This window comes from Pseudarthrobacter sp. CC12, from assembly GCF_039907755.1.
Classification (GTDB): Bacteria; Actinomycetota; Actinomycetes; order Actinomycetales; family Micrococcaceae; genus Arthrobacter; species Arthrobacter niigatensis.
The window spans coordinates 1-57,197 of the sequence record NZ_JARDJH010000015.1; the positions used below are offsets into that span (position 1 = coordinate 1).

Sequence of the window (57,197 nt, forward strand, 5' to 3'; positions counted from 1 at the left end):
CCGAACCCGGAAGCTAAGACCCACAGCGCCGATGGTACTGCACCCGGGAGGGTGTGGGAGAGTAGGTCACCGCCGGAACAACTATTAATGGTCGAGGCCCCAACCACACGGTTGGGGCCTCCCACATTTAAACACCAAACACCACCAGGAGACACCAACGACGTCCGGCGGGCGGAGCCCATGGCCGGCGGCTCGGTTGCAGCGGGCAGCGGCTACCGCAGGCTGTCGCCGTTGTGAAGATGGCCACGATACCGCTCCCAGGGCCCGCTCTGTCCGGGGGGATTTGGTGGCTCCACTAGAATTGATGAAGATGTACGGACTTCGAAGCGCTTGATATCGGGTTGCGTAGGAAACGAAAAGAGCGGCTGCAGTTGCGCCAGTGGTCGGCTCACAACAGGAGGAATCCAAATGGCCGAGCATAACGGTGGCAACCGAGGCAACGACCGGGGCGCGTTCCGCGGCAACAACAACTCCGGCGGCGACCCGCGTGGATTCCGGTCCCGCTCCGACCGCGATGGCAACAATTTCTCGCGCGGCGGCTCTTCCGGTGGTGGCGAGCGTAAGCCGTTCGGTGATCGTGATCGTAAGCCGTTTGGTGATCGTCCGCGCCGTGATGGTGAGGGTGACCGCCGTGGTTTTGGTGGCGGTGCCGGTGGTGGCGAGCGTAAGCCGTTCGGTGATCGTGATCGTAAGCCGTTTGGTGATCGTCCGCGCCGTGATGGTGAGGGTGACCGTCGCGGTTTTGGTGGCGGTGCCGGTGGTGGCGAGCGTAAGCCGTTCGGTGATCGTGATCGTAAGCCGTTTGGTGATCGTCCGCGTCGCGAGGGTGAGGGTGACCGTCGCGGTTTTGGTGGCGGTGCCGGTGGTGGCGAGCGTAAGCCGTTCGGTGATCGTGATCGGAAGCCGTTTGGTGACCGTCCGCGCCGCGATGGTGAGGGTGACCGTCGCGGTTTTGGTGGCGGTGATCGTGACCGTAAGCCGTTCGGTGACCGTCCGCGCCGTGACGGTGAGGGTGACCGCCGTGGTTTTGGTGGCGGTGAAAACCGCAAGCCGTTCGGGGACCGGCAGGATCGCGCACCCCGCAGCTTCGACCGTGGTGATTCCCGCGCCGAGTCAGGCCGTGGCTCCGGACCCCACAGCTTTGGCCGCGACCGGCAGGAAGACCGTCCTGTCCGCGTGCCCAACGCTGCCGACCTCCGCAGCGCCAACCGTCCGGACCGGGAACGTTCCCCCGAAATTGATGAAGACGTCACGGGCAAGGAACTGGACCGCGCCACGCAGCACCAGATCAAGACACTTGAAGCCAAAAGCTCAGAGTGGGTGGCACGCCACCTGGTGATGGCCGGCCGCCTCATTGACGACGAGCCGGAGCTGGCATTCCAGCACGCACTCGCCGCCAGCCGTCGTGGGGGCAGGCTCGCCGCTGTCCGCGAAGCCGTGGGCCTCACGGCCTACGCAGCCGGCCACTATGGTGAGGCGCTGCGCGAGTTCCGCACCTTCCGCCGTATCAGCGGCTCCAACGTTCACCTGCCCGTCATGGCCGACTGCGAACGTGGCCTGGGCCGCCCGGACCGCGCCCTCGACGTAGCCCGCTCGGAGGAAGCCCAGGACCTGGATGCTCCCGGCAAGGTAGAGCTGGCAATTGTCGCTGCCGGGGCACGCACCGACCTGGGCCAGCTTGACGCGGCAGTAGCCGAACTTGAAATCCCGCAGCTGGACATGAACCGCGCGTTCTCCTACAGCCCGCGCCTCTTCCGCGCCTATGCCGATGCGCTGGCTGCGGTGGGACGCGAAGACGAGTCGCAGAAGTGGAGCCGGCAGGCCGTCGTGGCAGAAAATGCCCTGGGCCTGGGCGCTGACGAAGAACCCGAAATCATCGACCTCGGCTGGGACGAGGAAGAGGAAGCCCGGGAAGAGGCAGAACGCCGGCGGTTGCTGGACCGGGCCTCCAAGGGCGCTGGGGCCGAAACGCCCGCAGCAGGTTCCACGGAAGCAGCTGCCAGGAGCGCCCGCGCAGCCGAGGCGAAGTCCTCGCAAGACAGCAGCATCGACGACCAGGATGCCGACTACTTCGTTTCCGACGACGCAGAATCGGACCAGGACTCGGTAGAACACGACGAGTTCCACTCCGTGCCCGCCGGCGGCGACGACGCTGACGACTCCAACGATGACGATGCCCATGCGGAGGACAACGCAGGCGTAGGACATGACGAAGAGCGCCGGGAAGACTGAACACAGATGAGCGATGTTTCCCTGGTTTCCCGCTTCGATGCACTCCTTGCCGACCTGGACGGCGTGGTTTACGCCGGTCCCCACGCCATTCCCGGAGCTGTTGAGTCGCTGAAGCAGCTTTCGGGGCTGGGCATCGGACTGGGCTATGTCACCAACAACGCATCCCGGTCACCTGCGGACGTGGCAGCGCATCTCCGTGAGCTTGGTGCACCCGCAGAGGACAACCAGGTGGTGAGTTCGTCCCAGGCGGCGGCCGAGCTGCTTGCCTCGATGCTCGCGCCCGGGTCCAGGATCCTTATCACTGGCAGCCCGGCCCTGGCCCGGGAAATTGAGCTGGTGGGCCTGGTACCGGTAGCCGGGCAGGATGAGGACCCGGTCGCCGTGGTCCAGGGGTTCAGCCCCGCCATCGGATGGAAGGACCTGGCCGAAGCCACCTATGTGGTCAATGCCGGTGCCCTCTGGGTGGCAACCAACACGGACATGTCCATCCCGCAGGCGCGCGGCATAGCGCCGGGAAACGGCACCCTGGTCGCCGCAGTCGCCGCAGCCACCGGCCAGCAGCCCCGGGTTGCGGGCAAGCCGGAGGCGCCGCTGTTCCATTCGGCAGCCAAGCGCCTCGGGGCCGAGCGTCCCCTGGTGGTTGGCGACCGGCTGGACACGGACATCCTGGGCGGCAATAACGCCGGTTTCGCCACGGTAGCGGTCCTGACCGGGGTCGACACGCGCGAAACCATCCTGGCGGCCAGGGCGGCGGAACGCCCCGAATACATCATTGCGAACCTTGCCGACCTTCACCGTCCATATCCGGACGTGACGCACGACGACGGCACCTACACCTGCGGGCAGTCAACGGCGCGCGTGGCCAACGGAGCCGTGGGCATCATTGGCGGCCAGGACAACCTGGACTCGTGGCGGGCGGCGTGTGCCGCCTGGTGGGCCGCGACGCCTGACGCCGCAGCCCCGCAGGCGCCCAAGCTGGTGTGGCTGGATCACTAGACTGGTTCCATGACCGAGCTGACTGAACCGGAAGACCCGACAATCCAGCCGGCACCGGAATGGCCGCAGGCCGACCGGCAGGACCTAACGGATCCGCAGGTGGCGCAGTCCGTCGCCCGGCTCCTGGACCTGCCCGGGCTTCCCGCAGCGGACCACGAGTCCGTCTACAACCTGCTTCACGATGACCTGCTCGCCGCGCTCAACAGCGATCCCGCAGACGTTGCTTTCCCAGGCACTGGGCCGGATGGCGGGGCCGCCTGATGCCGGTACGCCTCGACCAGGCCCTGGTGGCCCGCGGGCTGGCCAGGTCGCGAACGCATGCAGCCTCGCTGATCGCCGAAGGCAAAGTGAGTTCCGGTGGCCAGGTCCTTGGCAAGGCATCCCTGCAGGTTGACGAGAGCAGGGACCTGGCCGTCGAGCACGATGAGCAGGACGCCTACGCCAGCCGTGCCGGGCACAAGCTGGCCGGCGCCCTGGACGCGTTCCCCGGCGTTTCGGCCCAAGGCAAACGGTGCCTTGACGCCGGTGCCTCCACCGGTGGCTTCACGGACGTCCTGCTGAGGCGGGGGGCCGCGCACGTGGTGGCGGTCGACGTCGGGCACGGCCAGCTGGTGCCGCACCTCCGGGACGACCCGCGCGTGGAAGTCCGCGAGGGCATGAACGTCCGGTACATGGCGCCCGCCGATATCGGCGGCCCCGCGGCCCTGACCGTCGCCGACCTTTCCTTCATCTCCCTCACCCTCGTGGTTCAGCCCCTGGCTGACTGCACCGGGCCCGGGGGCGACCTGGTGCTGATGGTCAAGCCGCAATTCGAGATCGGCAAGGACCGCCTGGGCCGCACCGGCGTGGTCACCTCGGAGCGTGAGCGGCGGATGGCCGTGGAGAAGGTGGCCAGGGCAGCGCTCGACGCCGGCCTGGACCTGTGCGGCCTGGCGGCCAGTCCGCTGCCCGGGCAGGACGGAAACGTCGAATACTTCCTGTGGATAAAACGCAGGATCACCCAAGACTTGCCTAAGATCGAAGAGCGAGAGGCGGCAGCCGCTGCCTTGCTCGGACAAATCTGGCCTAACCACTAGAGAGCGGAACCTGATGAGCAGGCGTGTACTGGTCCTTGCCCACACCGGCCGCGAGGAGTCACTGAAGGCCGCCTGGGAAGCCTGCGCCCTGCTGCATGCGTCCGGCATGGTCCCGGTGATGCAGGAGTCCGAGCTGGGCGACATGGAACGGTTCTTCGGCCACCTGGCCCAGCCGGTGGAGGTGCTCCACGACCATGTCCAGCTGCCCGACGTGGAACTTGTCATGGTCCTTGGCGGCGATGGAACCATCCTGCGCGCCGCGGAGCTGGTGCGCGAGGTGGATGTGCCGTTGCTGGGCGTGAACCTGGGCCACGTGGGCTTCCTGGCGGAAAGTGAGCGGGCGGACCTTGCCCAGACCGTCGAATGGATTGCCAGCCGGGAGTACACCGTCGAAGAGCGCATGACCATCGATGTCCAGGTCTGGGTCCGCGGCCAGAAGATTTGGCACACCTGGGCTTTAAACGAAGCCGCCATCGAAAAAGCCAACCGGGAACGCATGCTGGAAGTCGTCACGGAAGTGGACGAGCGCCCGCTGACGTCCTTTGGCTCCGACGGCATTGTGCTGGCCACCCCCACGGGCTCCACGGCTTACGCGTTCTCCGCCGGTGGACCCGTGGTCTGGCCGGAGGTGGAGGCTCTGGTGATCGTGCCGATCAGTGCCCACGCGCTCTTCGCCAAGCCCCTTGTCGTGTCGCCCAGGTCCAGGCTCGCCGTCGAGGTGCTGGGCCGCACCGACGCCCAGGGGGTGCTGTGGTGCGACGGCCGGCGCTCCGTGGACCTGCCGCCGGGCGCGCGGGTGGAAGTGACCAAGTCGGCCACCCCGGTCCGCCTGGCCCGCACCCACCAGACGCCCTTTTCGGCACGGCTGGTCCGCAAGTTCGAGCTGCCCATCCACGGCTGGCGCGGCCCGGTCCCCAAGTCCGATGCCGTGCACACCGGCCCCATCCCCATTGTGCGGACGCCCCGGCCCATGCCGCCGCTGCCGGTCCCGAATGCGGAGAACCCCGGCAGCGATCCCGATCCGTCGACTGCGAAGTGAATCCATGCTTGAAGAACTGAGAATCCGCGACCTCGGCGTCATCACCGATGCAACGCTCCCGCTCGGCCCGGGACTGAGCGTGGTGACCGGTGAAACCGGCGCGGGCAAGACGATGGTGGTCACCGCCGTCGGACTGTTGCTGGGGGCGCGCTCTGACGCCGGAGCCGTTCGGAGCGGCGCGAAAAGTGCCACCGCGGAAGCGGTGCTCAAGCTCGACGCCGGGCACCCGGCCATTGCCCGGGCCCTTGACGCCGGCGCCGACACGGAAGAGTTCGACGGCGGCGCCGAGCTGATCCTGGCCCGCCGCCTGGGTGCCGACGGGCGCAGCCGCGCCTTCCTCGGTGGGCGGGCTGCCCCGGTGGGCGTCCTGGCCGAAATCGGCGAATCATTGGTGGTGGTGCACGGCCAGTCGGACCAGATCCGGCTCAAAAGCGCCACAGCCCAGCGGGAAGCCCTGGACAAGTTCGCCGGCGACCACCTCGCCGGCCCCCTGGCCGCGTACCAGGAGCTGTACAGCCGGTGGAAGGCCAACCAGGCAGAACTGGACAGCCTGCGGAGCGCCGCGCGGGACAGGCTGCGCGAGGCAGAATCCCTGGAGGCAGCCCTCGCCGAAATAGACGAGGTGGATCCGCAGCCGGGGGAGGACGAGCTCCTGAAGGCGGAGGCCGTCAAGCTGGCCAACGTGGAGGAGCTCCGGATCGCGGCCAGCACGGCCTACCAGGCCCTCATCGCCGAGGACTTCGGCGAAACCGGTGACGCCACCACCCTGGTGGACTCCGCCAAACGCACCCTGGAGCATGTGGCCGAGCACGACGCCGAACTCGGCTCGGCGGCAGCCCGGCTGGCGGAAGTTGGCTTCCTGCTCAACGACATCGCCACCGAACTGGCCAGTTACCAGGCCGGCCTGGACACCGAGGGGCCGGAACGGCTCGCCGAAATCGAGGACCGCCGGGCAGCATTGGCCAAGCTGGTCCGCAAGTATGCCCCCACCATCGATGAGGTGCTGGCGTGGGCCGAAACCGCGCGCGTCCGGTACGACGAACTGCAGGACGACTCCTCCCGCATCGAGGCCCTGGACGCGGACGTGGTCCGCGCCGAAGCGGAACTGACCAAGCAGTCCGCAGCCATCAGCAAGATCCGCACCAAGGCGGCCAAGGACCTTTCTTCCCGGGTCAGCGCCGAGCTGAAGGCGCTGGCCATGGCAGACGCCACCCTGGTGATCAACCTCGAGCCCGCCGGGCAGCTGGGTCCGCACGGTGCGGACGACATCAGCTTCCTGCTGCAGCCGCACTCCGGTGCCCCGGCCCGTCCGCTGGGCAAGGGCGCGTCCGGCGGTGAGTTGTCCCGCGTGATGCTGGCCATCGAAGTGGTGCTGGCGGCCGTCGACCCCGTTCCCACGTTTGTGTTCGACGAGGTGGATGCCGGTGTGGGCGGACGCGCCGCCGTCGAGATCGGCCGCCGCCTGGCCATGCTGGCGCAGCACGTGCAGGTTCTGGTGGTCACCCACCTTCCCCAGGTTGCTGCCTTTGCGGACCAGCACATCACCGTGACCAAGACGTCCACCAGGGGAGCCGACGGGGGCACCGCCACCGGATTCACCTCCAGTGACGTCCGCCTCCTTGACGGCCCGGAACGCGTGCGTGAACTCGCCCGCATGCTGGCCGGCCAGGAGGACTCCGAGTCCGCCCGGGCGCACGCCCAGGAATTGCTGGACGACGCCAAGCTCCTGCCGCAGCGGGCCTGACGGGAACAGCCACGGGACGGCGCAATTGATGATAGGCTCGAATTCCGTGGTGCAGCGATCAAATTCCCGTGTAAATTCCCGGTTCCCGGGCTCCTCCAAGATGACTAAGCACATCTTCGTCACCGGCGGTGTGGCATCCTCCCTCGGCAAGGGACTGACGGCATCCAGCCTCGGTCACCTGCTCCGGGCCCGCGGCCTGTCCGTCACGATGCAGAAGCTCGATCCCTACCTGAACGTGGATCCGGGCACGATGAACCCCTTCCAGCACGGTGAGGTCTTCGTCACGGACGACGGCGCCGAGACGGACCTGGACATCGGGCACTACGAGCGCTTCCTTGACGAAAACCTCGAAGGTTCGGCCAACGTGACCACCGGGCAGGTCTACTCCACTGTGATCGCCAAGGAACGGCGCGGCGAATACCTCGGCGACACCGTCCAGGTCATTCCGCACATCACGGACGAGATCAAGCGCCGCATGCGGCTGCCCGCCGAGGGCAAGAACGCCCCGGACGTGATCATTACCGAAATCGGCGGCACCGTTGGCGACATCGAGTCCCAGCCGTTCCTCGAGTCGGCCCGCCAGGTCCGCCAGGATGTTGGCCGCGGCAACGTCTTCTTCGTGCACGTCTCGCTGGTCCCGTACATCGGACCGTCGCAGGAACTGAAGACCAAGCCCACGCAGCACTCGGTGGCAGCGCTGCGCTCCATCGGCATCCAGCCCGAAGCCATCGTGATCCGGTCCGACCGCGAGATCCCCGAGGCCATGCGCGCCAAGATCGGCCGCATGTGCGACGTCGACCTCGAAGCAGTCATCGGCTGCCCGGACGCTCCCAGCATCTACGACATCCCCAAGACGCTGCACTCCCAGGGCCTGGACTCCTACATCGTCCGTGCCCTGGACCTGCCGTTCAAGGACGTGGACTGGACCAGCTGGGACCGCCTCCTGGAGGCCGTCCACAACCCCAAGCACCAGGTGGAAATCGCGCTGGTGGGCAAGTACATCGACCTTCCGGATGCCTATCTCTCGGTCACGGAGGCCCTCCGCGCCGGCGGCTTCGCCAACGAGGCCAAGGTCAAGATCCGGTGGGTTCCCTCAGACGAGTGCGAAACCCGGGAGGGTGCCATCAAGGCGCTCGACGGCGTGGACGCCATCTGCGTGCCGGGCGGCTTCGGCATCCGCGGCCTCGAAGGCAAGCTCGGTGCCCTGAAGTTCGCCCGCGAAACCAAGCTGCCTGTGCTGGGCCTGTGCCTTGGCCTGCAGTGCATGGTCATCGAGTACGCCCGCAACGTGGTGGGCCTGGAAGGTGCCTCCTCAAGCGAGTTCGAGCCGGATTCCAAGTACCCGGTCATCGCCACCATGGAAGAGCAGCTGGAGTTCGTCGAAGGCCGCGGCGACCTCGGCGGCACCATGCGCCTCGGACTCTACGAAGCCAAGCTGGCCGAGGGCTCGGTCATCGCCGGCACCTACGGCAAGACCACGGTCAGCGAACGCCACCGGCACCGCTACGAGGTCAACAACAAGTACCGCGAGCAGATTGCCGGGAAGGGCCTGGTTTTCTCCGGCACCTCCCCGGACGGCAAGCTCGTCGAATTCGTTGAGCTGCCTGCCGACGTCCACCCGTACTACGTCGCAACGCAGGCGCACCCCGAGCTGAGCTCGCGGCCCACCCGCCCGCACCCGCTGTTCACCGGCCTGATCAAGGCTGCCCTGGACCACCAGGGCGCGGGCCAGCAGGCCACTGCCGACACGGCTGCCCCCGCGGCGGAGGAGCCTGCAGTATCGGGTAGCGTTACCGCTAAGTAGTCAACAGAGCAAAAAGGACGGCGCGATGCCTGGTACACCTGAAGCCACCCCTGCCAAACAGGTTTCGGATGCACCAAGCCCGCGCCGTCTTTTGTCCACGGAGAAGGTCTACCAGGGCAGGATCTGGGACGTCGTCAGTGACACCTTCCAGCTCTCCGAGTCCGGCGACGCCCTCACCCGCGACTACATCGACCACCCGGGCGCCGTCGCTGTCCTGCCCATGAATGACGAAGGCCAGGTCCTGCTGCTGAAGCAGTACCGGCACCCCGTTGGCATGGACCTCTGGGAAGTCCCCGCGGGCCTGCTGGACGTCGAAGGCGAGGACTTCGTGGTGGGGGCGGCGCGGGAACTCGCCGAAGAAGCGGACCTGGCGGCAGGCACCTGGAACGTCCTGGCCGACGTCTTCAATTCCCCCGGATCGTCCAGCGAGGCCATCCGCATCTACCTGGCCCGCGACCTCACCGAGGTGCCGCACCACGAACGCCACGAGCGGACGGACGAGGAAGCGGAGATCGAATTCCACTGGATCAGCCTGGACGATGCCGTGGCCTCCGTCCTGGCCGGCCGCCTGCATAACCCTTCCGCCGTCGTCGGGATCCTTGCCGCTGCCGCTGCCCGTTCTTCCAGCTATGAGGGACTCCGCCCCGCCGACGCCCCCTGGCCCGCCCACCCCAGCCAGCGCTGATGGTGCCTGGTCCATCGGCTGAAGCGGTCCCGGAGGCCGAGCGGGCCCCGGACGCCGCCTCAGCGGACGGGGCAACAGCAGGCGGCGCCCCGGACCCCGTCCCGGCCGCGATCGACCGTGGAATCACCGACTATCTCCAGCACCTCGGCGTCGAACGCGGGCTGGCCGCGAACACGCTCGCAGCCTACCGGCGGGACCTGGCCAGGTACGCCCGCTACCTCGCCGGAGCCGGCTGCACACGCCCCGGTGACATCACCCGGCACCATGTGACGGGGTACGTCCGTGCCCTCTCGGACGGGTCCGACGGCGGCTCGGCCCTGGGCGTGCGTTCCGCCGCCCGGACCGTCGTGGCCGTCCGGGGCCTGCACAAGTTCTGGGCCCTGGAGGGCCACACCACGGCGGATCCAGCCAGCGAGGTACACCCGCCCATGGCCGGCAAGCGGCTCCCCAAAGCCATCAGCGTCGCTGAAGTGACCCGCATCCTCGAAGCGGCAGGAACTGACACCGCCACCGGGCTGAGGGACCGCGCCCTGCTTGAATTCCTATACTCCACCGGGGCCAGGATCAGCGAAGCGGTGGGACTGGACGTTGACGACATCTCCCTCGCCGAACCGGGATCCGGGCCCGCGATCGTCCGCCTGTTCGGCAAGGGGTCAAAGGAACGCCTGGTGCCGCTGGGCTCCTACGGAGCCCGGGCACTCGATGCCTACCTGGTCCGCGGGCGTCCGCTGCTTGCCGCCAAAGGCAAGGGCACGCCCGCGCTGTTCCTCAATGCCCGCGGCGGGCGGATCAGCCGCCAGAGTGCCTGGACCATCCTGAAGGCGGCGGCGGAGAAAGCCAACATCACCCGCGACGTGTCACCGCACACGCTGCGCCACTCCTTCGCCACCCACCTTCTGGAAGGCGGCGCGGACGTCCGCGTGGTGCAGGAACTGCTGGGCCACGCATCCGTGACCACTACCCAGGTGTACACCCTGGTCACCGCCGATACGCTGCGCGAGATTTACGCCGCGGCCCACCCACGGGCACTGGGCTAGGACCCGCGGACGCGAACGGCCGGCGCGCTCACCGGCGCCCGCCCTGACATTAAGCTGGAGCCATGACCGCAGCCGCAGTGACCCTATGCTTCCTTCTCCGTGATGGGGAGAACGGTTCCGAGGTCCTTCTGGGGCTCAAGCAGACAGGGTTTGGCAAAGGCAAAATCGTGGGCATTGGCGGCCATGTGGAACCGGGGGAGTCGCACGCGCAGGCCGTGGTGCGGGAAGTCCTGGAAGAAACCGGTGTGGTCCTGCGGCAGGAAGACCTCCGTGATGCCGGCAGCGTGCACTTTGTCTTCCCGTCCCGGCCTGAGTGGGACATGGAAACCAGCCTGTTCACTGCCCGCACCTGGGAGGGCGAACCGGAACCCAGCGACGAAATCCTCCCCGGCTGGTTCCGCGTGGACACCCTTCCCGTGGACCGGATGTGGCAGGACGCGGACCACTGGCTTCCGGTGGTGCTGGAAGGCCGGAAGGTCAACGTGGTGGTCACCATGGCCACGGACAATGAGTCGGTCGCCTCATCGCGCAGCCTCCTGGGCCAGGCGGGCCGCCCACTGGACAGCTAAACCGCCGACGGCGGGGCAGGCACCAAAGTGCCCGCCCCGCCGTCGGGCGTTCCACGCCATGCGCTAGGGAAGGTGCCGTTCCTCCACGCCGTTGTATTCGCTCAGCGGCCGGATCAGGGAGTTGGCGTCCAGCTGCTCCATGATGTGCGCGGTCCAGCCCGTGATCCGGCTGGCCACGAACAGGGGAGTGAAGGTTGGGGTGTCGAAGCCCATCAGGTGGTAGGTGGGCCCGGCCGGGTAGTCCAGGTTCGGTTTGATGGCCTTGGCCTCGTCCATCGCAGTTTCCAGGCCGTTGTACAGGCCCAGCAGTTCGGGGCGGCCGTAGTGGGCAATCATCTTGTCCAGGGCGGCCTTCATGGTGGGAACCCGGGAATCGCCGTGCTTGTAGACGCGGTGGCCGAAGCCCATGACCTTCTTCTTTTGCGCCAGGGCGTCCTCCATCCAGGCCTTCGCCCGCGCCGCAGCCTCCTCGAGGGACTCCTCCTGCCGGATGCCGATCTCGTCGAACGTGTGCATCACAGCTTCGTTCGCTCCGCCGTGCAGCGGTCCCTTGAGCGCACCAATGGCTCCGGTCACTGCCGAATGCAGGTCCGAAAGCGTCGAGGTGATGACGCGGGCGGTGAACGTGGATGCGTTGAAGGAGTGCTCGGCGTAGAGGATCATCGAGACGTTGAAGGCCTCCACCACCTCCGGCACCTGCTCCTCGCCGAAGGCCATCCACAGGAAGTTGGCCGAATAGCCCAGGTCATCGCGCGGCTCCACGAGCTCCTGGCCGTGGCGGCGGCGCTGGTCATAGGCCACCACTGCCGGCATGGCGGCGAACAGGTCAACGGCCTTGGCCATGTTGGCCTCGCGCGAGGAGTCCTCTGCCTGCGGATGCCTGGCACCCATCACGGAGGCCGCGGTCCGGCAGACGTCCATCGGGTGCGAGGTCACCGGCAAGGCGTCGATGACCTGCTTGACCACCGGGTCAAGGGCGCGGCCCGCGCGTTCCCTCGCGGTGAACTCCGCCAACTGCTCCGTCGTGGGCAATTCGCCGTTCCAGAGCAGGTACGCCACTTCCTCGAAGCTGCACCGGGCGGCCAGCTCCTGGACCGGGTACCCGCGGTAGAGCAGGGAGTTGGTGTCAGGGTTGACCTTGGAGACGGCGGTGTAATCCACCACGACGCCGGCGAGGCCCTTTTTGATCTCATTTTCAGCCATTGCTGAAACTCCTTTGTTCCTAAAGCCAGGTGTCCGGCAGGTGCCGGCGTTCCGGTGTGGTGCCAGGGCGGATGTCAGGTTCCGGGGATCCGGAAGTTGAAGACCCCGGTGTCAAAGTGGTTGTAGGCCTCGTAGTCAACAAGGTCGTAGAGCCGGGCACGGGTCAGCATGCTTGGAACCTGTGCCTCCTGGGTGCCGTCGGATTTGATCGATTCCAGAGTACGCTCAGCAGCGCCCATGGCACTACGGAGCAGGGTGACCGGATAAATGACCATGTTGACGCCCACGCCGGCCAGTTCATCCACGGTAAACAGTGCGCTCTTGCCGAACTCGGTCATGTTGGCCAGGATCGGCACATCCACCGCGTCCCTGATGGCCTTGAACTCGCTGAGGTCCTTCATGGCCTCGGGAAAGATCGCGTCTGCGCCGGCTTCGACCAGGGCTTTCGCCCGCTGCTGCGCCGCCTCCAGCCCATCGGTGGCGCGGATGTCGGTGCGGGCCATGATGAGGAAGTTCGGATCGCGGCGGGCATCCGCTGCGGCCCGGATCCGCTTGGTGGCGGTATCCAGGTCCACCACGTTCTTGCCGTCCAGGTGGCCGCAGCGCTTCGGGTTGAACTGGTCCTCGATGTGCAGGCCGGCCAGGCCGGCGTTTTCCAGCTCCTGCACCGTGCGGGCCACGTTCATCGGCTCACCGAAGCCGGTGTCGGCGTCGACGATCGAAGGCAGGTCGGTCATGCGGGCGATCTGCCCGGCCCGGGTGGCTACCTCGGTCAGGGTGGTCAGGCCGATGTCCGGCAGGCCAAGGTCGTTGGCAAGGACCGCGCCGGAAATGTAGACCCCGGCGAAGCCCTTTTCCTCGATGAGCCGGGCGGAGAGCGGATTGAACGCGCCCGGAAACTGCTGGATGGTGCCGGAGGACAGCAGTTCCCGGAACCGGATCCGCTTCTGCTCGGGGGTGGTCTTCGAATACAGCATCAGAAGAGTCCCTTCGGTGCCGCCGCCAGGTCGATGACCCCGGGCGCTGCAGTGATGTTCAGCTGGTCCAGCTCGCCGGCGGCCAGTTCGGGGAGGCGTTCGACGGCGGCGAGGAACCTTTCGATTTCAGCCTCCTCCACCAGCCCGGCGGCGAGGGTGCGGAACTTGTTGACGTACTGTTCGCGGGCGAACGGCCGGGCGCCCAGCGGGTGGGCGTCGGCGACGGCGATCTGGTCGGTGATGACCGTACCGTCCTTCAGCGTGATCTCCACGGAACCACCGAAGGCCTTCTCTGCGATGTCCAGGGAGTGGTAGCGCCGGGTCCACTCCGCGTCCTCCTCCGTGGTCACCTTGTGCCACAGTTCCACGGTGTCCGGCCGTGCGGCGCGTTCCGGTGCGTAGGAGTCCACGTGGTGCCACGCGCCGTCCTGCAGGGCAACGGTGAAGATGTACGGGATGGAGTGGTCCAAGGTTTCCCGGCTGGCGGTGGGGCTGTACTTCTGGGGGTCGTTGGCGCCGGAGCCGATCACGTAGTGGGTGTGGTGGCTGGTCTTGATCAGGACTGATTCGACGTTGGCCGGGTCAGTCACCTCAGGATGTTCACGGTGCAGCTTGCGTGCCAGGTCGATCCAGGCCTGCGCCTGGTACTCGGCGGAGTGTTCCTTGGTGTAGGTGTCCAGGATGGCACGCTTGGCTTCGCCCGGGGTGGGGAGCGGGACCAGGTAGGACGCGTCCGGACCGTCGAGCAACCAGGCGATGACGCCGTCTTCGCCTTCGTAGATCGGCACCGGTGAGGTCTGGCCGCGCATGGCCCGGTCGGCTGATTCGATGGCCATCTTGCCGGCGAGCGCCGGGGCGTGGGCCTTCCAGGTGGAGATCTCGCCCTTGCGTGACTGCCGGGTCGCCGTGGTGGTGTGCAGTGCCTGGCCCACTGACTGGAAGATGGTTTCGACGTCGAGGCCCAGCAGTGTGCCGATACCGGCGGCAGCCGAGGGACCGAGGTGCGCGACGTGGTCGATCTTGTGCTTGTGCAGGCAGATCGCCTTGACCAGGTTGACCTGGATCTCGTAGCCGGTGGTGATGCCGCGGACCAGGTCGTGGCCGCTGGCGCCAACGTGCTGGGCAACGGCAAGGATCGGGGGAATGTTGTCACCGGGGTGGGAGTACTCGGCTGCCAGGAAAGTGTCGTGGTAGTCGAGTTCGCGGACGGCTACCCCGTTTGCCCAGGCAGCCCATTCCGGTGCAACCCGTTCCTCGATGCCGAAGACCTTGGAGCCCTTGCCGCCGGTGCTGGGACCGTGGGTAAGGGCCTGGGCCCGGGCCGCGACGATCGGAGCACGGTTCAGTGAGGCGATGGCCACCGAGGCGTTGTCGATGATGCGGTTGATCACCATCTCCGTCACTTCGTCCGTGACGGCGACGGGATCTGCCGCCACCTGGGCGATCTTGTAGGCAAGCTGGTCCTCGCGGGGGAGGTTTTCTTCGCTCTTGTAGACGCGGACGTGGTGTTCCTTAACCATGGTGCTCCTTCGGGTGGGATGCGTGGGTCGCTTTGACGTGGGAGAGGCTGCGGTGCAGGTGGACGATCGTTGCCGCCTCGGCGAGTGCCGGGTTGCCGGCGGCGATGGCCTCCGCGATGGCGGCGTGCTCGGCTGCCGCGGCGGTCAGGCGGTTGGCGTCGTCGGCGGCCAGCCGGCGGATCCGGACCAGGTGCACGCGCAGGCTGCGCATGGCCTGGGCCAGGTAGGAGTTTGAGATGGCGGCGTCGATGGCTGTGTCCAGCCTGCCCACCAGTTCGTAGTAATCATGCAGGGCGGGGTCCCCGCCGTTGATCAGCGCGGGGGCATTGAGCAGTTCGCACTGCAGGCGCTCAAAGGTGGCGGTATCCCCGCGCCGGGCAGCCAGTGCCGCGGCCTTGCCCTCCAGGGTTTGGCGCAGTTCGAACAGTTCGTCGATGTCCTCCAGGGAGATGTCGGTGACGACGACGCCGCGGCCGCCCGCCGTCGTGAGCCCTTCCGCCGTGAGGCGGCCCAGCGCCTCCCGCAGCGGTGTGCGCGAGACGCCAAGGCGTTCGGACTGTTCCACCTCGGCCAGGACGGTGCCGGGCGCAAGGCGCCATTCGATGATGTCGTCCCGCAGTGCCGCGTAGGCCTTGTCGCTGGCTCGCATGGTGTCCTCTTTCCTCGGTGACACCATCAGTGTATACACAGCCGAAGAAAAGAGGCCAGCAATTTTCAGAAATAGCGGAGCTGGGCACGACTCTGTATACAAAACTCTTGTCGGCTGGCCCTGCCGGCGTCTACCATGGGCAGCATCACAACGTCGTGGACGGGATAACCTCATGGTCACCAACAGCTACCGGGACAGCTACCGCCGCAGTGTCGAACAGCCGGAAGAATTTTGGCTGGAGGCAGCGCAAAAAATCTCCTGGACGTCTCCGCCCGGCAGGGCCCTGGACTCCAGCCGGGCGCCGCTGTACAGCTGGTTCCCTGACGGAGCCCTGAATACCTGCTATAACGCCCTGGACCGGCACGTGGCAGAAGGCCGCGGAGGGCAGGACGCCCTGATCCATGACTCCGCCATGCTGGGAACGCAGCAGCGCTACACGTATGCGAAACTGACGGACCTCGTGGCACGCTTTGCCGGCGTGCTGCGGAGCCACGGGGTCGGCAAGGGAGACCGTGTGGTGATTTACATGCCCATGATCCCGGAAGCTGCCATCGCCATGCTGGCCACCGCCCGGCTTGGTGCGGTGCACTCAGTGGTTTTTGGCGGCTTCGCACCGAAGGAGCTTGCCGCGCGAATCCGCGATGCCGCGCCCGCTGCGGTGGTCACCGCGTCCGGCGGCATCGAACCGTCCCGGCGCATCGAGTACCTCCCGGCGGTCGCCGAGGCCCTTGGGCTGGCCGGCGCGCCGGACATCCCAGTCCTGGTCAAGGCACGCGCCGGCTTCGTGTCGGCCGCTGCGGACCACGCCGGCTGGCTGGACTGGGACACGGCCATGGACTCGGCCGAGCCTGTGGCCCCTGTCGCCGTGCAGGCCACGGACCCGCTCTACATCCTGTACACCTCCGGGACCACCGGCGCGCCCAAGGGGGTGGTTCGCGACAACGGCGGCCACGCCGTCGCCCTGCGCTGGACCATGGAAAATATCTACGACATCGGCCCCGGTGACGTCATGTGGACTGCGTCGGACGTCGGCTGGGTGGTGGGGCATTCCTACATCGTCTATGGGCCGCTGCTGGCCGGGGCCACCACCGTGATGTACGAAGGAAAGCCGGTTGGCACGCCCGACGCCGGGGCGTTCTGGCGCGTGGTGCAGGACCACCGGGTCAACGTGCTGTTCACCGCACCAACGGCACTGCGGGCCATCCGCAAGGCCGATCCTGAAGCATCGCTGCTGCGAAACTACGATGTCTCCAGCCTGCGGACGCTGTTCGCCGCCGGCGAGCGGCTGGACACGGACACGTTCCACTGGGCCTCCCGGGTCCTGGGCGTGCCCGTGGTGGACCATTGGTGGCAAACCGAGACCGGCTGGGCCATTTGCGCCAATCCGCGTGGACTGGAGCCGCTGCCCATCAAGGCTGGTTCCCCGACCGTTCCGATGCCAGGGTTCCGGCTGCAGGTCCTTGACGGCGGGGGCGGGGAAGTCGAACCGGGGATCGAAGGCAACATCGTGCTGGGGCTGCCCCTTCCGCCGGGCACCCTGGCCACCCTGTGGGGAAACGACGAACGTTTCATCTCGTCCTACCTCCAGGCTTTCGACGGCTGCTACGCCACAGGCGATTCCGGCTACCGCGATGAGGACGGGTACCTGTTCGTCATGGGCCGCACCGACGACATCATCAACGTTGCCGGCCACCGGCTGTCCACCGGCGCCATGGAACAGGTGATCGGCCAGCACCCTGCCGTCGCCGAGTGCGCCGTGATCGGGCTCGCCGACCCCCTCAAGGGCCAGCGCCCCAGCGGCTACGTGGTGCTCAAATCCGGGGTCGACATCCCCGAAGACGTCCTGGCCAAGGACCTGGTGGCACTGGTTCGGCGGGACATCGGTGCCGTGGCGGACTTCAAGCATGTGACGGTGGTGGACGCGCTGCCTAAGACCCGGTCCGGAAAGATCCTGCGCACGACCATGCGCCAGATCGCCGACGGCGACGAATATACGGTGCCCTCCACCATCGAGGATCCGGGCGTCATTGACCAGCTGATCGGCGCCCTCCGGGGCGGGACGGACGCCGGCTGACGGCACCGCCGGGAAATCCAGCCCTGCAATTCGTCAGCGGGCGTTCCAGCGGTACTCGTTTTCCGGCCGTCCCGGGGTTCCGTAGCGGGCGGTCCGGGAAACCGTGCCGGCGTCGGCCAGATACTCCAGGTAGCGCCGCGCCGTCACCCGGGACATGCCCAGCGAATCCATGACCTCGGTGGCGGACACTGCGTCGGGCTGGCCCCGGAGGAACTCCTGGACCGAGCCGAGGGTCGAGGTGGAAAGGCCCTTCGGGAGCGGAAGTTCCGACGGCGCCCGCAGGCTGGCGAACGCCTGGTCCACTTCGCTTTGCGAGGCGCCGCCCTTGCCGGGACCGCTGCCCGGATCCGCCAGTTGCTGCCGGAACTGGCGGTAGTTCTCCAGCTTGTCGGAGAACGTGGCGAACGTGAACGGCTTGATCAGGTACTGGACCACACCGATGGCAACGGCGCTGCGGACAATTGCCAGCTCACGCACGGCGGTGATGGCGATGATGTCCGCCAGGATCCCCGCCGACCGCATCCGCCGGGCGATGTCCAGGCCATGCAGGTCGGGCAGGTTCATGTCCAGCAGGACCAGTTCCACCGGCTTGCCCGCCGCAACGAATTCGTTCAGGAGCCGCAGTGCGGACTGGCCGTCCGGGGCGGTGCCCGCCAGCTCAAAACCGTCCAGCCGGCCCACGTAGGCGGCGTGGGCCGCCGAAGCGATGGCCTCGTCTTCGACGACGAGGACCCGGATGCTGCTCACTGTCTGTGCTCCTTCTCCGCGGACACCGCTGCAGGCAGGAATACTTCGAACTTGGCGCCGCGCCGGCCGTTAGTGGCCAGCGTACCGCCCAAACGCTGCACCGCCTGCCGGACCAGTGCCAGGCCAATGCCGCGGCCGCCCGCCCCTGCAGGCTTGGTGCTGAATCCGTGCCGGAAGATCTTTTCCGAATCCCCGGGGTCGATGGGAGCCCCGGAATCATTCACGGCGATGTCCAGCCCCTCGTCGTCCGCCTCCAGCGTCAGCACCACGCGCCGCGGCGGCGGCGCATCCGCGGCCGCATCGATGGCGTTGTCCAGCAGGTTTCCCAGGATCGTCACCAGGTCCTGCACTGCAATCCCGGGTGCCGCGCCGGAGCCCAGGGTGGAGACATCCAGCTGGACGCCCCGCTCGTGGGCCTCGGCCACCTTGCCCATGACCAGTGCGCCCACCACGGGTTCGTCAATGGAGCTCACCATGTCGTCCGTCAGCTGCTGGCTCAAGGCCAGGTCCCGGGTGGCAAAATCGAGTGCTTCCCCGGTCCGGCCAAGTTCCAGGAGCGAGACCATGGTGTGAAGCCGGTTGGCGTGTTCGTGGGTCTGGGCCCGCAGCGCGTCGGACAGCGTGCGCATGGTCTGCAGTTCGTTGCCGAGGGCCTCGATCTCCGTCCGGTCCCTGAGGGTGGCCACCGTCCCGTAGACCGGAACCTTCCCGCGCGCCCCGGGGGATTCGGGGCCACGGGCCGGCCCCTGGTTCACCACCAGCACGCGCGAACCGGTCAGCACCATCTCGTCCTTGGTGGTGCGCCCGGAATCAAACAGGGCGCGCAGTTCGCTGTCCAGCGGGAGGTCCGCCAGCGACGGGGGCTGGGTGGGATCGTTACTGCCGGTGTCGGCCAGGCCAAGGAGTTCGGCAGCCTGGTCGTTGTACATCACCACGCGCTTCCTGGCATCGATAAGGATCAGCCCTTCGCGTACCGAGTGCAGGACCGATTCGTAGTAGGTGAAAAGCTGCGCCAGCTGCTCCGGCCCCCAGCCGCGCGTCACCCGGCGGAGGTACCTGCCCAGCAGCCAGGACGCAAGGGATCCGCCCACCAGCAAGGCAATGCCGACGGCGAGCAGGACTGGCAGGCGGCCGGTAAACGCAACATCGACGCTGCGGACGGTCACCCCGGCCGCCACCAGGGCCTTAACCGTTCCACCCGCGTCCTTGACCGGAACAATGGTCCGGACCGAAGGGCCAAGGGTGCCGGCGGTGACTTCGGTGTAGGTGTGGCCGCGCAGTGCTTCATCAATGGAGCCGATGTAGGGCCGGCCCAGCTCCTCGTCCCGGGGGTGCGTCCAGCGGGTCCGGTCCGGAGCCATGATGGTGATGAAATCTATGTGGGCGGCGCTGGTGACGTCCTTGGCGTAAGGCTGCAGCAGGGCGGACGGGTCCGGCGTGGCAGCGGCCTGGAGCACCAGGGGATTGGCGGCGATCGAGGCAGCCACTCCCTCCATGCGGCGCCCCGCTTCGTCATACGTACGGTCCCGTGCATCCACGTAGGCTGCAGTTCCCACGATGGCAATGAAGGATACGACGATCAGCAGGTTCGCCAGGAAGAGCCGGCGGGCGATACTCCAGCGGTGGATCATGCTGCCTCCATCTGAATCCCGGGACTACTGCGACCAATATGAACGCAACGGTGAGCTGGATCACGGGGTGCCCAATGATGGATATCACATTGTACGGACGTGTTGAGCCCAGAGACTGCGCCGCAGCGTCTATCAGAATATCCACAAGGAGACACATCATGGCTTCTCAACGAGGAGAGTCGCTCGAGACCGCGACGCCGCGGCGCAAGGGACTGGACAAGTCCCACTACCTCTACATTGCCGTCATCGCCGCCGTCGTCCTTGGCGCGGTGGTGGGCCTGCTCTTCCCGGAGGTTGGCAAGTCGCTCAAGCCCCTGGGTGACGGCTTCGTCAAGCTCATCAAGATGATGATCGCGCCGGTCATCTTCTGCACCATCGTCCTGGGCATCGGCTCCATCGCCAAGGCGGCCACCGTCGGCAAGGTGGGCGGCCTCGCCCTGGGCTACTTCATCATCATGTCCACCTTCGCGCTGGCCATCGGCCTGGTGGTGGGCAACCTGATCCACCCGGGTGAAGGCCTGAAGCTGACGCCCTACGATCCCAACAAGAAGGCCGCCACGGACAGCACCGTGGACTTCCTGATGGGCATCATTCCCAGCGACATTCCGGTGCTGCCCACCCTGCTGGCCGCAATCCTGGTTGGCTTCGCACTTCAGAAGATGGGCGCCCAGGGCACCCCCATCCTCAAGGCCATCGGCCACGCCCAGGCCCTTGTCTTCCGCATCCTGATCATGATCATGTGGCTCGCCCCGGTTGGCGCCTTCGGCGCCATCGCCGCCGTCGTCGGAGCCACCGGCGTCCAGGCCATCGTGAGCATGTTCACCCTGATGATCGCCTTCTACATCACCTGTGCGCTGTTTATCGTCGTCATCCTGGGCGGCCTGCTGCAGGTTGTTGCCGGCGTGAACATCTTCAAGCTGATGAAGTACCTGGCCCGCGAATACCTCATCATCTTCTCCACCTCGTCTTCCGAAGCGGCGCTGCCCCGCCTGATCGCCAAGATGGAACACCTCGGCGTCTCCAAGCCCGTCGTCGGCGTCACCGTTCCCACGGGCTACTCCTTCAACCTGGACGGCACCGCCATCTACCTGACCATGGCGTCCCTTTTCGTGGCCAACGCCATGGGCACCCCGCTGGACCTCGGTGCCCAGATCTCCCTGCTGGTCTTCATGATCATCGCCTCCAAGGGGGCTGCAGGCGTCACCGGCGCCGGCCTGGCCACCCTCGCAGCCGGCCTGCAGGCACACCGCCCCGAACTGCTTGGAGGAGTGGGCATCATCGTCGGCATCGACCGCTTCATGTCCGAGGCACGGGCACTGACCAACTTCACCGGCAACGCCGTGGCCACCGTCCTGGTGGGCACCTGGGTCAAGGAGATCGACGGCGGCCAGGTTGCCCGCGTCCTCTCCGGCGAGGTTCCCTTCGACGAGCAGACCATGATCGCCGGCCACGGCGGGATGGCACCCAAGGAAGAGGGCGCACGGGAAGCCGCCAAGGCGTAGCCCCACCCGCTCAACGACACGGAACCGCCCCCGCAGCCACGCTGCGGGGGCGGTTTTACGTTGTCCCCGCGACGAACCTTCGACCTCAGCTAGAGGGTCAAGGCTCAACATTCGCGGAAAGTCAAGCTCCGTCAAATACCGTGTCGGGCGCTGTAGCCTAGGGAGCAGAACGAACGGCGCTGGTACGCCAGCGGCAGGAAATCACCGTCATCGAAAGTGTGGACAGATACGTGAGCAGCGAACAGGGTTCAGCAACTCTGGAGGGCACGGAATTCGACCTGGAAAACGCAGTGATGGGCCCCACTGGACGCCCATACCGCGAGTTCCCGGAACCTGCGCCGCTGCCCTCCCACGGTCCGGCCCGCGTCATCGCCATGGTTAACCAGAAGGGCGGCGTCGGGAAGACGACCTCCACCATCAACCTGGCCGCCGCGCTCGCCGAGTACGGCCGCCGTGTCCTGCTGGTGGACTTCGACCCCCAGGGCGCGTTGTCCGCGGGTCTCGGCGTCAACCCGCATGAGCTTGACCTCACCGTTTACAACGTCCTGATGGACCGCAAGGTGGATATCCGCGACGCCATCCACCAGACCGGTGTCGAAAACGTCGACCTGCTGCCGGCCAACATCGACCTTTCCGCGGCAGAGGTGCAGCTGGTCAATGAGGTGGCGCGCGAACAGGTCCTGGACCGTGCGCTGAAGAAGGTCGAAGACGACTACGACGTCGTGCTTATCGACTGCCAGCCTTCCCTGGGGCTCCTGACCGTCAACGCGCTCACGGCGGCCCACGGCGTCATCATTCCGCTCATCTGCGAGTTCTTCGCACTGCGTGCCGTTGCACTCCTCGTGGAAACGATCGACAAGGTGCAGGACCGGCTGAACCCCCGGCTTCAGGTGGACGGCGTGCTGGCCACCATGTACGACGCCCGGACCCTGCACAGCCGCGAAGTGATCACCCGGCTGGTGGAGGCGTTCGGCGACAAGGTCTTCGAAACCGTGATCAAGCGCTCCATCAAGTTTGCCGATGCCACCGTGGCTGCCGAGCCCATCACCAGCTATGCCGGAAACCACGTGGGTGCCGACGCCTACCGCCGGCTCGCCAAGGAGCTGATCTCCCGCGGCGGCGCACCCTAAGCACGCCGTGGCCGAATCCAAGCCCGGCTTCGAGGTCCGACTGGCCAACTTCACGGGTCCGTTCGACCTCCTCCTGGGACTGATTGCCAAGCACCAGCTGGACATCACCGAAGTAGCCATCGCCACGGTTACGGACGAGTTCATCAAGTACATCCGCAAGCTGCAGCAGCTCGGTGAAGAATGGGCCCTGGACGAGGCAAGCGAGTTCCTGGTGATAGCCGCTACCCTCCTCGACCTCAAGGCGGCCCGGCTTCTCCCGGCAGGTGAAGTCGAGGACGACGAGGACATCGCCCTGCTGGAGGCCAGGGACCTGCTCTTTGCCCGGTTGCTCCAGTACAAGGCCTTCAAGCAGGTGGCGGGAATCCTGGGCGAAACCCTGGACCAGGAAGGGCGCCGTTTTCCACGCCAGGTGGCCCTCGAAGAGCATTTTGCGGCCATGCTTCCCGAACTCGTCTGGAAGCACACACCCCACCAATTCGCTGCCCTGGCCGAGGCGGCCCTGAGGCCCAAGTCGCCTGCGCAGCCACCGCAGGTAGCGCTCGGCCACCTCCACGGCAGCAACGTCAGCGTCAAAGAACAGGCCGAAGTGCTGGGCCGCAGGCTGCGGGAGGAGTCGCCGCTGACCTTCCGCTCGCTGATTGCCGATGCCGGTTCTACCCTGGTGGTCGTGGCCAGGTTCCTGGCACTCCTGGAACTGTTCCGGGACCGGGCCGTCTCATTCGACCAGCTGTCCCCGCTGGCGGACCTCGCCGTCCACTGGACGGCCGACCGCCCGGACTGGTCGGCGGAAAACCTAAGCGAAGAATTCGAGGAGCAACTGTGAACCCGTCACAGGACACGCCGCAGCAGGACGCCACCGGCCACGGGCCGGACTTCGCCCACCTTCCCGGCGGGGCCAAGGCTGCCCTGGAAGCGGTCCTCATGGTTCTGGACGAGCCGGCCACTGAGGAGGAGCTGGCGGCGGGAGTAGGGCTGACGGTCCACGCGGTCCGCTCCCTGCTGGCAGAACTGGAACGCGAGTATAACGGCTATACTGTTAAAGCCCCGGAGGTGGAGAGTGCCAGCAGCGCTGGTATCGGATCCAGTCCCCGGGGTTTTGAATTGCGGAACATCGCCGGTGGCTGGCGCATCTACTCCCGCGCGGAATTTGCCGACATTGTGGGCAAGTACGTGCTTGAGGGGCAGACTGCCAGGCTTACCCAGGCGGCATTGGAAACACTGGCAGTCATCGCGTACCGCCAGCCCGTTTCCCGGGCGCGCGTGTCTGCAATTCGCGGGGTCAATGTTGACTCTGTCGTACGGACGCTGGCCCAACGGGGGCTGGTCGAGGACGCGGGAACGGATCCCGAGTCCGGCGCAATCCTCTACCGGACTACCTCGTATTTCCTCGAACGGATGGGGATCAGTTCAGTGGAGGACCTGCCCCAACTGTCGCCGCACCTTCCGGGGCTCGACGGGATCGCAGAGTTCTACGACGCCGGGACGATGTAGGCAGGACACCCCTGCCCGCACCATCCATCCAGCAAGGGTTATTTATCAGGGCAGACGAAGTCTGCGCGGCTGGCTAAGGTTGTTTTTGGACATCTCAGCCGGCCAAAACATATTGAAGGACGGGTCATGACACAGGCGGGACGCCAGGGTTCACCACGTAACAGTTCGGGACGCGGCGGGAACGAACGCAACAGTTCCCAGCGCAACCCGGCACAGGGCGGCAGCTTCAGCGGGGGCTCCCGCGGCGGAGCAGGCAAACGTGCCGCAGGATTCGGTGGGGACCGCCCGCACCGTGCGCCCAAGCCGCGCGAAGAGCGATTCATCGATCCCGACCTGGCAGGGGACCAGCAGGGACGCGGAGCTGAGGCTGCCCGGGGCGCCAAGCCGTCGTCGCGCAAGCCGGCTGCCCGCAAGCCCGGTGCCAAGAAGGCTCCCGGCACGCCGGGTGCCCCCAAGCCCAAGCCACGTACCGGCGCACCCGGTGCAGCCGCCTCACGTGCCTTCGGCAGCGAACGCTTCGGCCAGAACCTGGGTCCGGTCCGAAAGCCCGTCCGGAAGAAAGGCCCCCGGGGCAACGTTCCCCAGTCCGAACTCCACGATGCCGACGGCGTCCGCCTCCAGAAGGTGATGGCCTCCGCAGGGGTTGCCTCCCGGCGCGTCTGCGAGGAGATGATCGCCGAGGGCCGGGTCGAAGTCGACGGCCAGGTAGTCACCGAACTCGGTGTCCGCGTAGACCCCAAGACTGCCGTCATCCACGTTGACGGGCTGCGGATCCAGCTGGACGAAAACCTGGTCTACATGGTGTTCAACAAGCCCAAGGGCGTGGTGTCCACCATGGAGGACCCCGAAGGCCGGCCCTGCATCAGCGACTTCCTGAAGAACAACAAGAATACCGGCGAACGCCTCTTCCACGTTGGCCGGCTCGACGTCGCCACCGAAGGCCTGCTGCTGCTGACCAACGACGGCGAACTCGCCAACCGGCTGACCCACCCTTCCTATGAGGTACCCAAGACCTACCTGGTACAGGTGCGTGGGCCGTTCCCGCAGGGCGTCGGCGCCCAGCTGAAGGCCGGCGTCGAACTGGAGGACGGGTTCGCTTCCGTTGACTCCTTCCGCCTGGTGGACTCCACCCCGGGCCACGTGCTGATTGAGGTTGTGCTCCACTCCGGCAAGAACCGCATTGTCCGGCGCCTGTTCGACGCTGTTGGCTTCCCGGTCCAGCGGCTGGTCCGCGTCAAGGTGGGCCCCATCGGTCTCGGCGATCAGCGCCAGGGCAGCATCCGCAACCTTGGCAAGCAGGAAGTCGGCCACCTGCTGGCATCCGTAGGGCTCTAAGGCATGTCCGCGTTCAAAAGCCAGGGCCGCGGCCACCTGGATGGCCCGGTGGTGGTCATCGGCACCGGACTGCTGGGCACCAGCATTGGGCTGGGCCTGCGGGGGCGTGGCGTACCCGTGTTCCTGTCGGACCCGTCGCCCACCAACCAGGCGGTGGCCGTGGACATCGGTGCCGGCCGCCCGCTGCCGGAACTGGGCGACGCGTCGCCGCAGCTGGTGGTGGTGGCCGCTCCGCCGGACGTCACGGCCGGCGTCGTCCTTGCCGCGCTGTCCAGCTACCCGGATGCCGTGGTTATCGATATCGCCAGTGTGAAGGCGGACATCCTGGCCCGGCTGCGGGAATCCGGCGTCGACCTGTCCCGCTACGTAGGGACGCATCCCATGGCAGGACGCGAAAAGTCCGGCCCGGTAGCTGCACGCGGCGAGCTGTTCACGTCCATGCCGTGGGTGCTCTGCCCCTCGGAAGAAACCTCCGGCCACGCGTTGCAGGTGGCCCGATCGCTCGCCTCCGACCTCGGGGCTGTCGTCTCGCAGTTCACCGCCGACGAGCACGATGAAGCTGTGGCGCTGGTCTCGCACCTGCCCCAGGTCATGTCCTCGCTGCTGGCCAGCCGGCTGCAGGGAACTCCGCTGCACGCACTGTCCCTGGCGGGCAACGGCCTGCGCGACGTCACGAGGATCGCAGCCAGCGACCCCACCTTGTGGGTCCAGATCCTCGGCGGCAACGCGGCCAAGGTGGTGGAGATCCTCTACGGTGTCCGGGACGACCTGAACCGGCTGATCGGCACGTTGGAGAATCCCGCCGCGCCCGGCGCCAGGCTGGACCTCGCCCAGCTCATCAGCGAGGGGAACGCCGGACAGGCGCGGATCCCCGGGAAACACGGCGGGCCCCCGCAGGCCTACGCGTGGCTCACCGTCCTGGTGGATGACAAGCCCGGCCAGATCGCACAGCTGCTTACCGAAATCGGCGAGATCGGCGTCAACCTGGAGGACATGCGGCTGGACCACTCTTCGGGCCAAAACGTAGGTATGGTGGAAATCTCCGTGTTGCCGAACAAGCACGACCATTTGATCGAAGCCCTTAACGACCGCGGATGGCGGGTACTTCAGTAATGACACAGGAACTCCTCGAATCCATGCGCGCCCTGCGCATCGGCCGCCCGCTGGTGGTGGCCATCGACGGGCCGTCCGGCTCCGGAAAATCGAGCGTGAGCAAGGAAGTTGCCCGCAGGCTCCGGCTGGCCTACCTGGACACCGGTGCGATGTACCGGGCCCTGACCTGGTACTGCGTCACTGAAGGTATCGACCTCGAGGACGGTGCTGCCGTGGAGCAGGCATCCCGGGACTTTGTGCTTGAACTGAGCACCAGCCCGCTGGAGGAATATGTCCGGGTGGGGGGCGTAGACGTCACGGACGCCATCCGGGAGCCGGCCATCTCAGCCGCCGTCAGTGCGGTCGCCACCACCCTCGGCGCACGGACAGAACTGATCCGGCGGCAGCGGGACCTGATCGAAAAGCACCACCGCCGGATGGTGGTGGAAGGCAGGGACATCACCACCGTCGTCGCGCCCGGGGCCGAGGTGCGCATGCTCCTCACCGCCAGCGAGGAAGCCCGGCTTCGCCGGCGCGGCCTCCAGCTGGGCGGGACGCAGGACGCCGAGCAGCTGGCTGCCCAGGTCACGCACCGGGACGCCAAGGACTCCACTGTAGTGAACTTCACCCAGGCTGCCTCCGGCGTCGTGACTCTGGACTCCTCGGACCTGGACTTCGAACAAACCGTGGATGCAGCCCTCGTGATTGTCACCAAGGTCCTCAACCGTGACTGACGCCGGCACCGGCCTGCCGTCCGGGCTGACCATGGCGTGGAGCAGGCCGGTGGGATGGGTCCTGGACCATCTGGTCTACCGGACCACGGTGACCGGCAGGACCAACGTGCCCACGGGCGGCCCGGTGATCTTCGCGGGCAACCACATCAGCTTCCTTGATGGGCCGGTGATGTTCGGTGCAGCGCCGCGGCCCATGCACATCCTCGTGAAGCAGGAGATGTTCAAGGGCTTGCTCGGCCGGGTGCTCACCGCTTCCGGGCAGCTGCCCGTGGACCGCCGCGGCGACCGTGCCGCGCTGCAGCGCTGCAAGGACGTGCTCGACGCCGGGCGTTGCGTTGGGATTCTCCCGGAAGGTACGCGGGGGAGCGGCGCAGCCTCGGACATCAACGGCGGAGTGGCGTGGCTGGCCCTGAATTCCGGAGCCCCCGTGGTGCCGGTCGCCATCCTGGGCACCCGGCAGGGCGATGAGCACCTTGACTTCGTTCCACGGCCCGGGCGCCGCTTCCACGTCAGCTTCGGAGCGGCCCTTACCCTGGCCCGCCGCGCCGGCGAAACCGGCCGTGCTTCAATGGACAGGGCCGCGCAGGACATCCGTGCAGCGCTGGCTGGGCACGTCCAGGACACCATTCAACTCAGCGGGCAGCCCTTGCCGTCCGCTGGCGACCAAGACTTGACAGCAGTAGCCGGGGACGCCGGCAGATGACCCCTAAGGACAGTGCAATGAGCGACACCACCCAGGCTACCGGCCACTCCGGCGCCGACGACGAATACACCCCCACCGGAACCGACCAGGTTGCAGAGCGCCTGGCGGCGATTGGGGACGACGAGGCCGAGCTCCGCGCCGCCTCCCTCCGGGCCGGGCTGGAGGACTATGAGCTGGACGAGGACGACGCCGCCCTGCTGAGCGGTGAGTACGGCGACGAGGACCTCGAAGGCCCCCTCAAGCTGGACCCCGTCCTGGCCATCATCGGCCGTCCCAACGTGGGCAAGTCCACGCTGGTGAACCGCATCCTGGGCCGCCGCGAAGCAGTGGTTGAGGATACCCCCGGCGTCACCCGCGACCGCGTGATGTACTCCGCGAACTGGAACGGACGCAACTTCACCCTGGTGGACACCGGGGGATGGGAACACGACGCCCGCGGCATCCACGCCAGGGTCGCGGAGCAGGCCGAGATGGCAGTGGAACTCGCGGACGCCGTGCTGTTCGTGGTGGACTCCGCTGTCGGCGCCACCGCCACGGACGAAGGCGTCATGAAGATGCTGCGCCGGAGCAAGAAGCCGGTCATCATGGTGGCGAACAAAGTGGACGACTTTGCCCAGGAAGCGGACAGCGCCGCGCTGTGGGGCCTTGGCTTCGGCGAGCCCTACCCGGTGTCGGCCCTGCACGGCCGCGGCGTGGCCGACCTCCTGGACCACGTTATGGATGTCCTGCCCGAGTTCTCCACCGTTGAGGGCGTGGAACGCTCCGGCGGTCCGCGGCGCATCGCACTGATCGGCCGCCCGAACGTGGGCAAGTCCTCACTGCTGAACAAGCTCGCCGGATCCGAACGCGTGGTGGTGGACAACACCGCCGGCACCACCCGTGATCCCGTCGACGAATTCATCGAACTCGGCGGCCGCACCTGGCGCTTCGTGGACACCGCCGGAATCCGCCGCCGCCAGCACATGGCGCAGGGCGCGGACTACTACGCCTCCCTCCGGACGCAGGCCGCGCTCGAGAAGGCGGAGGTCGCCGTCGTGCTCCTTGCCGTCGACGAGGTCCTCAGTGAACAGGACGTCCGCATCCTCCAGCTGGCTATCGAATCCGGCCGCGCCCTCGTCCTGGCCTTCAACAAGTGGGACCTCTTGGACGACGAACGCCGCCGCTACCTGGAACGCGAGATCGAACAGGACCTGGCACATGTTGACTGGGCGCCGCGGGTCAACATCTCCGCAAAGACGGGGTGGCACAAGGACCGCTTGGTCCCGGCCCTGGACCTGGCCCTGGAGAACTGGGACCGGCGCATTCCCACCGGCCGCCTCAACGCCTTCCTGGGTGAGCTGGTTGCCGCCCACCCCCACCCGGTCCGTGGCGGCAAGCAGCCCCGCATCCTCTTCGGTACCCAGGCCTCCAGCCGCCCGCCGAAGTTCGTGCTCTTCACCACCGGATTCCTGGACCCGGGCTACCGCCGCTTCATCACCCGCCGCCTGCGGGAGACCTTCGGTTTCGAGGGCACGCCGATCGAGGTAAGCATGCGCGTCCGCGAGAAGCGTGGCCGCAAGCGTTAATTGCGACACACCTTGGGGCTGATCACCGGAAAGTGTCACTGGCACCCCTTCGGATCGTGTAAGCTCTTCTAGGTGGTTCGGCCGGACTGCTGATGAAAACCTTCGGGTTGGGTTCAGCGGAGAACGGCGGAACCAGCGGGCTGTAGCGCAGCTTGGTAGCGCACTTGACTGGGGGTCAAGGGGTCGCAGGTTCAAATCCTGTCAGCCCGACCAGAAAGCGGAAAGCGCCGGAGAATTTCTCCGGCGCTTTCCGCTTTTTTGGTCAGCCGAGGGCGGCGTCCAGGACGAATCTTCCTACTTCAGGAACTTCGACGTCCTCCGGTCAGCCAGGATCTTCCCCTTGGTCTGGCAGGTGGGGCAGTACTGCAGTGCGGTGTCCGCGAACGACACCTCCCGGACAGTGTCGCCGCACACGGGGCAGGGCTGGCCGGCCCTGGCGTGCACCCGCATGTGGCTTCGTTTGACGTCCTTGAGATCCTTGGGCGGCTTGCCCGCAGCCTCCTTGAGGGCTTCGCCCAGGACGCTGTGGATGGCTTCGTACAGCACCTGCACGCTCTCCCGGTCGAGTGACTTCGCGATGGCGAACGGTGAGATCCGGGCGGCGTGAAGGATCTCGTCGCTGTAGGCGTTGCCAATTCCCGCAATCACGCTCTGGCTGCGCAGGAGTCCCTTGATCTGCTGGGAACTGCCGCCCAGGATCTCTGCCAGCATGTCGGCGTCGAACGCTTCCGTAAAAGGATCGGGACCCAGCGAGGCGATACCCGGTACTTCCTGCGGATCACGCACCACGTAGACGGCCAGGCTCTTCTTTGTGCCCGCCTCCGTCAGATCCAGGCCGCGCGGTCCGTTGGGCCCTGAGAACGCGCACCGGACTGCGATGAGGCCCTTGCCCATTCGAAGCTGGCTGTCGGCGGGGGAGTCGGTGAAGCGCACCCAGCCCGCGCGCGCCAGGTGGAACACCAGGGAAATGCCGCCGGTATCGATGCTGATGAACTTCCCAAAGCGCCGGACGCCGGAGACCGTGCGCCCTTCAAGGGCGTCGAAGGGCGGATCCGCCGTCTTGAGCACGGCGAAGGAGACGACCTGGAGTTTGGTGACCACGCAGCCCCGCAGCTGTTCGTCAAGGAACCCGGCGAGGCCGGCGACTTCAGGCAGTTCCGGCATGGCCTACCTGCACTGTCCCAAGGATGCTGCACCGGTGCTTGCGCTCATGGCTCCCATCTTGTCAGAAACGCCGGTGCCGGCCCTGGCAGATGTGCCTATACTTTCAGCGGCGGCCCGATTTCCGGGCCCCTTGTGACATAGGCGCGTACACCGATGAAAGGCCTCCCATGAGCAACATTCCCGAAGACCTGTCCTACACCGCCGAACACGAGTGGGTCACCTCCCCGAATGCCGACGGCGTGGTCCGCGTGGGAATCACCGATTTTGCCCAGGACGCCCTTGGGGATGTCGTCTACGCCCAGATGCCAGAGGTTGGCACGAAGATTACGGCAAACGAAGTGGTGGGCGAGGTCGAGTCCACCAAGAGCGTCAGCGACATCTACGCCCCGGTTTCCGGTGAAGTTGTGGCCCGCAACGAGTCCCTGGACAGCGATTCGGCCCTGATCAACAGCGATCCGTACGGTGATGGCTGGCTCATCGAGATCAAACTGGCCGAAGCTGACGCCGTTGAGTCCCTGCTCAGTGCATCCGAGTACGAACAACAGGTAGGCTAAAGCTAACCGGTATTTCCGGTCCGGCCCCGCGTCGCGGGCACGGCGTCTCCGCACGTCAGAGCCCGGATCGGGAGCCGGTGCCGGACCTGCCGGGCAGGGCCGGAGACTAACCGTTAGTTGCAGGTTCCATGCCCGCAACGTCTAAGAGGAGGAATCCATGGCTGGCCACAGACACAACCCTGCCGATGGGGATTACGGCACGGGTGCGGCTAGGGCGTCGGAGACCACCTCGATCCACCTCACCCCCGTCACTGACGAACCCACCATCACCCCGAGGCTCTCCTCCGACGAGCGCAACTCGGTGGAGGCCCTGCCTGCCGGCTCGGCGCTGCTGGTGGCCCACAGCGGCCCCAACGCCGGTGCCCGGTTCCTGCTGGATTCGGATGTCACTACTGCGGGCCGCCACCCGGATGCGGACATCTTCCTGGATGACGTCACGGTATCGCGGCGCCACGTGGAGTTCCGGCGCACCGCCCGCAGCTTCGAAGTGGTGGACAAGAACAGCCTCAACGGCACCTACGTCAACCACGACCGCGTGGACAGCGTGGAACTGAAGTCCGGCAGCGAAGTCCAGATCGGCAAGTTCCGCCTCACCTTCTATCTGAGCCCTGCCACGGCTGCAGGCCGCAGCTGAACCGGGGACCGCTGCCTGTGGCAATGGCACAACCGGAACGCCGGGGCCCCCAGGTCCTGAACATTGGTGAGGTCCTCGCCCAGTTGAGCGCCGACTTCCCCGGCATGACCGCGTCGAAGATCAGGTTCCTTGAGGAAAAGGGACTGATCAACCCCCGCCGCACCCCTGCGGGCTACCGTCAGTACTCCGACGGCGATGTGGAGCGGCTGCGCTTCGTGCTGGCCCTGCAGCGGGACCAGTACCTGCCCCTGAAGGTCATCAAGGACTACCTTGACGCCATCGACAGGGGCGAGCGGCCGGAGAACCTCCCGCCCGGCGTCGTGGTTTCCCCCCGCATTGTTTCCGATGAACTGGCTGCCGAACTCCAGAACCGGGGCCGCAAACTGAGCGAGGAGCAGCTTCGCGCCGAGTCCGGTGCCAGCGTCCCCCTGCTGCAGTCGCTCCTGAGCTTCGGCCTCATCAGCCACAGCAACGGCCAGTTCGACGAGCATGCCCTGCAGGTTGCCCGCGCCTGCGTCCAGCTGGAAAGCCACGGACTGGAACCCCGTCACCTCAGGCCCTTCCAGGCGGCAGCCGAACGGGAATTCGGCCTGGTGGAGCGTGCTGTCGCACCCCTCGCCTCCCGCAAGGACTCGGCATCACAGGCACGCGCGGCTGAGGCGGCGCGCGAGATCAGCGATCTTTGCCTCACCTTGCACCGGGCCCTGGTGCAGGACCATATCTCACGCATGGACATCTGATGATCGAAGTCGAGATTGTTGGCGTTCGCATTGAACTGCCTTCCAACCAGCCCCTGGTCCTGCTCAAGGAGATGCACGGCGAACGCCACGTCCCGATCTGGATTGGCACGCCGGAAGCCAGTGCCATCGCCCTGGCCCAGCAGGGCGTGGTGCCGCCGAGGCCCATGACCCATGACCTCCTTGTGGACGTCGTGGAGTCGCTGGGCCACTCCGTGGTCAGCGTCAACATCGTCGCCGTGGAGGACAACATCTTCTATGGCCAGCTGCAGTTTGAAAATGGCACCACGGTGAGTTCCCGCGCCTCGGATGCGCTGGCGGTTGCCTTGCGGGCCAAGTGCCGGATCTGGTGCGCCGATTCCGTCATGGACGAGGCTGGGGTGCGCATTACGGAGCACGATGAGGGCGAAGACGCCGAGCCGGGTCCCACCGTCGATGAGGAGCGTGAACTGCGGCGCTTCCGGGAATTCCTGGATGACGTCGAACCCGAGGATTTCGACGGCTAAGGTCACGTTAAGGTTAAAGTTGAGGCTGAAAGTTTCGACACGCCTCTTCTAAGCGCCGAGGTCTTTGACCTCGGGGCCCGCCGGGCCTAACGTCGAGGTATCAAGTTCCCTTGCTTACGGCAGCCGCGCAAGTCACACTGGAAAGTGCGCCCCGCGGAGAAATTACACCCATGGCCTTACTGCCACGGCTGCTGTGCCAGTTCCGGGGGAGCGTACGACAAGGAGGATCCAGGTGAGTCCCAAAGGCGAAGCAGGCGGGCTTAAACAGCCCACGGCCGGTGTTGCTGTGCCCGTGAGCGGTGCACAGGGCCTCCTGTTCACCGAAGACCTGCCGGTACTGGATGAGGACGCCGGCTACCGGGGTCCCACCGCCTGCAAGGCCGCCGGTATCACCTACCGCCAGCTGGACTACTGGGCGCGCACCGGCCTGGTCGAGCCTGCTGTCCGGGGCGCAGCAGGATCGGGGTCCCAGCGGCTTTACGGGTTCCGCGACATCCTGGTGCTCAAGGTGGTCAAACGGCTCCTGGACACCGGTGTCTCCCTGCAGCAGATCCGCACCGCCGTGGAACACCTGCGGGAACGTGGAGTTGAGGACCTGGCCCAGATCACGCTTATGAGCGACGGTGCCAGCGTCTACGAATGCACCTCAGCTGACGAGGTCATTGACCTGGTTCAAGGCGGCCAGGGCGTCTTCGGCATCGCCGTAGGACGTGTATGGCGCGAGGTCGAAGGAAGCCTTGCCTCGCTGCCCAGTGAGCACGCCGCCGAGCAGTCCTTTCCGGACGACGAACTGAGCAAGCGGCGGGCAGCGCGGAAAATCAGCTGAAACAGAGTTCAAGAAGTAAGGGCCACCCTCCTGATGGAGGGTGGCCCTTACTCGTTGGACGTGTTCCTAGCGGGCGCGGCTGCGCAGCCCGGATCCTGCAGCCATCAGGTTGGACAGCAGGTCATCGAACAGGGCGGCTGCGGACTTGGCCGAATCGCCGGGCCAGTTGTGCACGGGGTGGGCGGCACCCTGGATCTGCTGCCAGTTGGCCTGCTCGGGAATTCGCGGGCTGAGCAGGAGTTCGCCGAACATCGACTCCATCTCCGCCAGCCGGTAGGTGTGTTCCGAGGAACCACTCCGGACCCTGTTGGCCACGATTCCTGCGGGTGAAAGGTTGGGCGCGAATTCCTGCCTGAACAGCTGGATGGCTCGCATGGTCCGTTCGGTACCGGCCACCGAGAACAGGCCGGGCTCGGCGACCAGGGCAACCTTGTCACTTGCTGCCCAAGCCATGCGGGTCAGGCCGTTGAGTGAGGGAGGGCAGTCCACCAGGACAAGCTGGTAATCGTCTGCGCCGGCGAGTACGGAGGACAGCCGGCGGAGATCGCGGCGGCCAAGGTCCGGACGGTCATAGATTCCGGTGTAGGCAGAGCCGACGGCGACATCGAGGACGGCAGGTCCGGAACCGTTGGACGTGGCACGGTCGGCCCAGCTGCTGCGCACCACATTCTCGGCCAGCTTGGCCCGGCGCGGGCTCTTCAGCATTCTGCCGATATCCAGCTGGTCGCCCGGCTGGACGCCGAGGGCCGTGGTGGCATCGGCGTGCGGATCGAGGTCCACCACCAGCGTGCGGACTCCTGCGGCCAGCGCCGCAGACGCCAATCCTGTGGTGACGGAAGTCTTGCCGACTCCACCCTTGAGGCTGCTGATGCTGACTACTTGCACTTGAGAGACCAAAACCTAACGCCGGATGCCGTGTTGGGGGTAATGTTTGCCTCGGCAGAGCCGAAGCCGGACGGTCCTGCCGCCCTACTCATCATATGTTGATGCGTCGGCGAATCCTGCTTTATCGGGCGTCGGCATGGCACCGACTGTGCTGCCGGGGCGGTTTCCGCCAGCCAGGCTCAAAGCGTTCGGTCCATGACGGGAAAATCTGTGACCGTGGCCACAAAGATTTGTGTTTGTCCTTGCAGGTCCTAGACACTGTGACCACTCATCGATCCACCCGCAATGATGCAGGAGAAGTATGTTTTCCAAAGTTCTGGTGGCCAACCGCGGCGAGATCGCGATCAGGGCCTTCCGCGCCGGCTATGAGCTGGGCGCAAAGACCGTTGCCGTTTTTCCCCAGGAGGACCGTAACTCGATCCATCGGCAGAAGGCGGACGAAGCCTACTTGATTGGCGAGGAAGGTCACCCCGTCCGGGCATACCTGGACGTGGCCGAGGTGGTGCGGGTCGCGAAAGAGGCCGGCGCAGACGCCATCTACCCGGGCTACGGTTTCCTCTCGGAAAACCCGGAGCTGGCACGTGCGGCGAAGGCGGCCGGTATCACTTTCGTGGGTCCGCCCGCCGAGGTGCTGGAGCTTGCCGGCAACAAGGTGGCGGCGCTGAAGGCCGCCCGCGAGGCAGGCGTGCCGGTCCTTAAGTCCAGCGAGCCGTCCAAGGACCTGGACGAACTCCTGGCTGCGGCCGATGAGATCGGGTTCCCCATTTTCGCCAAGGCCGTTGCCGGCGGCGGTGGCCGCGGCATGCGCCGCGTTGATACCCGCGAGGCACTCCCCGAAGCGCTGAAGTCGGCCATGCGCGAAGCCGATGCTGCCTTCGGCGATCCCACCATGTTCCTGGAGCAGGCGGTCCTGCGGCCGCGGCACATCGAAGTGCAGATCCTCGCGGACGCAGAGGGCAACGTCATGCACCTCTTTGAGCGTGACTGTTCCATCCAGCGGCGGCACCAGAAGGTCATTGAGATCGCGCCTGCCCCTAACCTGGACGACAACATCCGCCAGGCCCTGTACCGGGACGCGGTGAAATTTGCACAGGCGCTCAATTACGTCAACGCCGGTACCGTCGAGTTCCTGGTTGACACTGAAGGCGAGCGGGCGGGCCAGCACGTCTTCATCGAAATGAACCCGCGTATCCAGGTGGAGCACACGGTCACCGAGGAAGTCACGGACGTGGACCTGGTCCAGGCCCAGATGCGGATCGCCGCCGGCGAGACCCTTGCCGATCTTGGCCTGTCCCAGGACACGGTCCGGCTTCGCGGCGCTGCCCTCCAGAGCCGCATCACCACGGAGGACCCCGCCAACGGGTTCCGCCCGGACGTTGGAAAGATCACCGGTTACCGCTCGGCCGGTGGAGCCGGTGTCCGCCTGGACGGCGGCACGGTCTACTCCGGCGCCGAGATCAGCCCTCACTTCGACTCCATGCTGGTCAAGCTCACCTGCCGCGGCCGGGATTATCCTGCCGCGGTTGCCCGCGCCCGCCGCGCCCTGGCGGAGTTCCGCATCCGCGGCGTCTCCACGAACATCCCCTTCCTCCAGGCTGTCCTTGATGACCCTGACTTCATCGCCGGGGATGTGGCCACCAACTTCATCGACCAGCGCCCGGAACTGCTCAAGGCCCGGGTTTCGGCCGACCGCGGAACCAAGCTCCTGTCCTGGCTTGCCGACGTCACTGTCAACAAGCCAAACGGCGACCTGGCGGTGCACTCGGACCCCGCCCGAAAGCTGCCCGACGTCAAGGACCTGCAAGCAGGACCCGGTTCACGCCAGAAGCTCCTTGAGCTGGGCCCGGAAGGCTTCGCGAAGGCACTGCGCGAACAGAATGCCGTTGCCGTCACCGACACCACCTTCCGGGACGCGCACCAGTCCCTGCTGGCAACGCGTGTCCGCACCCGCGACCTCGTCGCCGCCGGCCCCGCCGTGACGGCGCTCATGCCGCAGCTGCTGTCCGTCGAGGCCTGGGGCGGCGCCACCTACGACGTCGCGCTGCGCTTCCTGGGCGAGGACCCCTGGGACCGGCTCGCGGCCCTGCGCAAGGCCATGCCGAACGTCTGCATCCAGATGCTGCTGCGCGGCCGCAACACTGTCGGCTACACGCCCTACCCGGAAGAAGTCACCGAAGCCTTCGTCAACGAGGCGGCCGCCACCGGCATCGACATCTTCCGCATCTTTGACGCCCTGAACGATGTCAGCCAGATGGCTCCGGCCATCCGCGCCGTCCGGGCCACCGGCACCGCCGTGGCAGAGGTGGCCCTCTGCTACACCGGCGACATGCTGGACCCGGAAGAGAAGCTGTACACCCTGGATTACTACCTCGGGCTGGCACAGAAGATCGTCGACGCCGGAGCCCACATCCTTGCCATCAAGGACATGGCCGGGCTGCTCCGGCCCGCTGCCGCCGCCAAGCTGGTCGCCGCGCTGCGTGAGCGCTTCGACCTGCCCGTCCACCTGCACACCCACGACACCGCAGGTGGCCAGCTGGCTACGCTCCTGTCCGCTGTCGATGCCGGCGTGGACGCGGTAGACGTGGCCTCCGCATCCCTCGCGGGAACCACCAGCCAGGTGTCGGCGTCGGCCCTTGTTGCTGCCTTGGCCCACACGCCGCGGGACACCGGCCTCAGCCTGGACGCCGTCAGCTCGCTCGAGCCCTACTGGGAGGCGGTCCGCCGCGTCTATGCCCCGTTCGAGTCCGGCCTGCCAGGCCCTACCGGCCGCGTGTACAAACACGAGATCCCGGGTGGCCAGCTTTCCAACCTGCGCCAGCAGGCCATGGCCCTTGGCTTGGGGGAGCAGTTCGAGGCGATCGAGGACATGTACACCGCGGCGGACCGGATCCTGGGGCACCTGGTGAAGGTCACGCCGTCCTCCAAGGTGGTTGGCGATCTCGCCCTGCACCTGGTGGGCCTCAACGCCGATCCCGCCGACTTCGAAGCGAACCCGCAGAACTACGACATCCCGGACTCCGTCATCGGCTTCCTTTCCGGCGAACTCGGCGACCCTCCCGGGGGCTGGCCGGAGCCGTTCCGCACCAAGGCCCTGCAGGGCAGGAGCGTGAAGGTCCGCGACGTGGAGCTCAGCGCCGAGGACAGCGCAGCGCTCAAGTCCGACTCCAAGACACGGCAGCACACGCTGAACCGGCTGCTCTTCGAGGGCCCCACCAAGGACTACCTCAAGAGCGTGGAGACGTACGGGAACATCTCGGTCCTGGATACCCGTGATTATCTTTACGGGCTGCAGCGCGGCACCGAGCACGAGATCCAGCTGGAGCGTGGCGTGCGCTTGATTGCCTCCCTCGAGGCGGTGTCGGAGCCGGACGAGAAGGGCATGCGCACCGTCATGTGCACCCTCAACGGCCAGTCCCGCCCCGTGGTGGTCCGCGACCGTTCCGTGGTCAGCAACGTCAAGGCCGCCGAGAAAGCCGATCCCGCCCAGCCTGGCCAGGTGGCCGCTCCCTTCGCCGGAGCCGTCACTGTCACCGTCAAGCCGGGGGAGACGGTCAAGGCAGGAGATACCGTGGCCACCATCGAGGCAATGAAGATGGAAGCATCCATTACGACGCCGGTGGCCGGCAAGGTGTCCCGCCTCGCCATCTCCGCGGTAGAGCAGGTCCAGGGCGGGGACCTGCTGCTGGTCATCGAACAGTAGGAGGGGCCCGAAGGCGCCGAAGGGATCATCCCCTTCGTTGGCTGCTCCCCGAAGACTGCACCGGGTAATCCAGTGCAGTCTTCGGGGAGCAGTTCCATGACGGGCTCTATCCGCGAATCCAGGGCTGCGTGCAACCGGGGCGGGGGCCGGTCAGGCCAGCCAGCGCCACCACTTTGACTGCCCCGGTTCCGGTACCGGATCAGCTTCCAGCTCCGGCTCCTCACCCAGGGCCATTGCGGCTCCGGCAATGTCGTCGGCCGTAAGGGTCATGACAGCTTCCCGGTCAAGCGACTCGAGGCTTTGGTCCTCGTCGAGCGAGAGCCGCAGGGCCTGGCGGTTCAGGGCCTGCTCAAACAACGTGCGCGCGAACCGTGCGTTGCCGGAGTCCTCGCCCGCGTGCAGCCCGGTGAAGATGCGGCGCAGCATTTGGTCCGCCCCCGGCTCCAGCATGTACTCGTGCTGGGCCAGCATCTGGTGGAAGATCGTCTGGAGTGCTTCAACAGAGTAGTCGGGGAATGTGATCTCGCGGGCGAAGCGGGAGCGCAGCCCGGGGTTCGAGAGCAGGAACGACTCCATCAGCCGCGGGTACCCGGCAACGATCACCACCAGGCGGTGGCGGTGGTCCTCCATCCGCTTCAGCAGGACCTCGATCGCTTCGGGGCCGAAGTCCATCCTGCCGTCTTCCGGGGCCAGCGCGTAGGCTTCGTCGATGAACAGGACTCCGTCCAGGGCACGCCTGATCACCCGGTCGGTCTTGATGGCAGTCTGCCCGACGTATTGCCCCACCAGGCCCGAACGGTCCACCTCCACCAGGTGGCCCTTCTGCAGCAGGCCCACCGCCCGGTACATCTCGGCCAGGAGCCGCGCCACGGTGGTCTTGCCGGTGCCCGGGTTTCCGAGGAACACCAGATGCTGGGAGGTGGCCACCTCCGGCAGGCCGTGCGCTTTGCGGCGCGCCTGGACCTGCAGCAGTGCGACGAGGGCGCGCACCTGTTCCTTCACAGTCTCCAGCCCAACCAGCGCGTCGAGCTCCGCCTGCAGCTCGGACAGCGGCCGGGCCGGCCCGGGCCTGGCACCCATGAGGTCGCCCACAAGATCGTCCACGCGCTCCGATCCGGGCAGCTTGAGCTGATCGGCCAGGTGGCCGAGCGTTTCACGCAGGTCTTCGAGCGGTTTGCGGCTGGCAGCCATGCCACCACTGTAGTCCCCGATCCCCGGCCAGGGGCGGACAGTTAAAGGAGAAAGGGCCCTCCCTTGCGGAAAGACCCTTTCATCGCTGCCGGCGTCAGGGGCGCGGGGCCGAGTACATCTCCTCGATGACCGTTTCGAAGTCCTTCATCACCTGCGCCCGCTTCACCTTCATGGACGGGGTGAGGTGGCCGGAGGCTTCCGTGAAGTCGGCCGGGACGATGCGGAAGGACTTGATGGCCTCGGCCTGGGAGACCGAGGTGTTTGCTGCGGTAACCAAATCCTGGACTGCCGCCTTCACCACCGGGTTGGCCGCTGCCTGCTCGAGGGTGGTGTCCGCGGGGAGGCCGTGGCGCTGGAGCCAGCCGGGCAGGGCCTCCTGGTCGAGGGTCACCAGGGCGCCGATGAAAGGCCTGTTGTCGCCCACCACGAGGACCTGCGACACAAGGGCGTCGGCGCGGATCTGGTCCTCAAGCAGGGCCGGGATGACGTTCTTGCCGCCCGCGGTGACGATGATTTCCTTCTTGCGGCCGGTGATCCAGACGAACCCCTCGTCATCGAGCTGTCCAATGTCCCCGGTATGGAACCAGCCGTCGGTGAAGGCTTCCGCGGTCAGGTCGTCACGCCTGTAGTACCCCCGCATCACGCACACGCCCTTGGCCAGGATCTCGCCGTCGTCGGCAATCCTGACGGAGTTGCCCGGGAGGGGCTTGCCCACGGAGCCGATCTTGATCCGCGACGGGGTGTTCACGGTGATGGGCGCGGTGGTTTCAGTAAGCCCGTATCCCTCCAGCACCTGCAGGCCGATGCCCTGGAAGAAGTGCCCCAGCCGCTCGCCCAGGGGACCGCCACCGGACACGGCGTGGGCAACGTGCCCACCCATGGCCGCCCGCAGCTTGCCGTAGACCAGCTTGTCGAACAACGCGTGCCGCAGCTTCAGGCCCAGCCCCACGCGTCCGTCCTGCCTGGCCTTCGAGTAGGCGATGGCAGTTTCGGCGGCCCGGTGGAAGATGGCGCCCTTGCCGCCGTCTTCGGCCTTGGTGAGGGCCGAGTTGTAGACCTTCTCGAACACCCTGGGCACCGCCAGGATGAACGTCGGTTCGTAGCTTTGCAGGTCAGCCAGCAGGTTCTTGATGTCCGGGGTGTGGGCCACCGTGGTTCCGGCAGCCATGGCCAGCACCGAGATGTACCGGGCAAACACGTGCGCCAGCGGCAGGAACATGATGGTCTTGGCCTTCTCATGGACAATCTCGCCGATGATGGCCAGGGCATTGTCCGAGAGTTCCACGAAGTTGCCGTGCGTGAGTTCGCACCCCTTGGGGCGTCCCGTGGTTCCGGAGGTGTAGATGATGGTGGCCACGTCCTCCAGCCCGGCTGCGCTGCGGCGTGCCTCGAGGTCTTCGTCACTGACGCCGCGCCCTGCCTCCCGGAGGCTGTCCAGTCCCTGGCCCTCCAGTTGCCAGACATGCTGCACGTCGGTAAGCCCCTCGGCTGTGACCGCTTGCCGGATGACATTTTCATGGTGGGCGGATTCGCCGAAGGCTGCGACGGCACCGGAGTCACCGAGGTTCCAGGCCACCTGGGAGGGGGAGGAGGTTTCGTAAATGGGAACTGAGACGGCACCCGCGAACCAGATGGAGAAGTCCACCAGCGACCATTCGTAGCGGGTACGGGACATGATGCCGACCCGGTCGCCGGCGCCCACTCCGTTGGCGATGAGCCCCTTGGCCAGCGCTTTGACGTCCGCGAGGAACTCGGTGGCGGGAACGTCGCGCCAAGTGCCCGCAGCATCCAGGCGCGAAAACAGTGCCGGGTTGCTGGGCTTGGCCGCCTGGCGCAACACCAGATCCGTGATGTTGGTTTCGGGTGGGACAACAACCAGGGGCGGAACACTGAATTCGCGCACTATAGCTCCTTTGATATCTGAAGTCCCGCGCAGGGGTTGCCTAAAGACTAGTACCCCGGCCGGGACAGTGCAGTACACAAACCTACTGGCCAGTAACTTATGCGTCAATGGACACCGCGAAGCACGGCTTTTGTCAAGGCAATCCTGCCTCCCGGCCTAGAATGGTGGACTATGTACGGACCGTTGCCCGGCGATCAGGCCGGCCCCCTGAAAAGACCGGCACCCTGGCGCCGACGTCCCGCGAGCCACCGTGCCGGGCAACTGCATGGGGGCGTCGGCGGGCACCTCCGACTGGGCCGCAAGGGACTGGCCATCGGGATCGACATCGGCGGAACCAAGGTGGCCGCAGGCGTGGTGGACGCCGAAGGCCGGATCCTCAGCGAGGCCCGCCGCTCCACCCCCGGGACCGATCCACGGGCGGTGGAGCAGGTCATCGTTGAACTGGTGGAGGAACTGGGCCGGGGGCACCGCATCTGGTCTGTTGGCATCGGTGCTGCCGGCTGGATGGACCTGGCCGGCGGCACCGTCCTCTTCAGCCCCCACCTGGCCTGGCGCAACGAGCCGCTGCGTGAAAACCTCCAGCGGCTCCTCCGGCGCCCGGTGCTTCTGACCAACGACGCCGACGCGGCAGCCTGGGCGGAATGGCGTTTCGGCGCCGGCCGGGGGGAGGACCGCCTGGTCTGCATCACTCTGGGAACCGGCATCGGCGGGGCCATGGTGATGGACGGCAGGGTGGAACGGGGCCGGTTCGGCGTCGCAGGGGAGTTCGGCCACCAAATCATCATGCCGGGCGGCCACCGCTGTGAATGCGGCAACCGCGGCTGCTGGGAACAGTACGCCTCCGGCAACGCCCTGGGACGGGAAGCCCGGCTACTGGCCCGGTCCAATTCGCCGGTAGCCCAGGACCTGCTGGCGGCCGTGGACGGACATCCCGAAGCAATCACCGGAGCCATCGTGACCGAACTGGCCCTGGCGGGGGACCCTGCCTCCAGGGAGCTGATTGAAGAGGTCGGTGAATGGCTCGGGCTCGGGCTGGCCAATCTGGCCGCGGCCCTGGACCCGGGCCTGTTCGTCATCGGCGGCGGGCTGTGCTCTGCCGGTGACCTGCTGGTGGGGCCGGCCCGCAAGGCGTTCGCGCGGAACCTGACAGGGCGGGGATTCCGCCCGGCGGCAGGGATCGAACTGGCAGCCCTGGGCCCCAACGCGGGCCTCATCGGAGCGGCCGACCTGTCCCGCGTCAGCAGCCGCGTCCACGGCTGACGACGACGGCTGGCTGGCAGCAGGGGCGCTAAACCCTTGCGCCGTCGTCGTCGCCGTTCTTTTCCTGTGGCAGCTTCATGATCAGGTACACCGTTGCCAGCACGAAGACGGCCACGATGCCGACGATGGCCAGCAGGGGTGCCGACCGCCAGAACATGGCCGAGAGCAGCAGTGCCACTGGTCCGCCCACGGCCCCGAGCCAGGCGAGCATGGTCAGGGGATCCGTGCCGGCCAGGCTGGGCGGCTCCTCCGGAACGAACTCCCCGCCGTCGTCGTCCACGTCATAGTCCCTGGGCCCCGCTGCGGGCACATCCGGCTCAGGGCCGGCCTGCGACCCCGCCCCACGTTCAGCTGCAGGCTTTTCGGCAGGCGGAGTCCCCGCCAGCCCGAGGGGGTCAAAGTCGCGGAAGGAGGGCTGTGCCGGCGCATCGGGCGCAGCCGCCGCCGTGCCGGTGGGGGCTTGTTCCCGCGGGACGGCATCGGGCCGGATGGCCACGGTGTCCGACTCGAGGCGGGCCACGAGGTCCAGCCACACGGCGTCGTCCTGGTTGGCGCCCTGGTCCGGCTGGTCGGAGTCAGGCCTGTTCACTGCGGACCTCCTGGCCCGGTCCCGCCGGGCGGCCGGCTGAGTCGCGCAGGACCCGCTTGATGAAGTCCAAGGACCCTTCGAAGATGCGGTCGGCGTCGTTGTCGAGGGTGGCCACGTGGTAGCTGTTCTCCAGCCGCACCACTTCCAGCGGAGCGTGGGTGAGCCCCCGCCGAAGGACGTTCATGCTGGCGTCCGACACCACGTGGTCCACGGTGGAGCGGTAGACCTGCACGGGCGCGGTGACCCTGGGAAGGAGCCGGACCGTATCCCGGACCATCTTGTTCAGTTCGTGGGCGGCCGCCACAGGCGTGCGCGCATACGCGCCCTCATCCATCCCGGCCTTGAGGATGTCATTGCCGATGGACGGGGTGCTTTTGAGCACCAGCTTCAGGATTCCGGCCAGCGGCGCGCGGGGATCGTCGATCATCAGGCACGGGTTCACCAGGAGCACTCCGGCCACGGACCGCGTGGCGGCGATGCGCAGCGCCAGGGCTCCGCCCATGCTCAGGCCTGCCGCGAACACCTGGTCGCATTCGGCATCCAGTTCCAGGAAGGCGTCATCCAGGGCGCCGTGCCATTGCTGCCAGCGGGTGCGTGCCAGGTCCTGCCACGTGGTGCCATGGCCCGGAAGCAGCGGCATCCGGACAGCGAAGCCCGCATCGGCGAACGCCGACGCCCAGGCGCGCAGGCCATGGGGGCTTCCCGTAAACCCATGGGACAGCAGCACCCCGGTGCGGGGTCCTTCGCCGCTGAAGGCGCTGGAAAACGGGCTGTGGTCCGGTCCGGAGGTCATGGCGTCTCCAAGGTACTGGTGCGGCGGGCATGGGCGGCGACGAATTCGCCCGACTTGGCGAAGATCGAGGGCGCGTCAACGTCCAGAGTAGCCACATGTCCGCTGCTGGCAAGGTCCACCACCTCGGAGAGGTTTCCGCCCAGCCCTTTCCGAAGCAAGGCCAGCGACGTCGGCGGGACCACAGCGTCCGTGCGCGACTTGAAGACCTGGACGGGGACGTCCACGGCTGGCAGGGAGCGTACGGCAGCGCCAAACAGTTTTTTGAGCTCATGCACGGCGGCCAGCGGGGTCAGCGAATAGTCGCCGTCGTCGGTGGCGGGGGCGCCGGTCTGGTCTTCCTGGAGGGGGACGGTGGTGCGCTGGACATACTTAAGGAGTCCAATGATCCGGACCCGCCGGTCGTAGAAGCTCAGGCCAGGGTTGACCACGCTGACCCCGGCCACCGGATGGCGGGACGCCGCAAGCAGCGCGATGGCGCCGCCCATTGACAGGCCCGCGGCGAAACAGGAATCGGTCCGGTCCGCCAAATCCTGCAGGGCCTTCTCGTAGCTGCGGTACCAGTCCTGCCAGCCTGTCCGCGCGAGCTGGCGCCAGTCCGTGCCGTGCCCCGGCAGGAGGGGGACGGAGACTGCATATCCCAAGTCCGCCAGGTGCTCTGCCCACGGCATGACACTCAGGGGACTGCCGGTAAAACCGTGGCAAATGGCGACCCCGGTGCGCGCATTGGCGCCATGTCCCGGGTAACTGAAAGCGGCCGGACGGGACGGGGTGCTGCTTTCAGTCATGAGTCCATCGTGTCACTGTTCCAGCCAAATCTCACTAGAGTAGGGTTGCATTGAATCGCTGGCCAGGCCCGACGCAGGGCCTGGGGCTGCCTTCCGGAGAGGTTCACCACGTGTTCTATTGGGTCATGAAACGGATCTTCCTCGGTCCAGTGATCAAGTTGCTTTTCAGGCCGTGGGTCAAGGGCCTGGACAACATCCCGGCGCAGGGGGCCGCCATCATCGCCTCCAACCATCTGTCGTTCTCGGATTCGATCTTCATGCCGCTCATGGTGCGGCGCCCGGTGGTCTTCCTTGCCAAGTCGGAATACTTCACCGGAACCGGTATTAAGGGCCGGCTTACGGCAGCGTTCTTCCGCCTGACCAACCAGTTGCCCATGGACCGCTCAGGGGGCGCCGCTTCCGCAGCGTCCCTGAATGCCGGGATGGACGTGCTGGAGGCCGGCGGCCTGCTGGGCATCTACCCGGAGGGCACGCGAAGCCCGGACGGGCGGTTGTACCGCGGAAAGGTTGGGGTTGCCAGGCTGGCGCTGCAGGCGGGGGTCCCCGTGATCCCGGTTGCCATGATCGGCACTGACAAGGTCCAGCCCATTGGCAAGCGGCTGCCCAATATCCGCAGGATTGGCATGATCTTTGGCGAACCGCTGGATTTCACCCAGTACCGGGACCAGGCTGAGGACCGGGCAGTGCAGCGCCAGGTAACGGACCAGATCATGTCCAGGCTGCTGCGGCTCTCCGGCCAGGAGTACGTGGATGAATATGCGGCCGTGGTGAAGCTGCGGCTTGCCGGCAAGCCCGTGGAACCCCAGGCGGCGGCCGAGCCCCTTGCCGCCCCTGCGGCCTCCGGCGCAGGGTTCGTCCAGGAGGCCGGTGCCGGCGAAGCGGCTCCACAGCCGGCGGTCAAGGACGACGACGGCACCAAGGCCGGGTGATAGCGGAACCCTTTGGCAGGCCCGGCAGCAGTTGTGACGGGGACAGTGGGCAGCGTGACGGTCCGGTGCCCGCCGCTGCCGCGCTGCCGCTAGTCTTAGAGGGTGACTGAGCTATCTGCAAAACCAGCCTTTTCTCTGTCCAGCACCGCCCAGAGCGGAGCGGCCAACTATCCCGGACTGGACCACTGGCGGGACCTCCCCATCTCCCAGCAACCCAGCTGGCAGGACCGGGATGTGTTCGAGGCTTCCGTGAAGGAATTGTCGATCCTTCCGCCCCTGGTGTTTGCAGGTGAAGTGGATGTCCTGCGCGAGCGGCTGGCCGCCGCCGCCCAGGGCAAGGCGTTCCTGCTGCAGGGCGGCGACTGCGCGGAGACCTTCGATGCCGCTACGGCGGACAAGATCAGCGCCCGCGTCAAGACCATCCTCCAGATGGCAGTGGTGCTCACCTACGGCGCCGCGATGCCGGTCATCAAGATGGGCCGGATGGCCGGCCAGTTCGCCAAGCCGCGTTCATCCAATGACGAGACCCGCAACGGCGTGACCCTGCCGGCGTACCGCGGGGACATTGTGAACGGCTATGAGTTCACTCCCGAGTCCCGCGGCCATGACGCCTCCCGGATGCTCCGGGCCTACCACACCTCCGCTTCCACGCTGAACCTGATCAGGGCCTTCACCCAGGGCGGCTTCGCGGACCTCCGCTCGGTTCACCAGTGGAACAAGGGTTTCACCGAAAACCCGGCGCATGCCCGTTACGAATCCCTGGCCCGGGACATTGACCGTGCCATCAAGTTCATGGCCTCCTGCGGTGCGGACTTCGAAGCCCTCAAGCGCGTGGAGTTCTTCGCAAGCCATGAAGCCCTGCTGCTGGACTACGAGCGGGCACTGACCCGCATCGATTCCCGCACAGGCTTCCCCTACGACACCTCCGCCCACTTCCTGTGGATCGGGGAGCGGACCCGCGGGCTCGAGGACGCCCACGTCGACTTCCTCTCCCGCGTCCGCAACCCGATCGGTGTGAAGCTGGGGCCCTCCACCACCGGGGACGACGCCCTGCGCCTCATCGACAAACTGGACCCGGAACGCGAACCCGGCCGCCTGACCTTCATCACGCGCATGGGCGCGGGCAACATCCGCGGGAAGCTGCCCGCCGTCGTCGAGAAAGTCACCGCCTCCGGGGCACAGGTCCTGTGGGTCACCGACCCCATGCACGGCAACACGGTCACCTCGCCCAACGGCTACAAGACGCGCAACTTCGACGACGTCATCGACGAAGTGCGAGGCTTCTTCGAAGTGCACCACGGACTGGGCACGGTACCGGGGGGCCTGCATGTGGAGATGACCGGAGACGACGTGGCAGAGTGCCTGGGCGGCGCCGACCCGATCGACCAGGATGCTTTCCTGGACCGTTACGAATCTGTCTGCGATCCACGTTTGAACCACATGCAGTCACTCGAGATGGCCTTCCTGGTGGCCGGCGCCCTGGCCAAGCACTAGGGACGGAGCCCGCGCGTCCCGGTGGGCCGGCATGGCCGGCCCACCGGACTACACCACGGTGATGGTGACCACGGAGCCCTCCGGGACTTCCCGGTTCACCGGCGACTGGTCCCGGACTGTGCCGAAGAAGCCGCCCAGGATGTTGTTCCGGCGGACTTCGAATCCCAGCTTCTTCAGGGCCTGTTCCGCCTCGGCGGCCTGCTTGCCGATAAAGCTGGGGACCGCCACCATTTTGGGACCCTTGGAAAGGGTCAGGGTAACGGTTCCGCCCCGGATGAGCGTCCCGTCAGCCGGGGTTTGGCTGACGACGGCGCCCTCCGGAACATTCCGGTCGAACACCCGGTCCGGTGCCACCTTTGCCGTTAGGCCTGCTGCCTCAATGGCCGCAACGGCATCGTCCCCCTTCTTTCCCACTACCGACGGCACCGGAAGTGGCTGCGGACCTTTGGAAACGGTGATCCCCACCGGTGTCCCGTGGCGGGCGGGAGTGCCGGCGGCTGGATCCTGGGACAGGACGCTTCCGGCCGCTGCCTGGTCGTCGAACTTTTCCGTGACCGTCCCCAGCGCCATCCCCGCCCCGTTGAGGGCCATCTTCGCGTCGTCCAGGTTCCCGTGGGTGAGGTCCGGCAGGGGGAAAAGCTGCGGACCCTTGGACACCAGCAGGGAGACCGGCTGGAACTTCCGTATTTCCGTTCCCGCCGCCGGCTCGCTGCCCACCACGAGTCCCGTGGGCACGTCGTCATCGAAGACGTCGCTCGTGGTGGAGTGGAAGCCCACCGTGTCCAGGAGCTGCTGGGCCTGGGCCACGGTCTTGTTGGCCACCGCGGGAACCGCGGCGGCTGCACCGGGACCCATGCCGAAAAACCATCCCGCGCCCGTTGCCAGGAGGGCCGCGAGGAAAAGGATCACGACCCACACGAGGCCGCGCCGGCGCGGATTTCCCTCCCGCAGCGTTCGCACCGGTGTGGCGGCCGCTGCGGCGCGGAGTTTCTCGCTTTCCCGGTCCACTTTCCGTTGTGCCCGCTTGCCCAGCCGCGGCGGCGGGGGAGACCAGCCGCTGCCGGCCTCGTCGTCGGGCAGCGTAAGTCCCGGACGCTGGTGGTAGGCCACCTGCTCCGTCGGGTTGGCCTCCGCCTGCTGGTACTGCCGCGGCGGGTAGGCGGGTGCAGCCGGCCGGGAGGGGGGCATCAGGGTTGTCGGGTTGCCGGCGCGGCCAAGGACCTCGGTCTGGTGCATAACGGCAGCCGCCGCGGCTGCCGGGGGCTGCAGGTCCAGTTCCGCGTCGGTGAGGTTGGTGCGGATGTGGCGCAGTTCCTGGAGCAGCGCATTGCCGTCCACGGGCCGGTTCTCCGGATCGTTGGCGGTGCACCACTGCACCAGTTCGTCCACCTCGCCGGCCAACCGCGGGACCAGGTCCGAGGGCGGTCCCACCACGTCGTTGACGTGCTGGTACGCCACCTGGATGGGTACTTCACCCTCGAAGGGCTGCCGCCCGGTCAACATTTCGTACAGCATGATGCCTACGGCATAGACATCACTGCGGGCATCCGCCGGCTTGCCCAGGACCAGTTCAGGCGAGATGTACGCCACTGTTCCAATCAAGGCGCCGGTGCTGGTTGAGCTGGTGACGGCACGGGCCAGGCCAAAGTCACCGATCTTGATCCGGCCGTCGTCGGCGATCAGGACGTTTTCCGGTTTAACGTCGCGGTGGATGAAGCCGGCCGCGTGGGCGGCGGCCAGGCCCTCCACCACCGGATCGATCAGGGCCAGCGCCAGGCGGGGTGTCAGGGCGCCCCTCTCCCTGAGGAGGTCCCTGAGGGTATGGCCTTTGATGTATTCCATGACCAGGTAGGCGGTATTGCCGTCGTTGCCCTGGTCGAGGACTCCCACCACGTGCGGGTGGGACAGCCGGGCAGCAGCTTTGGCTTCACGGCCCAGCCTGCCCAAAAAGTTTTCGTCGGCAGCGAGGTGGGGATGGAGCACCTTCAGCGCCACCTCACGGTCCAGCCTTTGGTCCACCGCCAGGTAGACGGTGGACATCCCGCCACGGGCAAGCCTGGAAGTGACTGCATAGCGGTTGTCCACCAGCGTCCCTACAACTGGGTCTGACACGTGTTCCTGCACCTTACGATCCTAGTCCCGCAGCAAAACGCGTCCGAAATGAAAGCGGGTCCGAACCGGTAACGGTTCGGACCCGCAGACTTGCAGCTGTCAGTGGCCGAAGCTCAACTGAAGTTCTTCTGGTGTGCCTTGATGGCCGCGAGGTACGCCTTGGTGTCGTCGTACATGCCGTACTTGCTTACGGAGTATTGGCCCTGGTAGTAACCAGCAATGGCGGTGTCCTGGTCTTTGCTGGTGGCCAGCAGTTGCCGGATGATGGCCACGCCGGCCGTGGCATTGTCATACGGGTCCAGAAGGTTCAGTTTCCGTCCCACCAGGTCTGAGGCCCACTGTCCGGAGCTGGGAATGACCTGCATGGTGCCGATCGCATTGGCCGGCGAGACGGACCGCTGGTTGAAACCGGATTCCTGGTATGCGAAAGCCAGGGCCAGCGAGGGATCCACACCCATGCGGCGTGCAGTGTCGGCAACGATGTTCTTCATTTCATCCCGGGAAGGAACGGGAGAAGCGTTCAGGAGTGCTTTGTTTTCGTTGGCTGAGCTGACAACAGCGGCCGGGTAGCTGAATCCCAGGAAGGAGCTTGGCACCAGGGGTGCGGCAGCCGGCTGGGGTGCTGCCGCGGGCTGTGCAGCCGGCTGGCTGGCGCCCCCGGGAATGACCAGCTTACTGCCCGGGTAGATGACGGTGGTCATTCCCAGCTTGTTGGCTGCGAGGAGGTCCGACAGTTTGACGCCGTGCCGGGACGCAATGGCGGAGAGTGTATCGCCGGCCTTGATGGTGTAGGACCCTGTTGCCGGAGCAGAGGTGTTTGCCAGCGCAGGTGCCGGCGCGGCCGGGGCTGCCGGTGCCGGGGCTGCGGGGGCAGGAGCGGCGTCGCCGCCGCCCACCTTGACCTTCTGTCCCGGATAGATGATGGAGCGCATGGACAGGTTGTTCCAGGCAAAGACGTCCGAAAGGGACACGTTGTGCTTTGCGGCGATGGCCCCCAGGGTATCGCCGGCCTTAACCGTGTAGGTTGCCCCGCCCGCGGGTGCCGGCGCTGCAGGGGCCGCGGCCGGTGCGGGAGCGGGAGCGGCAGGCTCCGCCGAGCCGGACAGCTTGAGCTTCTGGCCCGGGTAGATGATGGTGTTGGCCTGCAGGTTGTTCAGCTTCAGGATGTCACCGGTAGCCAGCCCGAAACGGCCGGCGATCCCGCTGACGGTATCCCCGCGGACGATCGTGTACTCCGCGGGTGCTGCCGGCTGCGCGGGCTGGAACGCTGCGGGAATGGTGGTGGAGACAACGGCGGCAGGAATGATGGCACCGGCCGCTTTCGCTTCGGCCTGGGCCTGCATTGCTGCCGCGAGGCTGCTGGGAATGTTCCTCACGGGCTGCTGGGCCGTGGCCGGCTCGGCGAGGGCCAATGATGACAGGACGACCGCTGGCAGCGCCGCTGTGGTAGCGGCAATCATGGGCAGACTCGGCTTGGGGGGCTGCTTGCGCGAGCGGGACATCGTCATCGGAAAGAATCCTCTTCTCAACTGCGGGTGCGGATGCGGACGGGGATGCCGCTGTCAATCTTGATACTACTGTGACTTAAGTTAATAGTGTTACAACTGTGATGTGTGTGAATCTCTCATGAATTTGCGGATAGCACAAGAAGTTTCGGAATTCGGGTAAAGGCTTCTTTTCGGGAGTGTCCGCAGGCCAGGGGCGCATTCCATTGCCCCGACTAGGCGCCGGGGCGGCCGGCGTGGCAACCTTGATCCGTGAGTAATGTAGAAAACCTGGTGGGCCAATGGCTGCCGCTGCCCGACGTCGCCCGTTTACTGGATGTTTCAGTCACCAAGGTGCACAGCCTGATTGACGAGCGTTCCCTGGCGGCCCTGCGCGTGGGCGAGCGGAAAATCCGGTCGGTGCCCGCGGAGTTCATCCAGGACGGCCAGGTGGTGGACAGCTTAAAGGGAACCATCGTGGTGCTGGCCGATGCCGGCTACTCGGATGAAGACCTTATCGTGTGGCTGTTCACCGAGGACGAATCCCTCCGCGGCCGTCCCATCGACGCCCTGCGGGAAGGCCGCAAGACGGAAATCCGGCGCCGGGCCCAAACCCTGGCCTGGTAACAGCCTCCTTCAGGAGGCTCGGCTGACCGTTGCCTCAGCCAGCCGCCGGAGGGCGGTTTTAGGCAAGTCTTCCAATTCAAGCCCGTCGAGAGCCTCGAAAGCTGCCGCACCGAATTCGCTGATGAGGACTTCGGTGGCCTGCAGTGCACCGGAATCCTCGATGATCCGCCGGATTTCCAGGATGTCAGCGTCAGACAAATCGGGGCTGCCGAGGCTTGCATCAATAAAGGCCGACTCCTCCGGGGACGCCTGGTCCAGGGCCAGTGCCACCAGGACCGTCCGCTTCCCCTCGCGCAGGTCATCGCCCGCGGGCTTGCCGGTGGTCAACGGATCGCCGAACACACCCAGGACGTCGTCCCGCAGCTGGAATGCCTCGCCCAGCGGCAGGGCAAACGCTGAGTAGCCCCGGAGCAGATCGTTGGTGGCGCCCGCCAGGGCCCCGCCCAGGGCCAGGGGGTGTTCCGTGGAGTACTTTGCGCTCTTGAACCGGATGATCGACTGTGCCCTTCCAACGGCACCGGCCCGGTCCCGGACCGGACCAGCCACCTCCTCCAGGATGTCCAGGTACTGGCCCGCCATGACCTCGGCCCGCATGAGGTTGAAGATCAGCCGCGCCCTGCTTCCGGAGGCGGCCCGCTCGCCGATGTCAGTGAACGCCTCCTCACTGAAGGACAGGCAAAGGTCGCCCGCGAGGATGGCAGCCGCCTGGCCAAACCGTTCGCTGTCCAGGGCCCAGCCCTGCGAGGTGTGCAGCTGGCTGAAACGGCGGTGCACGCTGGGGCCGCCCCGCCGGGTGTCTGAACGGTCGATAATGTCGTCGTGGATCAGGGCGGCCGCCTGGAACAGCTCCAGCGCTGCGCCGGCCGTCACCACCTGCCCCGCACCCGCCTCGCCGCCGGCGCCCCGCCAGCCCCAGTAGCACATGAGGGCGCGGAGGCGCTTCCCGCCGGTCACCAGGTTGGAGATCGAGCCCATGATGGGTTCGATGTCGGGGGAGATGCCGGACATCACGGATTGCCGTGCCGTCAGGAAGCCGGTGAGTTCACCGGCCACCCCCGCCACAAAGTCGGCCTGTTCGTTCCTCAGCTGCTCGGCGGCCGTCACTTGGCTGACTCAGCTGCCACGTTGGCACCGATGGTGAAGGTGGACACGCCCGCGGCTTCAACCACGGAGAGGTTGACAGTCTCGTTGTCACCGCGGACGAAATCCTTGGAGGCCACGCCGCCCACCTTGTCTCCGGGGACGGCCTTGAAGCCCTGGCCTTCCAGAGCCTTGGTGTAGAAGTCGATAACGGCTGCGGTGGGAGCCGTCACAGTGCCCACAAGTGCCGCCGTTGCTGGAGTGGAAGCCTTGTCAAAGCTGCTGGATACCACCGTCGCCCCCGTCATGAGCGGGAGCAGCTGCTGCGGGAAGCCCGCCACCACGGCGCCCACGGTGGCGGACGTATTGGGCGACGCCGAGGGGCTGGGTGAAGCCGTAAGGGCGGATTGGGAGGCGGAGACGGACGGGGACGGCTGGGCTTGTCCGGACGGTGTCTGGCTGCATCCGGCCAGGACCAGCGCCCCAACAGCGGCAAGCGCGGCCAGGCCAGCTGGCTTCAAGTATCCAATAGCCGTCACGAAGACTTTCCTCCTGGTGTTGTTGGCGGAACCAGCCTCCAGTTTAGCCAGCATGCAATGCGCTCCCGACAAACCGGTCCCGCCCTGACAAACGGATAGGATTGCAGCCGTGGGGCCAGCAGGTATGAACCAGGTATCCGCCGAGCGCCTTCAGGGCCGCCGGCGTACCTGCATCATGCACGTCGACATGGATGCCTTCTTCGTTTCGGTGGAGCTGCGGACGCGGCCCGAACTGCGTGGCAAGCCGGTGATCGTCGGCTTCCCTGGTGAGCGTTCAGTAGTCCTCTCCGGCTCCTACGAGGCCCGGGACTTCGGCGTTAAATCTGCGATGCCCATGGCTGTGGCGCTGCGGATGTGCCCTCAGGCCGTGGTGATCGAGCCGCGGCACAAGCTCTATTACGAAGTCTCAGGGCAGCTGATGGCCATCTTTGAATCCATCACCGGATTGGTCGAGCCGCTCAGCGTTGACGAGGCCTTCCTTGACGTCACAGGTGCGCTCCGCAGGCTGGGACCGCCCCGCGGCATCGGGGAGCTGATCCGACGCCGGGTGGCAGCCGAGCTCGGCATCACCGCCTCGGTGGGCATTGCGGAGACCAAGTTCGTGGCCAAGATCGCGTCCACCCGGTGCAAGCCGGACGGGTTGCTGCTCATCGGCCCTGACCAGACGGTGCCGTACCTGCACAGCCTGCCCGTGGGTGCCCTCTGGGGGGTGGGCGCCAAGACCAAGGAGGTGCTGGCGAAGATGGGAATCAGTACCGTGGCTGACGTGGCCGCAACTCCGGTGTCGTCGTTGAAGAAGGTCCTCGGCGCAACGGGGGAGCACGTCCACCAGCTCGCCTGGGGCATCGATCCCCGACCGGTGACGCCGGTGCGGCTTGAAAAGAGCATCGGCGCGGAAGAGACCTTTGCCACAGATACCGACGACGATGCGCTCCTTCGACGGGAGCTGCTTCGCCTTTCCCACCGCACCGCCGGCCGCCTGCGGAGTTCCGGAATGGTGGCCCGCACTGTGGCCCTGAAACTGCGCTTCGCCGATTTCTCCACCATCACCCGCAGCCGGACGGTCCAGACCCCGGTGGACAGCGCCCAGCTGCTCTACGCCGTGGCACTCCAGCTCCTCGAGTCCGTCGGAACCAGGGCCATGGCCGTGCGGCTGGTGGGAGTCAGGGCTGAACAGCTTGAGGAAGCAGCACGGACCTCGCTTCAGCTGAGCATCGACCGCAGGGATGACAACTGGCGCGTGGCCGAGCAGGTACTCGACCAAGTGGCGCTTAAATTCGGCGACAAATCGGTCCTTCCCGCCCGTCTGATGGAGCCCGGAAACCGGCCGGACGGCAGTACCGAACGGCCCGCCTGACGGGGTCCGCCGAAGTCATTGCCGTCTTTCAGATCAGCCCTCGACAATCTATCCTTATAGATACATAGTTTCGAGTGAATGGACTTACTGCCGGACCCTCTTGGACATGCTCCCGCTCCCGCGACCGCATGCTGGGTTCCCCTGTTGGCCAAGGCCGGCCAGGCGGGAACTTTCCAGCAATGGCAGGCGTTCTACGGAGTAGAAGTAGTGGCTGGGATCAGCCCGGACGTTGGCCTACAAAAGGAGGTCGTGATGCCGCTGTCGGAGCACGAACAGAAGCTGCTTGAGCAGCTTGAGAAGCAGCTTCACGAGGACGACCCGAAATTCGCGAACTCCATGGGTTCGGATCCCGGGCGTTCATGGTCAACCAGGCATGTGGTCATCGGCGTCCTCGCTGCGCTGGCCGGCGTGTTCCTGCTGCTGGTGGGCGTCACGCTGCAGAGCATCCTTGTGGGTGTGCTGGGATTTGTGGTGATGGGCGGCGGGGTTTACTTCGCCACTATGCGCAGCTCCCGCGGCAAACCCGGATCCAAGGCGGGGGGCGGAAAGACCGGCAAGCAGCGCAGTTCTTTCATGAGCAGCCTGGAAGAGCGCTGGGATGAACGTCGCAGGGGTGAACCCTAACCCCCGGCACGGGGCTGGCCTCGTTCCGGCTCCAGGCTCCTCCATTTCGCTCCCCTGACCATGGGGATTGATGCGAAAAGACCCGCTCCGGCGGGTCTTTTCGCATTTAAGGGGTAATTTCCTGCGAATACCGCCTGCCCCTGCGTCCCGCCGCAATCCGCGGGCGCCGCTGGCGGGAAATTCCTCCACTTCCCACCACCGCCTCGAATCCGCGGCATTTCGCGGGATGATTCCCAATATTTGCCCTCGTCGGGGGCGGTTTTGCGTTGACTGTGGTGGAAAGTGGAGTAATGTGGAGGACATAAGAGGGTGGTTGCAACATAGGGGATGTGCAGTTCCTGACGGCGGACAGGCGGTGGGCCAGTGTTTCTGGGCACTCACTCGCCGCGTCTGGATGAAAAGGGACGGATCATTCTCCCCGCTAAGTTCCGCGATGAACTTGCCAGCGGCCTGGTGCTCACGAGGGGCCAGGAACGTTGCATCTACGTCTTCAGCGAGAAGGAATTTGCGCGGGTCCACGAGCAGATGCGGGAGGCTCCAATCTCCTCCAAGCAGGCACGTGACTACATCCGCGTTTTTCTCTCTGGAGCCTCGGACGAGGTACCTGACAAGCAGGGGCGCGTGACTATTCCACCGGCGCTCCGGGAGTATGCAGGACTCGGAAGGGAACTTGCCGTCATCGGCGCCGGTACCCGCGCCGAGATCTGGGACGCCCAGGCTTGGAATGAATACCTCGCGGAGAAGGAAACAGCCTTTTCCGAAACTGACGATCCCATCCCGGGCATTCTCTGAATCCCGGAGGGAGCGGCAGGGACGTTTCTTGGATGAGATCTCCAGCCGGCCCATCGGCTGCCAACCTGGCTCACCTTCCCCGGAGCCAGGCGGGCAGGACGGTAGGCGCGGATGGGGATCTGATCCCAGGAACAGCAGGGGACAACGACGGCGGGAAAGGACAAGGCGTGACCGATCAACCCAGGCCCACGTCCGAACGCCACGTACCGGTCCTTCGCGACCGGTGCATCAATTTGTTGGCACCTGGATTCGAGGCGGCGAGACTGCGCGGCGAAACCCCCATTGCCGTCGACGCCACGCTGGGCATGGGCGGCCACTCGGAGGCCATGCTCCAGCGGTTCCCTGACCTCCACCTCATCGGCATTGACCGCGACGAGGAAGCCCTGGCACTCGCCGGGGAGCGGCTGGCACCGTTCGCAGCCCGGACTGACCTGGTCCACGCGGTGTATGACGAGATCCAGGATGTCCTGGCCGACCTCGGCGTGGCCGAGGTACATGGAATCCTCATGGATCTGGGTGTCTCCTCCCTGCAGCTTGACGAACGTGAGCGGGGATTCGCCTACTCCTTCGACGCGCCACTGGACATGCGAATGGATACCAGCCGTGGCCAAACCGCCGCGGACGTGGTCAATACCTACAGCGAAGAAGACCTGGTCCGGATCATCCGCAAATGGGGCGAGGAGAAGTTCGCCGGCCGGATCGCCAACAGGATCGTGGCGGCGCGTGCCGTGAAGGAATTCACCACCACCGGCGAACTCGTGGAACAGATCCGTTCCGTGGTGCCGGCCTCCGCTGCCAAGTCGGGTGGACATCCCGCCAAGCGGACCTTCCAGGCTTTGCGGATCGAGGTCAACGAAGAACTCGACGTCCTGGAACGGGCCGTTCCTGCCGCCGTCGAATCCCTGGCCCTGGGCGGACGCATCGTGGTCATGTCCTACCACTCGCTGGAAGACAAGATCGTCAAAGGCGTCTTCCAGTCCCGCTCCAAGTCTTCGGCTCCGCTCGGTTTTCCGGTGGAACTGGAGGAACACAAACCCGAACTCAAGACCCTGACCAAAGGCACCGAGGTGCCCACCGCCGTCGAAATCGCCGAAAAC

General features: G+C 66.4%; 52 protein-coding genes and 1 tRNA gene (1 of these 53 running past the window's edge). 36 read left to right on the forward strand and 17 right to left on the reverse strand.

Annotated features, from left to right (window positions below):
* Positions 1-514: 514 nt before the first annotated feature.
* The 11 genes from PV772_RS11955 (at position 515) to PV772_RS12005 (ending at position 11,182) form a co-directional block, all read left to right on the forward strand.
* Complete coding sequence (locus tag PV772_RS11955; protein ID WP_347886279.1) at positions 515-1,339, forward strand: hypothetical protein; 825 nt, start codon at positions 515-517, stop codon at positions 1,337-1,339.
* Positions 1,339-2,232, forward strand: a complete 894-nt coding sequence (locus tag PV772_RS11960) for a hypothetical protein (RefSeq protein ID WP_347886307.1) — start codon at positions 1,339-1,341, stop codon at positions 2,230-2,232. The genes PV772_RS11955 and PV772_RS11960 overlap by 1 nt, the downstream gene beginning before the upstream one ends.
* Before the next feature lie 6 nt (positions 2,233-2,238).
* On the forward strand, positions 2,239-3,228 hold the full coding sequence (locus PV772_RS11965) for an HAD-IIA family hydrolase (RefSeq protein WP_141160922.1): 990 nt from the start codon (positions 2,239-2,241) through the stop codon (positions 3,226-3,228).
* A 9-nt stretch (positions 3,229-3,237) separates the two neighbouring features.
* Complete coding sequence (locus PV772_RS11970; RefSeq protein ID WP_307361884.1) at positions 3,238-3,489, forward strand: hypothetical protein; 252 nt, start codon at positions 3,238-3,240, stop codon at positions 3,487-3,489.
* Positions 3,489-4,304, forward strand: coding sequence for a TlyA family RNA methyltransferase (locus tag PV772_RS11975; protein WP_347886280.1), 816 nt, complete (start codon positions 3,489-3,491; stop codon positions 4,302-4,304). Before PV772_RS11970 ends, PV772_RS11975 begins: the two co-directional genes overlap by 1 nt.
* Before the next feature lie 13 nt (positions 4,305-4,317).
* Positions 4,318-5,343, forward strand: coding sequence for an NAD kinase (locus tag PV772_RS11980; RefSeq protein ID WP_141160919.1), 1,026 nt, complete (start codon positions 4,318-4,320; stop codon positions 5,341-5,343).
* A gap of 4 nt (positions 5,344-5,347) precedes the next feature.
* The gene (gene recN, locus PV772_RS11985) at positions 5,348-7,087 is read left to right on the forward strand and encodes a DNA repair protein RecN (protein WP_347886281.1); all 1,740 of its coding nucleotides are present in this window, start codon (positions 5,348-5,350) and stop codon (positions 7,085-7,087) included.
* A 28-nt stretch (positions 7,088-7,115) separates the two neighbouring features.
* The gene (locus PV772_RS11990; protein ID WP_307361891.1) at positions 7,116-8,891 is read left to right on the forward strand and encodes a CTP synthase; all 1,776 of its coding nucleotides are present in this window, start codon (positions 7,116-7,118) and stop codon (positions 8,889-8,891) included.
* Positions 8,892-8,916: 25 nt separating this feature from the next.
* The gene (locus PV772_RS11995) at positions 8,917-9,576 is read left to right on the forward strand and encodes an NUDIX hydrolase (protein WP_141160917.1); all 660 of its coding nucleotides are present in this window, start codon (positions 8,917-8,919) and stop codon (positions 9,574-9,576) included.
* The gene (xerD, locus tag PV772_RS12000) at positions 9,576-10,613 is read left to right on the forward strand and encodes a site-specific tyrosine recombinase XerD (RefSeq protein WP_210411252.1); all 1,038 of its coding nucleotides are present in this window, start codon (positions 9,576-9,578) and stop codon (positions 10,611-10,613) included. Before PV772_RS11995 ends, xerD begins: the two co-directional genes overlap by 1 nt.
* A gap of 62 nt (positions 10,614-10,675) precedes the next feature.
* The gene (locus PV772_RS12005; protein WP_141160916.1) at positions 10,676-11,182 is read left to right on the forward strand and encodes an 8-oxo-dGTP diphosphatase; all 507 of its coding nucleotides are present in this window, start codon (positions 10,676-10,678) and stop codon (positions 11,180-11,182) included.
* 63 nt (positions 11,183-11,245) lie between these two features.
* Here the strand turns inward: PV772_RS12005 and PV772_RS12010 are convergent, their stop codons facing one another.
* From PV772_RS12010 to PV772_RS12025, 4 genes are all read right to left on the reverse strand, one after another.
* Complete coding sequence (locus PV772_RS12010) at positions 11,246-12,385, reverse strand: bifunctional 2-methylcitrate synthase/citrate synthase (protein WP_141160915.1); 1,140 nt, start codon at positions 12,383-12,385, stop codon at positions 11,246-11,248.
* A gap of 74 nt (positions 12,386-12,459) precedes the next feature.
* Complete coding sequence (gene prpB, locus PV772_RS12015) at positions 12,460-13,362, reverse strand: methylisocitrate lyase (protein ID WP_141160914.1); 903 nt, start codon at positions 13,360-13,362, stop codon at positions 12,460-12,462.
* A complete protein-coding gene (locus PV772_RS12020; RefSeq protein ID WP_347886282.1) occupies positions 13,362-14,882 on the reverse strand; it encodes an MmgE/PrpD family protein in 1,521 nt (506 codons plus the stop codon). The genes prpB and PV772_RS12020 overlap by 1 nt, the downstream gene beginning before the upstream one ends.
* The gene (locus PV772_RS12025) at positions 14,875-15,531 is read right to left on the reverse strand and encodes a GntR family transcriptional regulator (protein ID WP_141181213.1); all 657 of its coding nucleotides are present in this window, start codon (positions 15,529-15,531) and stop codon (positions 14,875-14,877) included. Before PV772_RS12025 ends, PV772_RS12020 begins: the two co-directional genes overlap by 8 nt.
* A gap of 172 nt (positions 15,532-15,703) precedes the next feature.
* On the opposite strand from PV772_RS12025, the gene PV772_RS12030 reads away from it, so the two are divergent.
* Positions 15,704-17,605 carry a propionyl-CoA synthetase gene (locus tag PV772_RS12030; protein WP_347886283.1) on the forward strand — a complete coding sequence of 634 codons (1,902 nt, stop codon included), beginning with the start codon at positions 15,704-15,706 and terminating at the stop codon, positions 17,603-17,605.
* A gap of 33 nt (positions 17,606-17,638) precedes the next feature.
* Here PV772_RS12030 and PV772_RS12035 read toward each other — a convergent pair whose 3' ends face one another.
* Both PV772_RS12035 and PV772_RS12040 read right to left on the reverse strand, forming a co-directional pair.
* Positions 17,639-18,352 carry a response regulator gene (locus PV772_RS12035; RefSeq protein ID WP_307361907.1) on the reverse strand — a complete coding sequence of 238 codons (714 nt, stop codon included), beginning with the start codon at positions 18,350-18,352 and terminating at the stop codon, positions 17,639-17,641.
* Complete coding sequence (locus PV772_RS12040) at positions 18,349-19,983, reverse strand: sensor histidine kinase (protein ID WP_347886284.1); 1,635 nt, start codon at positions 19,981-19,983, stop codon at positions 18,349-18,351. Before PV772_RS12040 ends, PV772_RS12035 begins: the two co-directional genes overlap by 4 nt.
* 158 nt (positions 19,984-20,141) lie before the next feature.
* Between PV772_RS12040 and PV772_RS12045 the strand changes: the two genes are divergently transcribed.
* From PV772_RS12045 to PV772_RS12090, 10 genes are all read left to right on the forward strand, one after another.
* Positions 20,142-21,485, forward strand: coding sequence for a cation:dicarboxylase symporter family transporter (locus PV772_RS12045; protein WP_141160908.1), 1,344 nt, complete (start codon positions 20,142-20,144; stop codon positions 21,483-21,485).
* Between the two features lie 230 nt (positions 21,486-21,715).
* Positions 21,716-22,615: an AAA family ATPase gene (locus PV772_RS12050; protein WP_056331794.1), complete on the forward strand. Its 900-nt coding sequence runs from the start codon at positions 21,716-21,718 to the stop codon at positions 22,613-22,615.
* A 7-nt stretch (positions 22,616-22,622) separates the two neighbouring features.
* Positions 22,623-23,438, forward strand: coding sequence for a ScpA family protein (locus tag PV772_RS12055; RefSeq protein ID WP_141160907.1), 816 nt, complete (start codon positions 22,623-22,625; stop codon positions 23,436-23,438).
* Positions 23,435-24,106, forward strand: a complete 672-nt coding sequence (locus tag PV772_RS12060; protein ID WP_347886285.1) for an SMC-Scp complex subunit ScpB — start codon at positions 23,435-23,437, stop codon at positions 24,104-24,106. Before PV772_RS12055 ends, PV772_RS12060 begins: the two co-directional genes overlap by 4 nt.
* 126 nt (positions 24,107-24,232) lie before the next feature.
* The gene (locus PV772_RS12065; RefSeq protein WP_141160905.1) at positions 24,233-25,441 is read left to right on the forward strand and encodes a pseudouridine synthase; all 1,209 of its coding nucleotides are present in this window, start codon (positions 24,233-24,235) and stop codon (positions 25,439-25,441) included.
* Positions 25,442-25,444: 3 nt separating this feature from the next.
* Entirely contained in the window at positions 25,445-26,554 is a 1,110-nt protein-coding gene (locus PV772_RS12070; RefSeq protein WP_347886286.1) for a prephenate dehydrogenase, read from the forward strand.
* Positions 26,554-27,267, forward strand: coding sequence for a (d)CMP kinase (cmk, locus tag PV772_RS12075; protein ID WP_141160903.1), 714 nt, complete (start codon positions 26,554-26,556; stop codon positions 27,265-27,267). The genes PV772_RS12070 and cmk overlap by 1 nt, the downstream gene beginning before the upstream one ends.
* 49 nt (positions 27,268-27,316) lie before the next feature.
* Entirely contained in the window at positions 27,317-27,970 is a 654-nt protein-coding gene (locus tag PV772_RS12080; protein WP_347886308.1) for a lysophospholipid acyltransferase family protein, read from the forward strand.
* Positions 27,971-27,987: 17 nt separating this feature from the next.
* On the forward strand, positions 27,988-29,535 hold the full coding sequence (gene der, locus PV772_RS12085) for a ribosome biogenesis GTPase Der (protein ID WP_141160902.1): 1,548 nt from the start codon (positions 27,988-27,990) through the stop codon (positions 29,533-29,535).
* 136 nt (positions 29,536-29,671) lie between these two features.
* Positions 29,672-29,748: transfer RNA gene (locus PV772_RS12090), tRNA-Pro, on the forward strand.
* 81 nt (positions 29,749-29,829) lie between these two features.
* On the opposite strand, the gene PV772_RS12095 is transcribed toward PV772_RS12090, so the two are convergent.
* Positions 29,830-30,699: a DNA-formamidopyrimidine glycosylase family protein gene (locus PV772_RS12095; RefSeq protein WP_141160877.1), complete on the reverse strand. Its 870-nt coding sequence runs from the start codon at positions 30,697-30,699 to the stop codon at positions 29,830-29,832.
* 167 nt (positions 30,700-30,866) lie between these two features.
* Between PV772_RS12095 and gcvH the strand changes: the two genes are divergently transcribed.
* The 5 genes from gcvH (at position 30,867) to PV772_RS12120 (ending at position 33,956) form a co-directional block, all read left to right on the forward strand.
* On the forward strand, positions 30,867-31,253 hold the full coding sequence (gene gcvH, locus PV772_RS12100; protein ID WP_141160876.1) for a glycine cleavage system protein GcvH: 387 nt from the start codon (positions 30,867-30,869) through the stop codon (positions 31,251-31,253).
* 157 nt (positions 31,254-31,410) lie between these two features.
* Positions 31,411-31,887 (forward strand): FHA domain-containing protein, encoded by a 477-nt coding sequence (locus PV772_RS12105; protein WP_141181219.1) that lies wholly within the window; start codon positions 31,411-31,413, stop codon positions 31,885-31,887.
* A 23-nt stretch (positions 31,888-31,910) separates the two neighbouring features.
* The gene (locus PV772_RS12110) at positions 31,911-32,627 is read left to right on the forward strand and encodes a MerR family transcriptional regulator (protein WP_141160874.1); all 717 of its coding nucleotides are present in this window, start codon (positions 31,911-31,913) and stop codon (positions 32,625-32,627) included.
* Positions 32,627-33,130: a bifunctional nuclease family protein gene (locus tag PV772_RS12115; protein ID WP_056331728.1), complete on the forward strand. Its 504-nt coding sequence runs from the start codon at positions 32,627-32,629 to the stop codon at positions 33,128-33,130. Before PV772_RS12110 ends, PV772_RS12115 begins: the two co-directional genes overlap by 1 nt.
* 232 nt (positions 33,131-33,362) lie before the next feature.
* Positions 33,363-33,956, forward strand: coding sequence for a MerR family transcriptional regulator (locus PV772_RS12120; RefSeq protein ID WP_018763528.1), 594 nt, complete (start codon positions 33,363-33,365; stop codon positions 33,954-33,956).
* Between the two features lie 66 nt (positions 33,957-34,022).
* Here the strand turns inward: PV772_RS12120 and PV772_RS12125 are convergent, their stop codons facing one another.
* Positions 34,023-34,841 carry a ParA family protein gene (locus PV772_RS12125; RefSeq protein ID WP_141160872.1) on the reverse strand — a complete coding sequence of 273 codons (819 nt, stop codon included), beginning with the start codon at positions 34,839-34,841 and terminating at the stop codon, positions 34,023-34,025.
* 301 nt (positions 34,842-35,142) lie between these two features.
* On the opposite strand from PV772_RS12125, the gene PV772_RS12130 reads away from it, so the two are divergent.
* Positions 35,143-38,541 carry a pyruvate carboxylase gene (locus PV772_RS12130; protein WP_347886287.1) on the forward strand — a complete coding sequence of 1,133 codons (3,399 nt, stop codon included), beginning with the start codon at positions 35,143-35,145 and terminating at the stop codon, positions 38,539-38,541.
* Between the two features lie 150 nt (positions 38,542-38,691).
* On the opposite strand, the gene PV772_RS12135 is transcribed toward PV772_RS12130, so the two are convergent.
* Positions 38,692-39,732, reverse strand: coding sequence for an AAA family ATPase (locus tag PV772_RS12135; RefSeq protein WP_307361935.1), 1,041 nt, complete (start codon positions 39,730-39,732; stop codon positions 38,692-38,694).
* 94 nt (positions 39,733-39,826) lie between these two features.
* Complete coding sequence (locus PV772_RS12140; RefSeq protein WP_347886288.1) at positions 39,827-41,635, reverse strand: AMP-dependent synthetase/ligase; 1,809 nt, start codon at positions 41,633-41,635, stop codon at positions 39,827-39,829.
* Positions 41,636-41,806: 171 nt separating this feature from the next.
* On the opposite strand from PV772_RS12140, the gene PV772_RS12145 reads away from it, so the two are divergent.
* Positions 41,807-42,895 (forward strand): ROK family glucokinase, encoded by a 1,089-nt coding sequence (locus tag PV772_RS12145; RefSeq protein WP_246839720.1) that lies wholly within the window; start codon positions 41,807-41,809, stop codon positions 42,893-42,895.
* A gap of 28 nt (positions 42,896-42,923) precedes the next feature.
* On the opposite strand, the gene PV772_RS12150 is transcribed toward PV772_RS12145, so the two are convergent.
* The 3 genes from PV772_RS12150 to PV772_RS12160 are packed head-to-tail and all read right to left on the reverse strand — an operon-like array spanning position 42,924 to position 45,062.
* Positions 42,924-43,484, reverse strand: coding sequence for a hypothetical protein (locus tag PV772_RS12150; RefSeq protein WP_347886289.1), 561 nt, complete (start codon positions 43,482-43,484; stop codon positions 42,924-42,926).
* Positions 43,471-44,277 (reverse strand): alpha/beta fold hydrolase, encoded by an 807-nt coding sequence (locus PV772_RS12155; RefSeq protein ID WP_347886290.1) that lies wholly within the window; start codon positions 44,275-44,277, stop codon positions 43,471-43,473. The genes PV772_RS12150 and PV772_RS12155 overlap by 14 nt, the downstream gene beginning before the upstream one ends.
* A complete protein-coding gene (locus PV772_RS12160; protein WP_347886291.1) occupies positions 44,274-45,062 on the reverse strand; it encodes an alpha/beta fold hydrolase in 789 nt (262 codons plus the stop codon). The genes PV772_RS12155 and PV772_RS12160 overlap by 4 nt, the downstream gene beginning before the upstream one ends.
* A gap of 110 nt (positions 45,063-45,172) precedes the next feature.
* Here PV772_RS12160 and PV772_RS12165 point away from each other — a divergent pair, with 110 nt between their 5' ends.
* Together PV772_RS12165 and PV772_RS12170 are read left to right on the forward strand one after the other, a co-directional pair.
* Positions 45,173-45,991 (forward strand): lysophospholipid acyltransferase family protein, encoded by an 819-nt coding sequence (locus tag PV772_RS12165; RefSeq protein WP_141181225.1) that lies wholly within the window; start codon positions 45,173-45,175, stop codon positions 45,989-45,991.
* Positions 45,992-46,093: 102 nt separating this feature from the next.
* Positions 46,094-47,485: a 3-deoxy-7-phosphoheptulonate synthase class II gene (locus tag PV772_RS12170; RefSeq protein WP_141160864.1), complete on the forward strand. Its 1,392-nt coding sequence runs from the start codon at positions 46,094-46,096 to the stop codon at positions 47,483-47,485.
* A 48-nt stretch (positions 47,486-47,533) separates the two neighbouring features.
* Here PV772_RS12170 and pknB read toward each other — a convergent pair whose 3' ends face one another.
* Both pknB and PV772_RS12180 read right to left on the reverse strand, forming a co-directional pair.
* Positions 47,534-49,609, reverse strand: a complete 2,076-nt coding sequence (gene pknB / locus PV772_RS12175) for a Stk1 family PASTA domain-containing Ser/Thr kinase (protein WP_347886292.1) — start codon at positions 49,607-49,609, stop codon at positions 47,534-47,536.
* A gap of 101 nt (positions 49,610-49,710) precedes the next feature.
* Positions 49,711-51,105, reverse strand: a complete 1,395-nt coding sequence (locus PV772_RS12180; protein WP_347886293.1) for a LysM peptidoglycan-binding domain-containing protein — start codon at positions 51,103-51,105, stop codon at positions 49,711-49,713.
* Positions 51,106-51,354: 249 nt separating this feature from the next.
* Here PV772_RS12180 and PV772_RS12185 point away from each other — a divergent pair, with 249 nt between their 5' ends.
* Entirely contained in the window at positions 51,355-51,708 is a 354-nt protein-coding gene (locus tag PV772_RS12185) for an Rv2175c family DNA-binding protein (RefSeq protein ID WP_168223113.1), read from the forward strand.
* Positions 51,709-51,717: 9 nt separating this feature from the next.
* Here the strand turns inward: PV772_RS12185 and PV772_RS12190 are convergent, their stop codons facing one another.
* Together PV772_RS12190 and PV772_RS12195 are read right to left on the reverse strand one after the other, a co-directional pair.
* Entirely contained in the window at positions 51,718-52,812 is a 1,095-nt protein-coding gene (locus PV772_RS12190; RefSeq protein ID WP_141160862.1) for a polyprenyl synthetase family protein, read from the reverse strand.
* Entirely contained in the window at positions 52,809-53,327 is a 519-nt protein-coding gene (locus tag PV772_RS12195; RefSeq protein ID WP_347886294.1) for a hypothetical protein, read from the reverse strand. The genes PV772_RS12190 and PV772_RS12195 overlap by 4 nt, the downstream gene beginning before the upstream one ends.
* 124 nt (positions 53,328-53,451) lie before the next feature.
* Here PV772_RS12195 and dinB point away from each other — a divergent pair, with 124 nt between their 5' ends.
* The 4 genes from dinB to rsmH form a co-directional block, all read left to right on the forward strand.
* Positions 53,452-54,684, forward strand: coding sequence for a DNA polymerase IV (gene dinB / locus PV772_RS12200; RefSeq protein WP_141161616.1), 1,233 nt, complete (start codon positions 53,452-53,454; stop codon positions 54,682-54,684).
* 252 nt (positions 54,685-54,936) lie between these two features.
* Positions 54,937-55,308, forward strand: coding sequence for a DUF3040 domain-containing protein (locus PV772_RS12205; RefSeq protein WP_141160860.1), 372 nt, complete (start codon positions 54,937-54,939; stop codon positions 55,306-55,308).
* Positions 55,309-55,671: 363 nt separating this feature from the next.
* A complete protein-coding gene (mraZ, locus tag PV772_RS12210; RefSeq protein WP_141181230.1) occupies positions 55,672-56,100 on the forward strand; it encodes a division/cell wall cluster transcriptional repressor MraZ in 429 nt (142 codons plus the stop codon).
* A 167-nt stretch (positions 56,101-56,267) separates the two neighbouring features.
* Positions 56,268-57,197, forward strand: partial view of a 16S rRNA (cytosine(1402)-N(4))-methyltransferase RsmH gene (rsmH, locus tag PV772_RS12215; protein ID WP_347886295.1) — the 5' portion only. The gene runs 63 nt beyond the window's last position; the window shows 930 of its 993 coding nt (coding positions 1-930); its start codon is at positions 56,268-56,270; its stop codon lies off the right edge, out of view.

Coding starts and splice junctions, on each gene's coding strand:
- PV772_RS11955 (WP_347886279.1), top strand. CDS start 515: ATGGCAACAATTTCTCGCGCGGCGGCTCTTCCGGTGGTGGCGAGCGTA.
- PV772_RS11960 (WP_347886307.1), top strand. CDS start 1,339: ATGGCCGGCCGCCTCATTGACGACGAGCCGGAGCTGGCATTCCAGCAC.
- PV772_RS11965 (WP_141160922.1), top strand. CDS start 2,239: ATGAGCGATGTTTCCCTGGTTTCCCGCTTCGATGCACTCCTTGCCGAC.
- PV772_RS11970 (WP_307361884.1), top strand. CDS start 3,238: ATGACCGAGCTGACTGAACCGGAAGACCCGACAATCCAGCCGGCACCG.
- PV772_RS11975 (WP_347886280.1), top strand. CDS start 3,489: ATGCCGGTACGCCTCGACCAGGCCCTGGTGGCCCGCGGGCTGGCCAGG.
- PV772_RS11980 (WP_141160919.1), top strand. CDS start 4,318: ATGAGCAGGCGTGTACTGGTCCTTGCCCACACCGGCCGCGAGGAGTCA.
- recN (WP_347886281.1), top strand. CDS start 5,348: ATGCTTGAAGAACTGAGAATCCGCGACCTCGGCGTCATCACCGATGCA.
- PV772_RS11990 (WP_307361891.1), top strand. CDS start 7,116: ATGATAGGCTCGAATTCCGTGGTGCAGCGATCAAATTCCCGTGTAAAT.
- PV772_RS11995 (WP_141160917.1), top strand. CDS start 8,917: ATGCCTGGTACACCTGAAGCCACCCCTGCCAAACAGGTTTCGGATGCA.
- xerD (WP_210411252.1), top strand. CDS start 9,576: ATGGTGCCTGGTCCATCGGCTGAAGCGGTCCCGGAGGCCGAGCGGGCC.
- PV772_RS12005 (WP_141160916.1), top strand. CDS start 10,676: ATGACCGCAGCCGCAGTGACCCTATGCTTCCTTCTCCGTGATGGGGAG.
- PV772_RS12010 (WP_141160915.1), bottom strand. CDS start 12,385: ATGGCTGAAAATGAGATCAAAAAGGGCCTCGCCGGCGTCGTGGTGGAT.
- prpB (WP_141160914.1), bottom strand. CDS start 13,362: ATGCTGTATTCGAAGACCACCCCCGAGCAGAAGCGGATCCGGTTCCGG.
- PV772_RS12020 (WP_347886282.1), bottom strand. CDS start 14,882: ATGGTTAAGGAACACCACGTCCGCGTCTACAAGAGCGAAGAAAACCTC.
- PV772_RS12025 (WP_141181213.1), bottom strand. CDS start 15,531: ATGCGAGCCAGCGACAAGGCCTACGCGGCACTGCGGGACGACATCATC.
- PV772_RS12030 (WP_347886283.1), top strand. CDS start 15,704: ATGGTCACCAACAGCTACCGGGACAGCTACCGCCGCAGTGTCGAACAG.
- PV772_RS12040 (WP_347886284.1), bottom strand. CDS start 19,983: ATGATCCACCGCTGGAGTATCGCCCGCCGGCTCTTCCTGGCGAACCTG.
- PV772_RS12045 (WP_141160908.1), top strand. CDS start 20,142: ATGGCTTCTCAACGAGGAGAGTCGCTCGAGACCGCGACGCCGCGGCGC.
- PV772_RS12065 (WP_141160905.1), top strand. CDS start 24,233: ATGACACAGGCGGGACGCCAGGGTTCACCACGTAACAGTTCGGGACGC.
- PV772_RS12070 (WP_347886286.1), top strand. CDS start 25,445: ATGTCCGCGTTCAAAAGCCAGGGCCGCGGCCACCTGGATGGCCCGGTG.
- cmk (WP_141160903.1), top strand. CDS start 26,554: ATGACACAGGAACTCCTCGAATCCATGCGCGCCCTGCGCATCGGCCGC.
- der (WP_141160902.1), top strand. CDS start 27,988: ATGAGCGACACCACCCAGGCTACCGGCCACTCCGGCGCCGACGACGAA.
- PV772_RS12095 (WP_141160877.1), bottom strand. CDS start 30,699: ATGCCGGAACTGCCTGAAGTCGCCGGCCTCGCCGGGTTCCTTGACGAA.
- gcvH (WP_141160876.1), top strand. CDS start 30,867: ATGAGCAACATTCCCGAAGACCTGTCCTACACCGCCGAACACGAGTGG.
- PV772_RS12105 (WP_141181219.1), top strand. CDS start 31,411: ATGGCTGGCCACAGACACAACCCTGCCGATGGGGATTACGGCACGGGT.
- PV772_RS12110 (WP_141160874.1), top strand. CDS start 31,911: ATGGCACAACCGGAACGCCGGGGCCCCCAGGTCCTGAACATTGGTGAG.
- PV772_RS12115 (WP_056331728.1), top strand. CDS start 32,627: ATGATCGAAGTCGAGATTGTTGGCGTTCGCATTGAACTGCCTTCCAAC.
- PV772_RS12130 (WP_347886287.1), top strand. CDS start 35,143: ATGTTTTCCAAAGTTCTGGTGGCCAACCGCGGCGAGATCGCGATCAGG.
- PV772_RS12135 (WP_307361935.1), bottom strand. CDS start 39,732: ATGGCTGCCAGCCGCAAACCGCTCGAAGACCTGCGTGAAACGCTCGGC.
- PV772_RS12145 (WP_246839720.1), top strand. CDS start 41,807: ATGTACGGACCGTTGCCCGGCGATCAGGCCGGCCCCCTGAAAAGACCG.
- PV772_RS12155 (WP_347886290.1), bottom strand. CDS start 44,277: ATGACCTCCGGACCGGACCACAGCCCGTTTTCCAGCGCCTTCAGCGGC.
- PV772_RS12160 (WP_347886291.1), bottom strand. CDS start 45,062: ATGACTGAAAGCAGCACCCCGTCCCGTCCGGCCGCTTTCAGTTACCCG.
- PV772_RS12180 (WP_347886293.1), bottom strand. CDS start 51,105: ATGACGATGTCCCGCTCGCGCAAGCAGCCCCCCAAGCCGAGTCTGCCC.
- dinB (WP_141161616.1), top strand. CDS start 53,452: ATGAACCAGGTATCCGCCGAGCGCCTTCAGGGCCGCCGGCGTACCTGC.
- PV772_RS12205 (WP_141160860.1), top strand. CDS start 54,937: ATGCCGCTGTCGGAGCACGAACAGAAGCTGCTTGAGCAGCTTGAGAAG.